We start from the raw sequence: 57,671 nt of genomic DNA on the forward strand, positions 1-57,671 counted from the left end.
GTCGAGGTGGTGCAGCTTCTCCCGGCCGCGCCGGGTGGTGGTGATCAGCCCGGCCGCCTCGAGCACGGCCAGGTGCTTGCTGACCGACTGGCGGGCCATGTCCAGCCCCGCGCACAGCTCGCGCAGGGTCTGGCCGTTTCGCTCGTTGAGGACGTCCAGCAGCTGCCGACGGCTGGGGTCGGCCAGCGCCTTGAAGACCTCGTCCATGACGCGACGATAGGCAGCCAGATGGCTGCATGTCAACCGGGGATCACCGGAAGCGGATCACCGTGACGCTCGCGAGGACGAAGAACACGAGGATGACCAGCGTGCTGGTCTGCCCGCCGGACGAGCGGGTCACGACCTGGTCGACGGCGCCGGTCAGCCGCACCCCGCACTCGGCGACCACGGTGTGCTGACCGGCCTCGATGCGGGTGAACTCGACCGGCGCGGTGAAGGAACCCGTGCTGTCGGTGTAGGCGGTGCCGACCTCGTTGCCGCCGGACATCAGCGTCACCATCCGGCTCGGCCGGCAGCCCTTGCCGGACGCCGAGAGCGTCTCGCCCGGCTTGATGCTCGGCCGGTCGAGCACCAGTTCGCCGGGCTTCGGCGCCGTGCTGGACGTGGTGGGGACACCGGGAGTGACCGGCGGAGTCGTGGTGGGTGGCGTGCTCGTGGCCGGCGGCGGGGTGGTGGTCGGGGTGGCCGGGGTCGTCGTGGTGCCGGGCCGGGCGGGCCGGGTGGTCACCGGCGGGGGCGGCGTGGTCGTCACCGGCGGCGGGGGTGTGGTGGTGGGGGTGCCGGTGACGACGAAGGTGCCGCCGGCGGTCTGCTTCTGGCTCGTGCACGTCGCGGTCACCGTGTAGGAGCCCGGCTTCGCGTCGGCGGGCGCGGCGGTGGGGAACTGCCCGCTGACCGCGGGGGCGACCTTCGTGCCGAGGAGCGTGCCCGCCCAGAAGAAATTGATGGCCCGGCAGGCGGGGAAACCGTTCCAGGAAATGGTGAATGAACTGCCCGCAGGTCCGGTCGACGGTTTCAAACCAACCGACGGTGGAACTTGTGCGTTACCCGTGTTCGCCGTCGCCAGCAAAAGCAACGTTCCGGCCACGGCGCCGAAAAACAGCCGAACCACGAATCGCATTGGGACGTCCCTCCCCGGTGTGTGCTCGCTGTAGCATTCCAGGCCAGTCGATAACGCAAGTAGGGGATGCCCAATGGGACGTGTCATCGCGGCGGGGGTTGCGTTGGGTTTGTGCGCGGTGCTGCTGGGCGCTCCACCGGCGTCGGCGGAGTCCGCGCCGCTGCGGCTGCAGGTGTCGATCGACCAGCGGCCGATCGAGGACGCCACGATCCCGATCGACCCGGCGAACCAGGTCGAGCTGCAGGTGGTGGCGACCAACTCCGGCACCGCGCCGGTGAAGGTCCGCAGTGTCCGGCTCTCGGGCGTCGCGCTCGCGCTGACGTTCTTCGCCTACGACACGACCGCGCCCTTCGAGGTGCCGGCCCGCGGGTCGGTGTCCCGGACGTTCGTCCTCGACCTCGGTGACCTGGCGGGGCAGGCGACCGGGCTGCTGCCGTCGTCGGTCGAGCTGCTGGACGCCGGGCGCGTCACACTGGGCGAAGCGACGACGGTCGCCGACGTCCGCGGCTCCTTCTGGTCGGTTTACGGCGTCTTCGGCCTGGCGATGCTCGTGCTGACGATCCTGGCGTGGGTGACGGCGCTGCTCGCGCTGGCCCGGCACCGGCTGGCGCCCAACCGCTGGCGCCGCGGCGTGCGGTTCCTGCCCGCCGGGTTCGGCACCGGCCTGGTCGCGGTGATCAGCCTGTCGGTGCTGCGCCTGGTCCCGCCCGAGCCGGCGATCGAGATCCCGGTGGTGCTCGGCACGGCGGCGATCGCGTTCCTGCTCGGCTACCTGACCCCGCACCCGGCGCCGCCGTCGGTGACCGAGAGTGACAAGACGGTGCAGCTGCCGGTCCCGTCCACGCAAGAATTCACCCGATGAGCGCACCGGCCGAGCTGGTCGCCGCCCTGCCGCAGTACGACATCGGGGAGTCGATCGGCGAAGGCGGCATGGGCGTCGTGTTCGCCGGCGTGCACCGGACGCTGGGCCGCAGCGTCGCGATCAAGCAGCTGCCGTGGGACGTGCTCAACCACGCGGCGAGCAGCGAGCTGTTCGACCGCGAGGCCCGGGTGCTGGCGAGCCTGGACCACCCGCACATCGTGCCGGTGTACGACTACGTCCGCACCGGCCGCGAGCACCTGCTGGTGATGGAGCGGCTCGACGGCGGGACGGTGCACAGCCGGTTCCACGGCGGTGGTGTCAGCGGCGAGCAGGCGTGCGCGATCGGGCTGGCGATGCTGGCCGGGCTCCACGCGGCGCACCGGGCGGGCGTGCTGCACCTGGACGTGAAGCCGCGGAACCTGCTGTTCAGCACGCAGGGCGTGGTGAAGGTGGCTGACTTCGGCATCGCGCGGGTGATCAGCGAGGGCGCCACGTTGGTGACGCATGGTGGCGAGATCCTCGGAACACCGGCGTACATCGCCCCGGAGCAGGCCATGGGCAACGCGCTGAGCCCGGCGGCGGACGTGTACGCGGCGGGGACGGTGCTGTACGAGCTGCTGTCGGGCCGCCTGCCGTTCGACAACACCCGCGGCGCGATCAGCATGATGCGCCAGCACATGTTCACCGACCCCCAGCCGATTTCCGGGGTGCCGGCGCCGATCGCCGGGGTGGTGATGCGCAGCCTGGCCCGCGAGCTGGAGGCGAGGTACCGGGAGGCGGAGTCGTTCGCGGCGGACCTCGCCGCGGCGGCGACGGTGGTGTACGGCCCGGGGTGGCTGGAGCGGTCCGGGGTACCGGTGCTGCACTTGACGCCCCGGGTGATCGGTGGCCTGAACTCGGCGACGGCACCGTCGCCACCGGTGGAAGCCCGGACGCGCCCGGTGGCACGGCCGCAGACGCCGGATCCGACGCTCGTGGGCGCACCGAGCAACCCGCCGCCCAATCCGCCGCCGAAGCCGGACTCGTCGGCTGCTGTCCTCTGGCTGCGGTTGGCGGCCGCCGCGGCCGCCGTCGTGCTCGTTGTGCTCGCCCTGCTCAACCCCGCGCAGCTGCCGCACCCGGCGGCGGGCGCCTTGGACCTCGGGGGTTCCTCCCTCGCCGCTCCCGTCGAAGTGGATCTCAGCAAGCCGCTCGTCCTGACCGGGCCCGGGAACCCTGGCCGTGTTGTGCTGGACCTCTCCGCCGCCGGGATTCCGCTCGGGTCCGCTGCCACCGAGGCCAAGCCCGATGGCAATGGCTTCACCGCCGAGCTCACCCTTCCGGGGGTCGCGCGGTGGATTGTCGGGGGTGCCGTCACCGCCGACGTGCGGACCGGCACGGCCACGCAGACCTTCACCCTGCGCACCAGCCAGCACCCGCTGGCCAGCGCCATGGGTGCGGGCAGTCTCATCCTGGCCTTGTTCGCCCTCGCCTACCTCGAATCGGGGCTGCGGACGATCCGCAGCGGCCACCGCTGGCGGGGTGCCGCTGCCGGCGGGCCCGTGCTGGGTCTGCTGTTCGGTGCCGCGGTGTGGCTGTGCGTGTCCGTGCTCCGGGTGCACGAGCCGGCGGCGGGGTTCGGAGCCGGGTGTGCCGTGGCCGGGGCCCTTGCGGCCGGGCTGGTCGTCGCGGCGGCGCGGCGCCGGGCGTCCACTGTGGTCAGTCGACCATCCGGACGGTGACGTGCGGGCTGTAGCTCTTGCGCCGGCTCCAGCCGTGTTCGGCGCACAGGCTCAGCTGGATCGCGCGGTCGGCCGGCGCCCAGTACCCGGTGCGGACGAAGTAGCCCTCCATCGTGTTGAGCGCGCCGAGGCTCTTGCGGGCCGAGCACATTTCCCAGCCCCACTGGCGCCCGGTCTTCTCGACGCCGTTGCGGCGCACGGAGATCCGCGGGTTGCCGACGGCGCGGATGTCGGTGTCGCCCTCGGTGACGTAGACGACGCCGTCGATCTTGTAGAACCGGTTGTTGTCCAGGAGGGACACCTGCCCGGACAGAGTGACCCCGACCCGGGCGCCTTCCTCGCCCGTGAGCGTCCAATCGAGACAGTATTCCTGGACCGGGAGTTCCAGCGACTGGGTCATGACGAGTTTCCCCTGTTCTCACTGAGCGTCCCTTTCAGAAGATAGGGATTTTCCGGACGTCCGGAAGGCCCCGGCGGGATCTTCACCCGAAGCGGTTCGACGTCGGATGCCTTGCCGCGCATGGGTTTTCAGGCGATGGGGTGACGGGAAACACGGCAGGCCGCCGGCTGGGTGGTCTTCACCGCCGATCGTCACTGTGCGTGATCGCAAGGTAAAGGAACGATTACCTTCGCCGGGACGTTGGCCGGGCATGAACGAGCCCACTGTCATCGAGCTCGGCCCGCGCGACCTGCTTGTCGTCGCGGGGCTGCCTGGAGCGGGCAAGACGACCATGCTGCGGCACGCCGCCGTCGGGTTGCCCGTGCTGGACTCCGACCAGGTGCGGGAGAGACTCGGGGCGGTGGTTCCGGCTGTGCCGTACCGGTGGTACCGGCCGGTCGTGCACGCGTGGCACCGGCTGCGGATCGTCCGGCACGCGCTCGGTGAGAACGGGCCGGTCGTGGTTCACGAGCCTTCGACGCGGGCTTCGACCAGGGCTTTGCTCGCGTTGGTCGGGGTGTTGAGCGGGCGGTCGGTGCGGTTGCTCTTCCTGGACGTGCCGGCGGAGGTCGCGCTGGCCGGGCAGGTGAGCCGGGGGCGGGTGGTGCGGGCTCGGTCCTTTGCCCGGCATGTTCGGCGGGTGGGGAAGTGGCGGGAGGAGCTGCTGGCCGATCAGGTTCCGCTGGGGTGGCGGAGTGTTCAGGTTGTTGATCGGCCGCGGGCTGCTCGGACTCGGCTGGTGGCCAAGTTGCTGGTGGGGGTTTCGTGATTTTCGGTGACCCGGGCTTTTCGTTGGTGGTGTTGACCTGGGATTTTGTTCTCTCCACCGACCCGGCGCCCGATTGTTCAACGGCCGTCACGCCGCGTCAAGGCGGGAAAGCGTGCCTTGACCCGGCGTGACGGCCGCTGATGCGGCTGCGTATCGGGTCGGCAGGGGGGTGTGGCCGGGGGCTTTGCCTTGCGCTCGCCCTTGGTCGCAACCCCTTCTTTTTGGTCTGGACAACTTGCGTATTGGTCCAGACAATGGGGCTCTCCCTGACTGGAGGACCCGATGAGGCGTTCCCGGCTGTTCCTTACCCTTGCCGCCCTCGTGCTTGGCCTTTCCGGGGTGCTTGCCGCCCCTGCGCAGGCTGCCAACCTTCTCGCCAATCCCGGCTTCGAAGCCGGCTCGCTCTCCGGCTGGACCTGCGGCAACGCCGCCGCCGTGACCACTCCCGTCCACTCCGGCGGCTATGCCCTCGCCGCTACGCCCGTTGGCTCTGATTACGCTCAGTGCTCGCAGGTCGTCTCCGTTCAGCCCAACTCCAGCTACTCCGTCTCCGCCTGGGTGCGGGGGAACCCCGTCTACCTCGGGATCGCCGGTGGTCCCTCGACGTGGTCCGGCAATGCGAACTACAACCAGCTCCAGCTCACCTTCACCACCGGTAACCAGACCTCCGTCCAGGTCTACCTCCATGGCTGGTACGGCGCCGGTACCTACTACGCCGACGACGTCGTCCTCGGCGGTCCTGGTGGCACCACCCCCGGCGCTCCGACCTCCCCCGGTGCGCCGCGGATCACCGCCGTCACGAACAACTCCCTCACCCTCGGCTGGGGTGCCGGCTCCGGCTCCGTCACCGGGTACCGCGTCTACGAAGGTGCCGCCGTCGTCGCCACTGTGAGCGGGACGACCGCGACCATTGGTGGCCTTGCCGCCTGCACTACTCACAGCTACTCCGTTGTCGCCTACAACGGTGCCGGTGAGTCGCCCAAGAGTGCCGTTGTCACCGGGAGTACCAGTGGCTGTGTCGATACCGGGCTGCCCAAGCACGCTCTCGTCGGCTACCTGCACTCCAGCTTTGCCAACGGCTCCGGCTATGTCCGGCTGGCCGACGTCCCCGCCGCCTGGGATGTCATCGATCTCGCCTTCGGGGAACCCACCTCCGTCACCTCCGGGGACATCCGCTTCACCCGGTGTCCCGTCGCCGAATGCCCGAACGTCGAAAGCGATGCCGACTTCGTCGCCGCCATCAAGGCCAAGCAAGCTCAGGGCAAGAAGGTGCTCATCTCCATCGGTGGGCAAAACGGCCAGGTCCAGCTCACCACCGCCGCCGCGCGGGACAAGTTCGTCAGCTCCGTCTCCGCCATCATCGACAAGTACGGCCTCAACGGCCTCGACGTCGACTTCGAAGGCCACTCGCTTTCGCTCGACGCCGGGGACACCGACTTCCGGAACCCGACCACGTCCGTCGTCGTCAACCTCATCTCCGCGCTCAAGGCGCTCAAGGCGAAGTACGGCTCGTCCTTCGTGCTCACCATGGCTCCGGAGACCTTCTTCGTGCAGGTGGGGCACCAGTTCTACGGTGGCTCCGGCGCCGGGGACGCGCGGACCGGCGCCTACCTCCCTGTCATCCACGCGCTGCGGGACTCGCTCACCCTGCTGCACGTCCAGGACTACAACTCCGGGCCCGTCATGGGACTCGACAACCAGTACCACACCATGGGCGGCCCGGACTTCCACATCGCGATGACCGACATGCTCAAAGCCGGCTTCAGCGTCGCCAACACCGGGCTGTTCTTCCCCGGCCTGCGTCCCGACCAGATCGCCGTCGGGCTGCCCGCCGCCGTCAGCGCCGGCAACGGTTACACGTCTCCCGCTGACGTCCAAACCGCGGTGAACTGCCTGGTCAAGGGCAGTGGGTGTGGCTCCTACACGCTGCGCGGGGGCACGTCGCCCGCGCTCCGCGGGCTGATGACGTGGTCGATCAACTGGGACAAGTACTACAACTGGGAGTTCCAGAACAGCCACGAACCGTTCCTGAACGCCCTTCCCTGACGTTGGACAGTGTGCTCCGCCGCCCGGGTGGGGCACACTGTCCGACGTGGTCAAACCGGCGCAAGGCGAGTCCGTCCTGAGCCGTGTCGTCCGCATCTTCGAAACCTTCGGGCCGGACACGCCCGCCTTGCGCGTCACCGACATCGCGCGAAAAGCCGGCCTGCCCGTCGCCACCGCGTCTCGGCTGGTCGAAGAACTCGTCGGGCACGGCTGGCTGCGGCGCGATCCCGACCGGCGGATCCGCGTCGGCGTCCGGCTCTGGGAACTCGCCTCCCGCGCGTCGCCGACGCTCGGGCTGCGGGAAGCCGCGCTGCCCTTCATGGAAGACCTCCACGCCGTTGTCGGGCACCACACCCAGCTCGCCGTGCTGGAAGACCGCGAGGTCCTGTTCGTCGAACGGCTCTCGGCACCCGGCGCCGTCGTCAACGTGACGCGGGTGGCCGGGCGGCTGCCGCTGCACGCGTCGTCCTCCGGGCTGGTGCTGCTCGCCCACGCCCCCGCCGACCTGCAGGAACGGGTGCTCGCCGGCCCGCTCGAGGCCTTCCGGCGCACCACGCTGACCGAGCCGGCGCGGCTGCGCCGGTTCCTCGCCGACGTCCGGCGCAACGGCTACGCCTTCTGCGCCGGCTTCATCGACGAAGAGACCACGGGCATCGCCGTTCCGCTGCGGGGGCCCGCCGGCGACGTCGTCGCCGCGCTGTCGGTGATCGTGCCCAACGACCGGGGCGCGCGGATGCAGATCCCGGCGCTGCGGGCCGCCGCGCGCGGGATTTCGCGGGCGATGGGGAATCTCTCTCACTGAATGAGAATGTCCTGGTGGTCAGCATGGCCGCCGATCCATGCTCGGGGCCCTGCCGCGGGAAAGGACATCCTCCAGTGCGTACCCAGGTCGTCATCGTCGGCGCCGGCCCGGCCGGGCTGCTGCTGTCCCACCTGCTCGGCCTCGAAGGCATCGACTCCGTGCTGCTCGAACGGCAGACCGCGGAGTACGTCCAGGCGCGCATCCGCGCCGGCATCCTCGAGGCCGGCACCGTCCAGCTGCTCCGGGACGTCGGCCTCGGCGCCCGGCTCGACGTCGAGGGCATGGAGCACCGCGGCATCTACCTCCAGTGGCCGGAAAACCGGCACCACGTCGACTTCACCGGCCTCATCGGACGGTCGGTGACCGTCTACGGCCAGACCGAGGTCACCAAGGACCTGATGGCGGCGCGGGAAAAGGCGGGCCACCCGGCGTACTACTCGGCTTCCGACGTCACCCTGCACGACGTCACCGGGCAGCCGTCGGTGACCTTTGTGGACGCCGACGGCGTCGCGCGGCGGATCGACGCGGACGTCGTCGTCGGCTGCGACGGCTTCCACGGGCCGAGCCGGGCCTCGATCCCCGAGCCGCAGGTCTGGGAACGGGCCTACCCGTTCGCGTGGCTGGGCGTGCTGGCCGACGTCGCGCCGTCGACCGACGAGCTGATCTACGCCTGGCACCCGGACGGCTTCGCGATGCACAGCATGCGCTCGCCGCGGGTCAGCCGGTTCTACCTGCAGGTCGCGCCGGACGAGGACCTCGCTCAGTGGAGCGACGACCGGATCTGGACGGCGCTGTCCGAGCGGCTCGGCGTCCCGGGGTGGACGCTGCGGACCGGGACCATCACGGAGAAGAGCGTGCTCCCGATGCGCAGCTTCGTGACGACCCCGATGCGGCACGGAAACCTCTACCTGGCCGGCGACGCGGCGCACATCGTGCCGCCGACCGGGGCGAAGGGACTGAACCTGGCCGTCGCCGACGTCTCGCTGCTGGCGAAGGCGCTGACGGCGTCGTTCCGCGGCGACGACCGGCTCGTGGACGCCTACTCGGAGACGGCGTTGCGGCGGGTCTGGCGCTGCACGCACTTCTCGTGGTGGATGACGTCCATGCTGCACCGCCACGGCGACGGCTTCGACGCCCAGCTCCAGCTCTCCCAGCTCCACCGCACGGTGACGTCGGCGGCCGCGAAGACCGAGCTGGCCGAGAACTACGCCGGCCTGCCCCTGTAGACCACCGGCAGCCGGGCGGTGAACGTCGACCCGGCGTCCACTTCGGACTCGGCGACCACCGTGCCGCCGTGGGCCTGCACGAGGTGGCGCACGATGGCGAGGCCGAGCCCGCTGCCACCGGTCTGGCGGCTGCGGGACTTCTCGGCCCGCCAGAACCGGTCGAACACGTGCGGCAGGTCCTCGGCGGCGATGCCGGTGCCGGTGTCGGCCACAGCGAGCGTCACCTCGTCCGCGGTGGCCGACACGCGGATCGTCACGCGGCCGCCGGGCGGCGTGTGCCGGATCGCGTTCGTCACCAGGTTGCCGACGACCTGGCGCAGCCGCACCGGATCGGCCTCCAGCGCGCAGTCGCCGGTGGCGGCGGTGGTGTCTACGGTGAGCGTGACCCCGGCCGCGGCGGCCCGGTCGGCGTGCGCCGCGGCGACGTGGCCGGCCAGCTCCGCCGCGTCGAGGGGCTCCGGGTGCAGGCGCAGCTGCCCGGCGTCGGCCGCGGCGAGGTCCTGCAGGTCGTCGACGATGTGCTGGAGCAGCACGGTCTCTTCGAGCAGCGACGCGGTCAGCGCCCGGTCGAACGGGAGGTGCCCGTCCTCGGCGGCCTCCAGCCGGCCGCGGATGACGTTGAGCGGGTTGCGCAGCTCGTGGGCGATGTCGCTGACCATCGCCTTCCGCTGCTCCTCGATGCGTTCGCGCCGCGCGGTGAGGTCGTTGAACGCGGCGGCGAGGTAACCGACCTCGTCGCGGGACTTCACCGGCGCCGGCCGGTCTTGCTGCGCCGCCTCGGTCAGCGCCCGCAGCGGGCGGGACAGCCGCCGCGCGACGAGCGTCGTGAGCGCGACGGCCAGGAGCAGCACGCCGCCGGTCACCGCGAGGATCCGGGTGAGGTTCTCCCGCGACAGCGTGAACGTCGGCAGCGGTGATCCGCCGGGGCCGAGCGTGAACAGCAACGCGGGCGGCGCCACGTACGGCGTGAGCTGTTCGCGGCGGGCCGCGTCGAGGCAGCCCTCGATCGGCCGCTGCTCGGCGACGCCGAGGACTTCCAGGTCGAGGCCCAGTTTCACCGGCTCGGCACCCTGGTTCTGCAGGCAGCGGTTGACGGCCTCGTTCAGGCCGGTGAGCGCGGTCTGCTCGGTCGGTGTCGGTTCGGCCAGCTCGAAGAGCAGGCACTTGCCCGCGTAGTAGCGGGCCGTGAGCGGGTCGAGGCCGGTGAGCAGCGGCCGCCCGCTCGGCGAGTCGCGCACCTGGCTGGGCAGGCCGATCGAGGCGAGACAGGCGGACGCCTTCGTGGCCAGGTTGGACAGGTGCGCGCGTTCGGACGGCGGCAGCCTGAACGGGCCGGCCGCGCGCGGGTCGATGCCGCTCGTCCCGGCCTCGGGCAGCAGCACCGGGTCGACGTGCAGCGGGTCGACCGACGCGGTCGCCTTGACCGGCAGGGTGACCGGCGCGCCGCCGGAGTCGCCGAGGACGCGGCGGTCGAGCGTGGTCAGCACGACCCGGCGGCCGGTCTGCTCCGACAGCGCCCGCAGCCGGGGGCCGACCTGGTCCCACGTGTGGTTCGCCGCGGCGAAGCCGAGCAGCTCGGTGTAGATCGTCGCGTCGCCGGAGAGGGCCTGGCCCTGCTCCTGCTGGATCGCGCGGGTGGTGGTCTGTACCGCAAGCCAGGTGGTCGCCGCGATGGAGGCGAGGGCGATCAGCAGCGAGACGGCGGTGAGCCGGACGACGAGACTGCGTCGCCGCGGAAAGCTACGGGGCATCTTCGGGGGTGAGCTTGTAGCCGACGCCGAAGACGGTCCGCAGGTAGACGGGGTTCTGCGGGTCGGGCTCGAGCTTCTTGCGCAGGTTGAGCACGTGGACGTCGATGATCCGGGTGCTGACGAACCGGTCGTCGCCGCGGGTGAGCTCGAGCAGCTGACGGCGGGTGAACACCCGGCCCGGCTGCCGGATCAGCGTCTCCAGCAGCTGGAACTCGCCCGGCGTCGTGTCGACCGGCCGGCCGCCGACCGACACCTCGTGCCGTACCGGGTCGAGCCGCAGCTCACCCGCGCGCAACGCGGTGTCGGGCGGTTCGCGGCGCGACACGGTGCGCCGCAGCAGCGTCCGGACCCGCGCCATCAGCTCGCGCGGGCTGTAGGGCTTGGTGAGGTAGTCGTCGGCGCCGAGATCGAGGCCGAGGAGCAGGTCGTCCTCGGTGGCGCGGGCGGTGAGCATCAGCACCGCGACGTCGGACTCCTGCCGCAGGATCCGGCAGACGTCGAGGCCGTCGACCTTCGGCATCATCACGTCGAGGACCAGCAGGTCGGGCCGGTCGCGCCGGGCCTCGTCGAGCGCCGCCCGGCCGTCGGCGGCCAGCACCACGGTGTGGCCTTCGCTTTCGAGGTAGAGCCGGAGCACCTCGGCCTGCTTCTCGTCGTCCTCGGCGACCAGTACACGTGCGCACACGGCGTCGAGGGTAGGCGTCCTGACACCGTTCCCACCGCATCCTGACCGGATCTTCACACCTTGGCGCCGGCCCAGGCCCGGACGACGTCGTCCAGCACCTTCAGCGGCAGCTTCCCGCTGCCCAGCACGACGCCGTGGAACTCCTTGAGGTCGAAGGCGTCGCCGAGCCGCTCTTCCGCGAACCGGCGCAGGCGCTGGATCTCCCGACGGCCGGTCAGGTAGGCCAGGGCCTGGCCGGGCTCTTCGATGTACCGGTCCACCTCGGACTGCACCTCGACCTCGGAAAGCACGGTGTGCGCACGCAGGAACCCGACGCACCGCTGCCGCGTCCAGCCCAGCGCGTTCAGGCCGGTGTCGGCCACCAGCCGGGCGGCGCGGACCGAGTCCTCGGCGACCATGCCGAGCCGCATCAGATCGCTGGAGAACAGGCCCATTTCGTCCGCGAGCCGCTCGGTGTAGAGCGCCCAGCCTTCGTCGTAGGCGGTGATCAGCGCGATCCGCCGCAGCTGCGGCAGCCCGGGCAGCTCCAGGGCCAGCGACTCCGCGAAGTGGTGGCCGGGCACGGCTTCGTGGAACGCGACGGTTTCGGCGATGAACCGGTCGCGGGTGTGCACTTCGTGCGTGTTGGTGAAGTAGACACCCGGCCGCGAGCCGTCGAGCGCGGGCGGCAGGTAGTACGCCGCCGCGGCGACCGGCGCTTCGGCCTCCGGCACGGCTTTCACCACGCACTCGGCCTTCGGCACCCGCGGAAACCAGTCCGGCGCGGCGGCGGTCGCGCGGGCGACGGCGCTCCGGGCGGTTTCGAGCATCTCCGCGGCGTCCCGCCAACGGAGGCTTTCGTCGCTGCGCAGCCGCTGGCGCACCTCGGCCGGGTCGGTCAGCCCGAACACGCGGCCGCCGAGTTCGGCGTACTCGGCTTCGAGCTCCGCGAGCACGTCCCGGCCCAGCTGGTGGAGTTCCGCCGGGGTGTGGTCCGTGGTGGTGTGCATGCGCGCCAGGGCGGCGTAGTGCGCTTCGCCGTCTTCGAGCCAGCAGAGGCCGGATTGGTCGTCGGACCGGCCGTGCCCGGCGACTTCGGTGGCGAGGAACTCGCGGTAGCGGGCCAGCGCCGGCCGCACTGTGCCGGCGACCAGTTCGTCGCGGCGCGCACCGAGCTGCTGGGGGAAGGGGGTGTCCTGCCCGAGGAACCGGTCGAGGAAGCCGATCGCGTTCTGTGCCATGCGGTCGACGGGCGTCCGTCCGGCGCGCTGGCGTTCGGCGAGAGCGCCGTAGAAGGCGGGGAAGGCGGCGAGCCGGGTCAGGAAATCTTCCTCGGCGCGCGGGCCGGCGGGCTCGAGCTGGGGCAGGAAGGCCAGGTGGGACATGCCGACGGCGTACAGCGGATCGGCGAGCGTGAACTCGACGACGCGGGTGTCGATCCGGGTGATCAGGGCTTCCGCTTGCTGGACGACGACACCCAGCGTGATCTTGTCGGGATCGGCCGAGGCTCGGGCTCGTTCGAGGATGCCGGCGGCTTCCGCGCGCAGCCGTGCGTGGCCGGCTTCGCTCGGGTCGGGGAGTATGTGGTCGTACCCGGGAACGCCGACGTAGGTCGCTTCGAGCGGGGACCAGGTGGCCAGGACGTGGAGGAGTTCGTCGGCGAGGGGCATCTCTTCATGGTGCCGGAAACGAACCGGGCCGGGAGCGGAATCCGCTCCCGGCCCGGTCGCCGTCAGGTCAGGCTCGAACAGGTTCTCGCGTCCGGATCCAGAGCACCCTTCGGCACCCACCGCACGTTCGCGAACGAAGCCTGGAAGGCACCGTCGGTGTACACCAGGAACGGCGTGTTGATGTGCTCGAAGTCGAGCCCGTTGTCGAAGCAGGACACCGGGATCTTCACCGTCGTCTTCGGGCCGCCCGCCAGGTCGGTGAACAGCTTCGTCGCGTTCACCTCGCTGAAGCACGGGTAGACGCAGTGCATGCTGATCACCGTCCGGTTGGCCGGTGCCTGCTGCACGGTCGTGTCGAACACCAGCGCCGCGTCGGCGTTGAGGTAGCCGCGCAGATCGTTGGTGCCCGCCGTGTTCTGCATGTACAGCTGGGCCGCGCCGGCGCCCGTCCAGGTCGCCTTCAGGCCGTCGCCCTGCACGTTGACGTCCGTCGGGACGACGTTGATCTCGGTGTGCGCCGCCGTGCCGTCCGGGCCGATCACCGTGCCGCCCCAGTTCTCCGCCGAGCCGATCTGGCTCGTGTACGGCGGCACGTCGGTGCGGTCGTAGATCGCCAGGTCCTCGGTCGCGGTCCCGCCGCCGCCGGTCGCGGTGCAGGACGCCGGGCCGGGGGTCTCGTCCAGCTGACCCACGGTGGCGCGCTGGCCGGTCTTGAGGCCGTAGCCGAGCTTGAACAGCGGGTCGTAGTTCGGCGACCACGGGTTGAGCGGCGACTGGCACGCGCTCTTCGGCCACGAGTAGCTCAGCGTGCCCTGGTAGCCGTTCCCGTCCTTGCCCTTGACCAGCATGTCGGCAACGCCGCCGCCCTCGGTGCCGGGCAGCCACGCGGCCACGAACGCGTCGGAGCGGTTGATCTCCTTGTTCATGTACAGCGGGCGGCCGCCGACGTAGACGGTGACGACCGGGGTGCCCTTGCCGCTGACCTTGTCCAGCACGGCCAGGTCTTCGGGGTAGAGCCGCGCCGCTTCGAGCGACTTTCGGGTCAGGTCGCCGACGCCCTCGGCGTACGGCGTCTCGCCGATGACCGCGATGACCGCGTCGAAGCCCTTGGGGTCGACGTTGCCGGTCGCGTCGAAGGTGACGTTGGCGTCGCCGAGGTTCTGCCTGATGCCCGTCAGGATCGACGTGGCGTTGGGGAAGTCGGCGTTGGTGTTGCCGGTGCCCTGCCAGCTGAGCGTCCAGCCGCCGGTCTGGTTCGCGATGTTGTCGGCGCTCTTGCCGACGACCAGGACCTTCGACGCCGGCTTGAGCGGCAGCACGTTGCCGTTGTTCTTCAGCAGCGTCTGCGAGCCCCGGACGGCGTCGCGCGCCAGCCAGTTGTCCTTCAGCGCCTCGTCGGAGTTCGCGTAGGAGCGGTCGGAGGGCTTCTGCGACTCGAACAGGCCGTCACGCAGCTTGACGCGCAGGATGCGGGTGACGGCGTCGTCGATGCGCGCCATCGGGATCTGGCCGCTCTGCACCTGGGCGACGGTGTTGGTGATGAACGCCTTCCAGTCGTTCGGCACCATCACGATGTCGATGCCGGCGTTGATCGCCTGCGGGCACGAGGAGTTCGTGCAGCCGGTGACCTGGCCGATGCCGTTCCAGTCGGACACGACGAGGCCGTCGAAGCCCATCTTGCCCTTGAGGATCTGGTTCAGCGCCTTGTCGCTGCCGTGCAGCTTGCCCTCGTTGATGCCGAGGTCGGCGTTGGTCCAGCTGTTGAACGACACCATCACGGTCTGGCTGCCGGCGGCGAGCGCGCCGTAGTAGCCCTGGCCGTGGACGTTGATCATGTCCGCTTCGGACGCGGGGGTGACGCCCTGGTCCTGGCCGTTGATGGTGCCGCCGTCGCCGATGAAGTGCTTGGCGGTGGCGATGACGCCGTTGTAGCCGATGCGCTTGGTGGCGCCGTCCTGGAGGCCGTTGATGGCTTCGTAGCCGTAGGAGCGCGTGATGCGCGGGTCCTCGGAGAAGCCTTCGTAGGTGCGGCCCCAGCGGTCGTCCTGGACGACGGCGAGGGTGGGCGAGAAGGCCCAGTCCTGGCCGGTGGCGCGGATCTGCCGGGCGGTGGCGGCGGCGACGTCGCGGACCAGGCAGGGGTCGTGCGCGGCGCCGAGGCCGATGTTGTGCGGGTAGACGGTGGCGCCGTAGACGTTGTTGTTGCCGTGCACGGCGTCGATGCCCCAGATGACGGGGATCTTCGTGCGGCTCGTCTTGGAGGCGTTCCAGTAGGCGTCGGCGAGGTTCAGCCAGTCCTGCTGGGTGGCGTACTTCTTCCCACCGGGCCACGAGCCGCCGCCGTTGAGGACCGAGCCGATGGCGTACTGGCGGACCTCGTCGGGGGTGATGGCGGCGATCTCGGGCTGCGTCATCTGCCCGACTTTTTCCTCCAGGGTCATGCCCTTGAGGATTTCGGCGATCCGCTGCTCGTCGCCGGCCTTCCCCTTGAACCGGCTGTCGACCTTCGGCCAGTCGGCGAGGGCAGGCAGGCTCTTCTCGATCCGGGCGCAGCCGTCCCTGTCCTTGGCGGGCTGGCCGATGACGGGTTGCGGGGCTTCGGCTTGGGCCGGCGTCGCCTGGGCGATCCCGCCCAGCAGGCTCAGGCTCATCAGCGTGACGAGCGAACTTCGGCGCGCACGGGACCACGCGCGGGATCTACGGGCCATGGGTCTGGTCCATTCTGCGATGAACGGCGGACCGGCCGATCCTCACCGGGCGACGGGGAAGCAGTCAAGGGTTTCGATTGTTTGCACGGCCTGTTAATTCTCGACATAAACTAAGAGTCGCTCGGTGGCGGGGCCACCCATATCCGGCGGGGTGCCGAAGGTCAAGAGCACTGCCGGGCAGGGGTTTTGCCCCGGTGTCGGCTCAGCTCGGCACCGAGCCCGGCAGTTCCTCGAAGATCAGCCAGGTCCGCGTCGACCGCACCCCCTCCAGTGCCTGCAGCCGCTCCAGCACCACGTCCCGCAGTGTCGAGTTGTCCGGTGTCCGGACCAGCAGCAGGATGTCGAAATCCCCGCCCACCAGCGCCACGTGGTCCACGTACGGGATCTCGTGCAGGTCCGTCGCCATCGTGCGCCACGACGTCTGCTCCACCGTCACCATGATGTATGCCGACGTGCCCAAACCCGCCCGGCGCGGGTCGATCCGGGCGCCGAAGCCCGTGATCACCCCTTCCGCCAGCAAGCGCTCCAAGCGCGCGTACGCGTTCGTCCGCGAGATGTGCAGGCGCTCCGCCAGCGCGCGCACCGCCAGGCGGCCGTCCGCCGACAGCTCCGCCAGCATGGCCCGGTCGATGTCGTCCAGGGCCGGGACCGTTCGTCCCGGCAGAGCCCCGTGAGCCAGGGCACCCGTGGACGTTTGGTCCGCCGGGACTCCCGCCGGAGGCCGTTTGTCGCTCATTTCCGCCAACCCTTGAACAGAACACCGCCGGGAACCACCATTTCAGCATCATATGTCTGGGAGAGGTGGTGCGCTGTGGAAACCCTGCTGCCGTCGGCTGCCCCCGTGCGGTTCGTCGCCGAAGACGGGAGCCGTGCCGACCGGCACGGGCCGTACGGGGAGCCCGCGGAAGACCGGCTGAAAGAGGCCTACCGGCTGATGGTCCTCGGCCGCCGGTTCGACGTGCAGGCCACCGCGCTCACCAAGCAGGGCCGGCTCGCCGTCTACCCCTCCAGCGCCGGCCAGGAAGCGTGCCAGGTCGGCGCGGCGCTCGTCCTGCGAACCGCGGACTGGCTCTTCCCCACCTACCGTGACTCCGTCGCCCTCGTCGCCCGCGGCCTGAAGCCCGGCGAAGTCCTGACGCTGCTTCGCGGCGACGCGCACTGCGGCTACAACCCGGTCGAGACGCGCGTTGCCCCGCAGTGCACTCCGCTCGCGACGCAGACTCTGCACGCCGCCGGCCTGGCGCACGCGATGCAGCGACGCGGCGAAGACGCCGTCGCGCTCGCGCTCATCGGGGACGGCGCCACCAGCGAAGGTGACTTCCACGAGGCGCTCAACTTCGCCGCCGTCTTCAAGGCGCCCGTCGTCTTCTTCGTGCAGAACAACCGCTTCGCCATCTCGGTGCCCTTCGAGAAGCAGAGCGCCGCCGCTGCGCTGGCGTACAAGGGCGTCGGCTACGGCATGCGCTCGGAGCAGGTCGACGGCAACGACGCCGTCGCCGTCCTGGCCGTCCTCGACGACGCCGTGCGGCACGCGCGCGAGGGCAAGGGGCCCGTCCTCGTCGAGGCCCACACCTACCGCATCGACGCCCACACCAACGCCGACGACGCCACCCGCTACCGCGACGCCGACGAAGTCGCGAAGTGGCGCGAAGCCGACCCGGTCAAGCGGCTGGAAACCTTCCTGAAGAGCCGCGAAAGCTTGAGCGACAACGAGATCGAGCAGTTCGCCGCCGACGCCGAGGGCTACGCCCAGTCCGTCCGCGACACCCTCAACGCCGAGCCCGAGCTCGACCCGCTGTCGCTGTTCGACCACGTCTACGCCGAACCGACCCGCCAGCTGAAGGCCCAGCGGGCCGCCCTCGTCGCCGAACTGGAGGCCTGATGACGACCACCACCATGGCGCAGGCGCTCAACGCGGCCCTGCGGGACGCCCTCAAGGACGACGACCGCGTCCTCGTGTTCGGCGAGGACGTCGGCACGCTCGGCGGCGTCTTCCGCGTCACCGACGGCATCACCGCCGACTTCGGCGAAGACCGCTGCTTCGACACCCCGCTCGCCGAATCCGGCATCGTCGGGTTCGCCGTCGGGATGGCGATGGGCGGGTTCCGGCCGGTCGTCGAGATGCAGTTCGACGCCTTCGCCTACCCGGCGTTCGAGCAGATCACCTCGCACGTCGCGAAGCTGCGCAACCGCACCCGGGGCGCGCTGGAGGTGCCCATGGTCATCCGCGTGCCCTACGCCGGCGGCATCGGCGGTGTCGAGCACCACTGCGACTCCAGCGAGGCCTACTACACGCACACGCCGGGCCTGCGCGTCGTCACGCCGGGCACCGCGCAGGACGCCTACGACCTGCTTCGCGACGCCATCGAGTCGCCCGACCCGGTGATCTTCCTCGAGCCGAAGTGCCGCTACTGGTCGAGCGAAGAGGTCAGCTTCACCCGCACCGGGCCCGGCCTGGACCAGGCCGTCGTCCGCCGGCACGGCAAGGACGTCACGCTCGTCGCCTACGGCCCGATGGTCGCCACCGCGCTGGAAACCGCCGATGCGGCGAAGGTCGAGGGCTGGGACGTCGAGGTCGTCGACCTGCGTTCGCTGTCGCCGTTCGACGACGAGACCGTGACGGCGTCCGTGCGCCGCACCGGCCGGGCCGTCGTCGTGCACGAGGCCGCCGGCTTCGGCGGCTACGGCGCCGAGGTCGTCGCGCGCGTCACCGAACAGTGCTTCCACCAGCTGCACGCGCCCGTGCTGCGGGTGACCGGGCTCGACATCCCGTACCCGGCGCCGAAGCTCGAGCGGCACATGCTGCCCGACGTCGACCGGATCCTCGACACGATCGCGCGCCTGCAGTGGGACGACACGCCGGTGGTGGCCGGTGCCTGACTTCCTGCTGCCCGACCTCGGCGAAGGCCTGACCGAGGCGGCGATCGTGGACTGGCGGGTCGAGGTCGGCGACACCGTCGACGTCGACCAGGTCGTCGTCGAGGTCGAGACGGCGAAGGCTGCGGTCGAGGTGCCGGTGCCGTTCGCCGGCGTGGTGTCCGCGCTGCACGGCGAGCCGGGGCAGCTGCTGCCGGTCGGCGCGCCGCTGCTGAGCGTCGGCGGGTTCGCCGAGCCCGGCGTGACGACGTCGTCGGGCAGCGGCAACGTCCTCATCGGCTACGGCACCGCGCCGGCGACCCGGCGCAAGCGCGCCCGGCGGCCGGTGCGCACCACCGCGCCCACGCGGCCGAAGCAGCCTGGGGTGATCTCGCCGTTCGTCCGGAAACTGGCGTCGGACAACGGGATCGACCTCGCTCGGCTCACCCCGGGCGGCGCGGACGGCATCATCCGCCGCGCCGACGTCGAGGCGGCGCTGAAGAAGCCCGTCGCGAAGGGCAAGCGCGTCCCGCTGACCGGTGTGCGCAAGGCCGTCGCCGACAAGCTGGCGACGTCCCGGCGGGAGATCCCCGAGGCCACGGTGTGGGTGGACGTCGACGCGACCGAGCTGGTCGCCGCGCGGGCCGCGCTGAACGCCAAGTCCGACCGGCCGGTCAGCCTGCTCGGGCTGATCGCGCGGTTCGCCGTCGCGGGGCTGCGCAGGTTCCCGGAGCTGAACTCGCGCGTCGAAGGCGACGAGATCGTGCTGCTGGACGAGATCCACCTCGGGTTCGCCGCGCAGACCGACCGCGGGCTCGTCGTGCCGGTCGTGCGGGACGCCGGGACGCTGTCCACCCGGGACCTCTCCGCGGCGATCGGCGACCGGGCCCGCACCGCGCGGGCGGGCAAGCTCGCGCCCGCGGACCTCACCGGCGGCACCTTCACGGTCAACAACTACGGCGTCTTCGGCGTCGACGGCTCGGCCGCGATCATCAACCACCCCGAGGCGGCCATCCTCGGCATCGGCCGGATCATCGACCGGCCGTGGGTCGTCGACGGCGCCCTGGCGGCCCGGAAGATCTGCGAGCTCACGCTGGCCTTCGACCACCGCGTGTGCGACGGCGGCACGGCGGGCGGGTTCCTGCGGTTCGTCGCCGACTGCGTGGAGTCGCCGGTCACCGCCCTCGGGGACCTCTGACGACTCACCGGCCGAGTTGGCCGGTGGTGACGGCGGCGGCACTACTGTGTCGATCTTTACTAATCCGACCACAGTCACGGCCTGATGACTTTCGTAGTAACACTTACGTGCCGCGCGATGGTCGGCCTACTTTTGGCCGGATTAGTAAAGTGGTTGCGTGACGACACCGGCCCAGCACGACCGCGACCTGGCGGAGGGGCGCGTCGCCCGGTTCAAGCAGGACCTGCGCGACGGGCTCGCGACCGCGCCCGAAAGCGTCGAGGCGATGGACGAGCTCGTGGCCACGGCCCACCGGCTGCTCGACGCCGAGGTGGCGTTCGACGAGGCCAAGCGGCGGCTGGCCGACGCCGAGCTCGAGTCCCGGCACGCGGCCACGCAGCGCGCGGTCGTCTGGTTCGCGGCCGCGCCCGTGCTGGTGCCGCTGGTCGCCGCGGCGCTGGTGCTGTTCGAAGTGCTGTCGCCGGTCTGGCTGTTCGTGCTGGTGCCGCTGTTCGGCGCGGGCTTGTGGGTCGGCTTCGCGCCGGTCCGCCGGGCCGGAGCGGTGATCCGCGAGCGGACGCGGGCGGCGTGGGCGGGCAGCGTGACGGCGGTGGCGCTGGTTCTCGCGCTGGTCCCGTGGGCCGGGGCGGTGGTCTGCACGGTCCTGACGGCGCTGGGCGTCGCGGGCACGATCGCGCTGCTGTGGCGGGAAAGCCGGACCCCATGAGCCACGGCTACGCGACCTACGGCGACGACCCGGAGTTCACCCAGGAGTACGACTACCCGGACGCCGTCGACCCGACGCGGCGCGATCTCGACGAGCTGTTCGCGGCGGTCGACGGGCTGCGCGCGGCCGACGACCGCCTGGGTCAGGACGTCGCCGACCTGGCCGAGCGGCTCGAAAGCGGTGACCCGCACCATCAGCAGGACCGGCTCGACCTGCTCGGCCGGCAGCTGGAGCGGCTGCGGCAGCAGGTCCGGGTGCTGGAGCGCGCGGTCCGCGTGTCCGACGGAGTCCCGCAGGCCGACCTCGACGACGTCGGCGCGGAGACGCGGGCGCTCGCGGCGGAGGCGGCGCGCTGGGACGACCTGCACAAGGAGCTCGTCACCAAGGAGCAGCGGGCCCGGTACGCGGAGGAGATCGCGCACCTGGACTCGGTGCGGGCGGCACTGGCCCGGTGCGACGCGGACCTGCGGGATGTCATCGGCGTCCTGGCGTCAACGGACCGTTCGTCGCGCGCCCGGGGTGACGCGGAGTCGTCGTTGCGGGCGTTGTCGACGCGGCGCCGGACGATGCTGGACGAGGAGATCCCGGCGGCCGCCGCGGCGGCGGACCAGGCGCGGCTGGCCCTGCGCGAGGCGGACGCGGTCGAGGCGCGGGTGGTGCCGCAGCTGGAGCGGGCCGAGCGGGCGTGGCACGACCTGCAGGTGCGGCTGCGGACCCGGATCACCGACGCGCTGGGGTCGAACGCGCTGCTGCCGGTGTGGTTCGGGCACGCGCTGGGCGTGGCGCCGCCGTCGGGTACGTCGGGTGACGCGTGGATCCGGACGGCCGCGTCGGTGCTGGCGTACCGGGTGACGTTCGGGGTGACGGACCAGGCCCTGCCGCTCGGCCCGCCGGCGGGTGAGGACGCGGACACGACGGAACGCCGCTGGACCTGGCGGGCGAGGCTGGAGTCGGAGCTCGACGACCTCGCCCTCTAGCCCGTGATCCGCCGGGCATCACCCGTGATCAGGCGGGCATCACCCGTGATTGGAGGGGCATGACCCGTGATTGGAGGGGCATCACGAGTCATGCCCCTCCAGACACGCGAGATGCCCCTCCAGACACGGGTGATGCCCCTCCAGACACGGGTGATGCCCCTCCAGACACGGGTGATGCCCCTTCACGCACTGGTGCGGAGCGCTGACTCCAGCTTGCGGTGCAACTCGCCGAGGCGGGTTTTGCCCGGTTTGCCCGGCGGGAACTTGCGCAGGGTGTCGCGCACGGCCGCCGGGGCGTGGGTGAGCGCCCACTCGATCTCCGTCTCCGCGGAACCGCCGGCCAGCTCGCTCGCCAACGCGGCCTGCTGCGCCGGGCCGACGATGTGCTTCACCTGGTGCGGTGACCCCAGCGGGTGCAGGTAGGCCGCGCCCGCCGCGCCGACCGCCGCGCGCGCGGCGGCCGCGGCTGCCGGGTGCTGCGCCGAGGTGGCCGCCGCCAGGGCGTTCCACGCCGCGGTACGCAGGGCCTTGGTGCGCGGACCTCCCGCGGCGAACTCCCGCGCCGCCGAGATCGCCGCGGCCGGGCGGGGGTCGTCCGGGATCAACGGCAACACCCGGGCGGCGCAGTCCGCGGCCCAGCCCGTCAACGTCCGCAGCTCGTCAAGATCCAGCTCCATGCCCCTGAAGCTTATCCTTGAACCGCCGGTTGAAACTGTGGGCGGCGCAGGGCCTGCCGGCGCAGGCGGTTGAACAGCTTCGCGTTGTTCAACGCGAACACGCCCACCGTCTCGCCGTCGCGCTGCCAGGTGGCCACGAACGAAGCCGCCGACGGGTCGCCGTCGACGAACACCAGCTGGTCGTCCGGGCGGGGGTGGCCGGCCAGCTGCAGCGTGCCCGCGTACTGGTCGGACCACACGTAACCACTGGGTGTGTACGTGCGCGCGGTGTGCCCGGCCAGCAGGTTGGCCACCGCGATCGGCGCCTGCTCCGAGGCGTTCGTCCAGTGCTCGTGCCGCCGTCCGCCGTAGCGGGCCACATCGCCGACCGCGACCACCTGCGGCAGGTCCGTGACCAGCCCGGCGTCCGTGTGGACGCCGTTGCCGACCTTCAACCCCGAACCGGCCAGCCACTCGGTCGCCGGTGTCATCCCGACGCCGGTCACGACCACGTCGGCCGGGACGAGCTCACCCGAAGCCAGCTCGACGCCGGCCGGCGAGCAGCCGGAAACCTGAACGCCGCAGCGCAGCTCCGTGCCGTGGTCGGCGTGCAGCCGGGCGCACACCGCGGCCAGCGACGGGCCCAGCACCGGGGCCAGCGGCGCGGCCAGTGCTTCCAGGACGACGACGTCGAGACCCAGAGACCGGCAGGTCGAGGCCACCTCGGCCCCGATGAACCCGGCGCCGACGATGGCCACGCGCACCCCGGGCACCAAGGCTGCCCGCAGCGCCAGTGCGTCGTCGACCGTCCGCAGCGTGTGGGCGCCCTCGAAGCCCGGCAGGGTGCGCGCCCGGCCGCCGGTGGCGATCACGACGCCGTCCGCGTGCACCGACGTGCCGTCGGACAGCAGCACGCGCCGGGCGGCCGGCTCCAGCGCGGTCGCCCGGACGCCGAGCCGGAAGTCCAGGGCCAGCGACGCCAGGTCACCGGCGTCCAGCAGGTCGAGCGACTCCCGCGACGCCGTCCCGGCCAGGAAGGCCTTCGACAGCGGCGGCCGGTCGTAGGGCAGGTGCGGCTCGTCGCCGATCAGCACGACGCCGCCGTCGTACCCCTGCGCGCGCAGTTCCTGCGCCGCGCGGACCCCGGCGAGCGACGCGCCGACGACCGCGACGCGCTTCACGCGGCGTCCTCGCCGGCCACGCCCTGGACGTAGATGACGCCTTCGTCGACGACCACGGTGTACGTGCGCACCGGGTCCTTCGCCGGCAGGCAGGTCGGCATGCCCGTGCGCAGGTCGAACAGCGCCGCGTGCAGCGGGCACTCGACGAAGCAGCCTTCGAGCCAGCCGTCGGCCAGGGAGGCGTCCTGGTGCGTGCACGTGTCGTCGATGGCGTACAGCTCGCCCTCCTCGGTGTGGAACACCGCGATGGCGGGCTGCCCGGGGATCCGGACGGACTCGCCGGGGGGAAGCTCGTCCACCGTGCACGCGCGCATCATGACCGCCTCCTGCTTTGAATTCAACACTGTGTTGCGCATGGGGGAACATCAACTGTGATACGCAACAAGTCTGAGTCCGGCGCCGACCGCCGTCAAGGGGGTACGCCCCGGTAGTTTTCGTTACCTGATAACGGGTATTCCAGGCACGCCGAGGGCCCGTACCGAGGATGGCGGTACGGGCCCTGCGACGTCGGAGGCTAGTTCTCCCCGTGCCGGTAGAACGGCAGCTTGATCGGGTCGAGCGGGGTGTTGCCGAGGATCAGGTCGGCGGCCTTCTCGGCGGTCATCATCACCGGGGCGTAGATGTTGCCGTTGGTGATGTAGGGCATCACCGACGCGTCGACCACGCGCAGGCCCTCGGTGCCGTGCACCCGCATGCTCTGCGGGTCGACGACGGACATGTCGTCCACGCCCATCTTGGTCGTGCACGACGGGTGCAGCGCGGTCTCGGCGTCCTTGGCGACCCAGTCCAGGATCTCTTCGTCGGTCTCCACGGACGGCCCCGGCGAGATCTCGCCGCCGTTGTACGGGTCGAGCGCGGACTGGTTGAGGATCTTCCGCGCCACCCGCACCGCTTCGACCCATTCCTTGCGGTCGGTCTCGGTCGACAGGTAGTTGAACTTGATCGCCGGGTGCTCGCGCGGATCGGTGGACCTGATCTTCACCGAGCCGCGGGTGTCGGCGTACATCGGGCCGACGTGCACCTGGTAGCCGTGGCCTTCCGTGGGCGCCGAGCCGTCGTAGCGGATCGCCACCGGCAGGAAGTGGAACATCAGGTTCGGGTACTTGACGTCGTCGTTGGACCGGACGAACCCGCCGCCCTCGAAGTGGTTGGTGGCGGCCGGCCCGGAGCGCAGGAACAGCCACTGCGCGCCGATGTAGGGCCGCTTCCACTTCGCCAGCGACGGCTGCATCGACACCGGCTGCTTGCATGCGTACTGGATGTACACCTCCAGGTGATCCTGGAGGTTCTCGCCGACGCCCGGCAGGTCCTTCACGACGTCGATGCCGAGCTTCTCCAGCTCGGCGGCGTTCCCGACGCCGGACAGCTGCAGCAGCTGCGGGGTGTTGATCGCGCCGCCGCAGAGGATGATCTCCTTGCCGTACACCTCGCCGGGCACGCCCCGGCCCTGCGCGTACTCGACGCCGACCGCGCGGGTGCCGTCGAAGAGGACCTGCGAAACGAACGCGTTCGTCTTCACCGTGAGGTTGGGCCGGTGCATCACCGGGTGCAGGTACGCGCCGGCCGCCGACAGCCGACGTCCTTTTCGGACGTTCCGGTCGAACGCCGCGAAGCCTTCCTGCTTGTAGCCGTTGACGTCGTCGGTGCGCGGGTAGCCCGCCTGCTCGGCGGCGTCGAAGAACGCCTGGAACAACGGGTTCGACGCCGGTCCGCGCTCCAGTTCGAGGGGGCCGTCGTGGCCGCGCCACTGGCCGTCGGGAGCGTCGGCGAGGCAGTTTTCCATCCGGTTGAAGTACGGCAGGCAGTGCGCGTAGTCCCAAGTGGACATCCCGGGATCGCTCGCCCAGCGCTCGTAGTCCATCGGGTTGCCGCGCTGGAAGATCATCCCGTTGATGCTGGACGACCCGCCGAGCACCTTGCCGCGCGCGTGGTAGATGCGACGGCGGTTCATGTACGGCTCGGGCTCGCTGCGGTAGCCCCAGTCGTAGAACTTCGACCCGATCGGGAAGGTCAGCGCGGCCGGCATGTGGATGAAGACGTCCCACTTCCAGTCCGACCGGCCCGCCTCCAGGACGAGGACCTTGTTCGACGGGTCGGCCGAGAGCCGGTTCGCCAGCGCGCAGCCCGCCGAGCCACCGCCGACGATGACGAAGTCGTAGGTATCGGAACTCATGCGTCCTCCTCAGCCGGGCAGGGTGTCCGGGGTGCTGTCCGGCATGTGTTCGGGGCTGGTGTGGGCCGAGCCCCAGGTGCGCCGCCGGACGTAGAGCATTATCGCGCCGATGATCACGATCAGCGCGGTGACGATCACCGCGCCCCACTGGAAGTACCAGTGGTCGTCGCCGTAGACCTCGGCGCGCGGCCAGATCAGGTTGACCGTCATCGCGGCGCCGTAGACCACCGCGACCAGGTTCACCAGCGTGCCCCAGCGGCCCAGCTTGAAGTACGGGCCGTGTCCGGGGCGCGGCCACTGCCCGCGCAGGCGGCGCAGCAGCATCGGGCCGGTGACCATCAGGTAGGGGATGTAGAACAGGATGATCGCCGTCGAGGTCAGGATGAAGAACGCCCGCTGGTTTCCGAGGTTGATCAGCAGCACCACGACGGTCAGGCCGCCGGTGAGCAGCGCCGGCAGGATCGGCGTCTTCGAGCGCGGCGACACCTTCGCCATCGCCTTGCTGAACGGCAGCCGCCCGTCGCGGGCCATCGCCCACGCCATCCGGATCGCCGCGGTCTGCACGGCCAGGCAGCACACGGTGATCGCGATCGCCGAGCAGATCAGGAACGCGTTGCCCAGCCACGGGCCGAGCGTGCTCTTCAGCAGGTACGGCATGCCGGACGTGCTCAGCTCTTCGGCGTTGATGTCGCCCACGGCCATCATGCCGACCAGCATCACCAGGCCGCCGACGATGAACGACGCCGTGATCGCCCGCAGGATCGCGCGGGGCGCGTGCTTGCGCGGCTGGGTCGTCTCCTCCGCGAGCGAGCCCGCGGTGTCGAAACCGTAGAAGACGTACGCGCTCATCAGCGACGCCACGAGGAACGCCCCGAGGTACCCGAGTGAGTGACCCTCACCCGCGCCGTGCGTCTCCAGGACGACCTGCGGGCCGCGTTTGATGTGCACCGCCAGCGCGATGATCAGCAGGATGACCGCGGACAGCTCGACCGCGACGCCGAAGTTGTTGATCTTCGCCATCAGCTTGACGCCGATGACGTTCACGATCGTGGCGAACACGACCAGCACCAGGGCCAGGATGATGGCGTTCTGCGCGCCGCCCGGGGTGGACGTCAGGCCGGCGTCGGAGTCGCTGCCGACGATCTGGAACGCGGTCGAGACCTGCGGCAGGATGATCTGGTAGGCGACCGCGACCGCGCCGGCGGTGACGATGGCGCCGATGATCATGATCCAGCCGGCCAGCCACGACGTCGCGGGCTTCGCGATCTGCTTGGCCCACTGGTAGACCGAACCGGCGAGCGGGAACTGCCCCGCCAGCTCGGCGAAGCACAGCGCGACGCAGAGCTGGCCGAGGAAGACCAGCGGCCAGGTCCAGATGAACGCCGGCCCGCCCGCGCCGAAGCCGAAGAAGAACAGCTGGAACACGCCGGTCATGATCGAGATGTAGGAGAACCCGGCGGCGAAGCTGGAGAAGGAACCCAGTGAGCGTTCGAGCTCCTGGCGGTAGCCGAACTTTTCGAGGTCGGAGCTGTCGTCCGGGGCAGGCCCCCCGCCCGCCGGTATTTCCCGAGTCGTCATCGTATGCGTCCTCACGTGGTGGGGAGGGGGAATTCGGTGAAGCTTATTCAGCCGTCGCCCGCCGCATGACTTTCGCGGTGGCCGGCGGCAGTGCGCGCGGGGCGCGGCGGGCTGACCAGAATAAGCTTCAGCCCTTGAACCAGTGCTGCGGAACGGGATCGATGTTCTGGTAGATGTGCTTGCTCTCCTGGTACTCGGCCAGCCCGGACGGCCCGAGTTCGCGGCCGATGCCGGACTTGCCGTAACCGCCCCATTCCGCCTGCGGCAGGTAGGGGTGGTAGTCGTTGATCCACACGGTGCCGTGGCGCAGGGCCCCGGCGACGCGCTGGGCGCGGGACGCGTCCGACGTCCACACGGCTCCGGCGAGCCCGTACTCGGTGTCGTTGGCCAGCGCGATCGCGTCGGCCTCGGTCGTGAAGCGTTCCACGGTGACGACCGGGCCGAAGACCTCTTCCCGGACGATCGCCATGTCCCGCGTGCAGCCGGAAAACACGGTGGGACGCAGGAAGAAACCGCTTTCGTACTCGGGTCCTTCCGGCCGCTTTCCGCCTGCTTCAAGTTTCGCGCCCGCGGCGAGAGCGCTTTCGATGTAGCCTTCGACCTTCGCGCGGTGCTGCGCCGAGACGAGCGGGCCCGTCTCGGTCGCGGGATCCAGGCCGTTCCCGACCCGGATCCGGTCGGCGCGCGCGGCGAGGTCCGCGACGAACCGGTCATGGATTCCATCTTGGACGATCAACCGCGCGCCCGCTGAACAGACCTGTCCGGAATGGACGAACGCCGCCATCAGGGCGTAGTCGAGCGCGGTGTCGTACTCGGCGTCGTCGAACACCACGTTCGGGTTCTTGCCGCCGAGCTCCAGGGCGACCCGCCGGACGCCCTTCGCGGCTGCCGTCATGATCTTCTCGCCGGTCGCGTAACCGCCGGTGAAGGAGACGAGGTCGACGGCCGGGTGCTCGACCATCGCCGCGCCGGCCCGGCCGTCGCCGAGCAGGAGGTTGACGACGCCGGCCGGCGCGCCGGCCTCTTCCAGCAGTGCGACCAGCTTGATCGTGGTGAGCGGGGTGACCTCGCTGGGCTTGAGCACCACGGTGTTGCCCGCGGCCAGCGCGGGCGCGACCTTCCAGGACATCTGGAGCAGGGGGTAGTTCCACGGCGCGATGAGCGCGCAGACCCCGACCGGCTCGTGCACGATCCGGCTGACGACGGTCGCGCTGCCGGCGTCGACCACGCGGCCGGCGTCCTTGTCGGCGAGGTCGGCGTAGTAGCGGAAGACGTTCGTCACATCGTCGATGTCGATGCGGCCTTCGCCCAGCGTCTTGCCGGTGTCGAGGCTCTCGGTGCGGGCGAGTTCCTCGCGGTCGCGGACCAGCAGGTCGGCGGTCCTGCGGAGGAGCTGGGCGCGTTCACCCGCGGTCGTGCGGCGCCACGGGCCCTCGTCGAAGGCCCGCCTCGCCGCTCTGACAGCGGCGTCGACCTCGGCTTTCCCCGCTTCGGCGACGGTCACGATGACCTCGCCGGTGGCCGGGTTCAGCACGTCGGAACGCGTCCCGGTGGCCGCGTCCAACCAGATTCCGTCGATGTAGAGGTCCTTCACGGGCGCCCTTCCCGGATCGGTAGTGGCTGCTTCGTGTCGAGAGTGCGTACATTTGTACGCGAAGTGTGTACAGATGTCCACAAGGGGGCCCGATGGCCAAGAGCGAACCCGGCGCAACGCGGCGCCGCGGTCCGAACGACCCCGAGCGGCGCGCCCGGATCGCCAAGGCGGCGATCGAGGTGGTCGCGCAGCGGGGGATCGACGGCGTCACGCACCGGTCGGTGGCGGCCGCGGCCGGCGTCCCGCTCGGCTCGACGACCTACCACTTCGCGACCCTGGACGACCTCCTGGAGGTCGCCCTGCACCAGGCGGCGGAGAAGAACGTCCACGCGCTGAAGGAGTGGGAGGCCGCGCTCCCGCCGGACGCCGACTTCGCCGCGGCCCTCGCCGACCTGGTCATGGGCTACATCAACGAGCAGTACCGGGACACGGTCGTCGAGTACGACCTGTACGTGGCCGCCCTGCACCGGCCGGCCCTGCGCAAGGCGAGCGCGGCCTGGGACGACGCCCTGATCGCGTTCTTCGGCTCCCGCACCGACCCGCTCACCGGCCGCCTCCTGGCGGGCCTCTTCTGCGGCCTCCTGATGCAGGCGGCCCTGGCCGATCCCCGCCCCACCCGCGACGAGATCGAAACCCTCTTCCGCCGAGCCATCGACGGCCCCGCCGTGTGACGAAAGGGGCATCACGCGTGCTTGGAGAGGCATCTCGCGTGATTGACGGGGCATCGGGCTGATGCCCGCCGAATCACGTGTGATGCCCCTCCGGTCACGCGTGATGCCCGCTCGATCACGTGTGATGCCCCGAACGGCACGGAATCGTGGGCGGAACGTGGGTTGACAGGCGGTCGTGGCGGCAGTCACTCTGGTGCGGAGTGAGCAACAAGACGCGTTCTGCGCAACTACTCCCGTCCGGATTCGCGGAGAGGACCACGCCGGTGACCGCAATCGATCTCCCGCCGAGCCTGCTCGCCACGTTGCCGGGCAGCTCCTACACCGATCCGGCGATCTTCGCGCTGGAGCAGGCGAAGATCTTCGAAGCGGACTGGTTCTGCGCCGTGCGCAGCGCCGACCTCGCCGGGCCCGGGGCGTTCGAGACCGTCCAGATCGGCAAGGAGAGCGTGCTCGTCTCGCGGGGCCGGGACGGGAAGCTGAACGCGTTCCTCAACGTCTGCCGCCACCGCGGTGCCCGGCTGTGCACGTCCGAAACCGGTACCGTCAAGCGGGCCTTCCAGTGCCCGTACCACGCCTGGACGTACGGCCTCGACGGCAAGCTGATCGCCGCCCCGAACCTCACCGGGATGCCGGACGTCGACCGCACCGAGTTCGGCCTCACCCGGCTCCACCTGCGCGAGTGGCTCGGGTACGCCTGGGTCTGCCTGGCCGACGAACCGCCGTCGTTCGAAGAGACCGTGATCGGAGCCGTCACCGAACGTCTCGGCGGCGCCAAGGAGATCGACGCCTACGGCATCGACGGCCTCGCTCTCGGCAAGCGCATCGAGTACGACGTGAAGGCGAACTGGAAGCAGATCATCGAGAACTTCATGGAGTGCTACCACTGCGCGACGATCCACCCGGAGCTCACCGAGGTCCTCCCGGAGTTCGCCGACGGCTACGCCGCGCAGTACTACGTCGGCCACGGCGCCGAATTCGGCGGTGACATCAAGGGCTTCACCGTCGACGGCAGCGAAGGCGTCGACCGCCTGCCCGGTGTCACCGAAGCCCAGGACCGCAAGTACTACGCGATCACCATCAAGCCGGGCGTCTTCGTCAACCTCGTCCCGGACCACGTGATCCTGCACCGGATGTTCCCGCTGGCCCCGGACCGGACGCTGGTCCGCTGCGACTGGCTCTACCTGCCCGAAGTCGTCGAATCCGGGCGCGACCTGAGCCGCTCGGTCGAGCTGTTCCACCGCGTCAACCTGCAGGACTTCGAAGCCTGCGAACGCTGCCAGCTCGCGATGGACTCGCGCTCCTACGTCAACGGCGGCGTGCTCGTGCCCAGCGAGCACCACATCGGTGCCTTCCACGACTGGGTGCGGGCGAGGCTGGCTTAGATCAGCGCCCGGATGGCGGCCTCGAACCCGGTGACATGCTCCAGCGTCAACGCGGCCGCCTTCTCGGCGTCACCCTCGATGATCGCGGTGAGGAGCGGGACGTGCTCGTCGACGTGGCCGGCCATCCCGGACAGCCGGGGCACGAACACGCACCAGATGCGGGTCGCCAGGTTGTCGTACCGGATCAGCGTGTCCTCGAGGAACGGGTTGTGCACGCACCGGTAGATCGCCCGGTGCAGGGCGAGGTCGGTGCGCAGCAGCTCGGCGTTGTCCCCGGCCGGGACGCCCGCGTCGAGCTGTGTGCGCAGCTCGGTCAGCGTGGCCCGGTCGGTGTCCGTGGCCCGTGCGGCCGCGGCGGCCGTCGCCATCGGTTCCAGGGTGCGCCGGACCTCGGAGATGTGCGCGAGGTCGGAGATGTTGACGTCGGTGGCGAACGTCCCCCGCCGCGGGTAGGCGACGACCAGGCGTTCGGACTCCAGCCGTTTCAGCGCCTCGCGGATCGGCGTCCGGCCCATGCCGAGCGTGCTGCCGAGCTCCTCTTCGTTGAGCGGCGAGCCCGGCGGGATGTCCAGCATGACCAGGCGATCACGGACGAAGAGGTACGCCTGCTCCGCCAGCGACGGGGGATTGACCTGCGGGTGCATGGCGCTTAGCCTACATCGACGATTGATATATCAGAAGTCGACCACGGAAGGTTTCGCGATGACCGCGACGATCGCCCCAGTGCTCAACCGCTCCCTGGCCGACTACGACCCGGCAGTGGCCGAGGCGATCGGCGCCGAGTTGCACCGGCAGCAGTCGACGCTGGAGATGATCGCCTCCGAGAACTTCGCGCCGCTGTCCGTCCTGCAGGCCCAGGGCTCGGTGCTGACCAACAAGTACGCCGAGGGCTACCCCGGCCGCCGCTACTACGGCGGCTGCGAGCACGTCGACGTCCTCGAACAGCTCGCCATCGACCGGGTCAAGGCGCTCTTCGGGGCCGGGTTCGCCAACGTCCAGCCGCATTCGGGCGCGCAGGCCAACGCGGCGGCGATGGCGGCGCTGCTGAAGCCCGGCGACAAGATCCTCGGCCTCTCGCTGGCCCACGGCGGCCACCTGACGCACGGCATGCGGATCAACTTCTCCGGCCTGCTCTACGACGTCGCCGCGTACGAAGTGTCCGAAAAGGACTATCGGGTCGACATGGCGGAAGTGGCCAGGCTCGCGAAGGAGCACCGGCCGAAGCTGATCATCGCCGGCTGGTCCGCGTACCCGCGGCAACTCGACTTCGCCCGGTTCCGTGAGATCGCCGACGAGATCGGCGCGTACCTCATGGTCGACATGGCGCACTTCGCCGGCCTGGTCGCCGCGGGCCTGCACCCGTCGCCGGTGCCGCACGCGCACGTCACGACGACCACCACCCACAAGACCCTCGGCGGCCCGCGCGGCGGCGTGGTGCTCACCGACGACGCGGGCCTGGCCAAGAAGGTCAACTCCGCCGTTTTCCCCGGTCAGCAGGGTGGTCCGCTCGAACACGTCATCGCGGCCAAGGCCGTCGCGTTCAAGATGGCTTCCGAGCCCGGGTTCCTGGAACGCCAGCAGCGCACGCTCCGCGGCGCGAAGATCCTGGCCGAGCGGCTCCTGGCCGGCGGGATCGACGTGCTGACCGGCGGCACCGACGTCCACCTGGTCCTCGTCGACCTGCGCGACTCGGAGCTCGACGGCAAGCAGGCCGAAGACCGGTTGCACGAGGTCGGCATCACGGTGAACCGGAACGCCGTCCCGTTCGACCCGCGGCCGCCGATGGTGACGTCCGGCCTCCGCATCGGCACGCCGGCCCTGGCCACCCGCGGCTTCGGCGACACCGAGTTCCGCGAGGCCGCCGACGTCATCGCCGAGGCGTTGAAACCCGGCTTCGACGTCGAGAAGCTGCGGGCCCGTGTCACCGCGCTGGCCGAAGCGTTCCCGCTGTACCCCTCGGAGGGATCCCGATGACCGACCTGCCGGAGCACCCGGACTTCCTCTGGGACAACCCCGACCCGAAGAAGGCCTACGACGTCGTCGTCGTGGGCGGCGGCGGGCACGGCCTCGCCACCGCCTACTACCTGGCCAAGCAAGGCATCACGAACGTGGCCGTGCTGGAGAAGGGCTGGCTCGCCGGCGGCAACATGGCCCGCAACACCACGATCATCCGCTCGAACTACCTCTGGGACGAGAGCTCCGGCATCTACGAGCACTCCCTCAAGCTGTGGGAAGGCCTCGAAGCGGACCTCGGCTACCCGATCCTGTTCAGCCAGCGCGGGGTGCTCAACCTCGCGCACAGCCTGCAGGACGTCCGCGACAGCGTCCGCCGCGTCGAGGCCAACAAGCTCAACGGCATCGACGCCGAATGGGTGGACGCCGACGGGGTCAAGGAGATCTGCCCGATCGTCAACACCTCGCCGGACGTCCGCTACCCGGTCCTCGGCGCGACCTTCCAGCCGCGTGCCGGCATCGCGAAGCACGACTACGTGGCCTGGGGCTTCGCGCGGGCCGCGCACGCACTGGGCGTCGACCTGATCCAGAACTGCGAGGTCACCGGGATCACGACGAACAGCGGCCGGGTCACCGGTGTCGAGACGTCGAGGGGCCGGATCGCCGCGGGCAAGGTGGCGCTGTGCGCGGCCGGGCACACGTCCGTGCTGGCGAAGATGGTCGGGCTCGACCTGCCGCTGACGTCGCATCCGTTGCAGGCGCTCGTTTCGGAGCTGCTCGAACCGATCCACCCGACGGTCGTCATGTCGAACGCCGTGCACGTCTACGTTTCCCAGGCGCACAAGGGTGAGCTGGTCATGGGTGCCGGCATCGACAGCTACAACGGCTACGGCCAGCGCGGCTCGTTCCACATCATCGAACAGCAGATGGCGGCCGCGCTGGAGCTGTTCCCGGTGTTCGCGCGGGCGCACCTGCTGCGGACCTGGGCCGGGATCGTCGACACCAGCCCGGACGCCTCGCCGATCATCGGGCTCACGCCGGTGGAGAACCTGTTCCTCAACTGCGGCTGGGGCACCGGCGGCTTCAAGGCCACCCCCGGAGTCGGGGACGTCTTCGCGCAGACCATCGCGCGCGGCAAGCCGCACGAGTACGCCGAGCCCTTCACCCTCGACCGGTTCACCACCGGTGCCCTCGTCGACGAGCACGGCGCCGCCGCCGTCGCGCACTGAGTCGTCCAAAAGCAGGAGTTTCCGATGCAGCTGATCCCCTGCCCCTGGTGCGGGCCGCGCGAGGAAGCCGAGTTCCACTACGGCGGCCAAGCGCACGTCGCCTACCCGGCGGACCCGGCCGCACTGTCCGATGAGGACTGGGCGAAATTCGTCTTCTTCCGCGAGAACCCGAGCGGGCCGTTCGCCGAGCGGTGGAGCCACTCCGCGGGCTGCCGCCGCTGGTTCAACGCCGTCCGCGACACCCGCACCCACGAACTGAAGGCGGTCTACCGCCTCGACGAGCCGAGGCCGGTGATCCCGTGACCCGACTGTCCGGCGTCCCGCTCAAGTTCACCTTCGACGGCCGCGAGCTGACCGGTTTCCTCGGCGACACCCTGGCGTCCGCGTTGCTGGCCAACGGCATCCACCAGGTCGCGACCAGCATCAAGTACGGCCGGCCGCGCGGCATCGTCGGCGCCGGCGTCGAGGACTCGAACGCACTGGTCCAGATCGAAGCGCCGTTCCCGGAGCCGATGCTGTCCGCGACCACCGTCGAGCTGTACGACGGCCTGGTCGCCCGCGGCCTGCGCGGTCAGGGCCGGCTGGCCGCCGAGCCGGACCCGGCGCGCTACGACGCCAAGCACGCCCACTGCGACGTCCTGGTCATCGGTGCCGGACCCGCGGGCCGCGCGGCCGCTGCCGCCGCGTCCGGCCGGGTCCTGCTCGTGGACGACCAGCCCGGCGGCGAGGCTCCCGAGGGCGTCCGGTTCCTCTCGCGCACCACGGCGTTCGGCATCTACGACGACGGGTTCGTGCTCGCCCTCGAACGCCGGGGCGAACCCGCGGCTCCGGAGCGCGTCTCGCGGCAGCGGGTCTGGCGGATCCGGGCGAAGCGGATCGTCATCGCCACCGGCGCCCACGAGCGGCCGATCGTCTTCCCGGACAACGACCGCCCCGGCATCATGCTCGCGTCGGCCGCGCGGACGTACCTGACCCGGTATGGCGTCCTGGCCGGGCAGCGCGTGGTCGTGTTCACCACCAACGACTCCGCGCTCGACGCCGCGTCCGAACTGGCCGGGGCCGGGGCCGAGATCGTGCGGATCGTCGACGCCCGCGAGGGCTACGGCGTCATCGGCACCGACGGCGACTGCCACATCACAGCCGCCCACGTGGCTCCGCTGGGCTCGCTGGAAGGGGAGCGGGTGCCGTGTGACCTGCTGCTCGTGTCCGGTGGCTGGAACCCGGCGGTGCACCTCTACAGCCAGGCCCGCGGCACCCTCCGGTACTCCTCGGAACTCGGCGCGTACGTCCCGGCCGGTGACCTGCCGAACGTGACCGTCGTGGGCGCGGCGGCGGGCGAAGGCCTGCCGGAGACGAAGGTGCTTTGGCAGGTGCCCGCGCCCGAGTCCGAAGTGGACACCCGGTTCGTGGACCAGCAGCGCGACGCCACCGTGTCCGACGTCCTGCGGGCCACCGGCGCCGGGCTGCGCTCGCTGGAGCACGTCAAGCGCTACACGACCATCGGCACCGCGCACGACCAGGGCAAGACGTCCGGCATGCTCGCCGCGGGCATCACCGCCGAGGCACTCGGCGTCGACCTCGCCGACCGCCGGCCGACGACGTTCCGGCCGCCGTACACGCCGGTGTCGTTCGCCGCGCTCGCCGGGCGGAACCGCGGCGAGCTGCACGACCCCGTGCGCGTCACGACGATCCACCCGTGCCACGTCGAGCACGGTGCCGAGTTCGAGAACGTCGGCCAGTGGAAGCGGCCGTGGTACTACCCGCGGCCCGGCGAGTCGATGGCCGACGCCGTCCTGCGCGAATGCCGCGCCGCCCGAAACGACGTCGCGTGCATGGACGGCTCCACGCTGGGCAAGATCGACGTCCAGGGCCCGGACGCCGGCTGGTTCCTCGACATGCTCTACACGAACATGATGAGCACCCTCAAGGTCGGCCGGATCCGCTACGGCGTGATGTGCGGCGTCGACGGCATGGTGATCGACGACGGCACGGTCATCCGCGTCGGCGAGGAGCGGTTCCTGGTCACCACGACCACCGGCAACGCGGCGAAGATCCTCGAGTGGATGGAGGAGTGGCTCCAGACGGAGTGGCCGCACCGGCGCGTCTTCGCGACGTCGGTCACCGAGCACTGGACGACGATCCCGCTGGTCGGCCCGCGTTCGCGGGAGGTCCTCGGCCGCCTGGCGCCGGACCTGGACGTCTCCAACGAGGCCTTCGGGTTCATGACCTGGCAGGACGCCGAGGTCGCCGGACTCAAGGCCCGGGTCTGCCGGATCAGCTTCTCCGGCGAGCTGGCGTACGAGATCAACGTCCCGTCGTGGCACGGGCCCGCGCTCTGGCAGTCCATAGTGGACCAGGGAGCCACGCCGTACGGCACCGAGACCATGCACGTCCTGCGTGCCGAAAAGGGTTACCCGATCATCGGCCAGGACACCGACGGCACGGTCACCCCGCAGGACCTCGGCATGTCGTGGGCGGTGTCGAAGAAGAAGGCCGACTTCATCGGCAAGCGGTCGTTCGCCCGCGCGGAGAACACCCGGCCGGACCGCAAGCACTTCGTCGGGCTGCTGCCGGTCGATCCGTCGGTGCTGCTGCCGGAAGGCGCGCAGATCATCGAATCGGAACTCGTACCCGAGCCACCGGTGCGGATGCTCGGCCACGTCACCTCCAGCTACGACAGCGCCGCCCTCGGGCGCACCTTCGCGCTGGCGTTGGTGCGCTCGGGCCGCGAGCGGATCGGCGAGACGCTGTACGTGCCGGTCGGCGACCAGGTGGTGCCGGTCACCGTCACCGAATCCGTCCTCTTCGACAAGGAAGGAGCCCGCCGTGACGGTTGACGCGGTCCACGAACCGTTCCGCACCCAGCTCACCGTCCGCCTCCGCGAAGGCGACACGCTTCTCGGCGTCCCCTTGCCAGGCCCGTGCACCTTCACCAGCGGCAACGGCGTCGACATCCTCTGGATGGGCCCCGACGAGTACCTCGTGCTCGCCGGACCCGGCCGCCAGGCCGAACTGGAAGCGGCCCTTTCCCCGGAATGCGACGCCGTGGTGGACGTCTCGGCGCAGCGCAACGTCTATCGGCTCAGCGGGTCTCCGGCGCCTAGGGATAAATGTCCCAATGATGTGACACTTAAGCATAGGGTGGTCGAGGTGCTCGCCCACGGATGCTCGATCGATCTGGAGATGGCGCCGCCGGGTACGTGCGTGCAGACCTTGCTGGCGCGCACCGGAATCGTGCTGATGGTCCGGGAAGACGACTTCACGATTCTCGTGCGGCAGTCCTTTTCGGGCTACTTCGAAGCCTGGCTGGCCGACGCGAGCTTGGAGTACGTCTCGTGACCTTCACCCTGACCCTCAAGTGCCCCGAACGCTCGGGAATCGTGCACGCCGTCACGACGTTCCTCGTCGGGCAGGGCTGCGACATCGTCGAGCACCAGCAGTTCGACGACGACGTCCGCGGCTCGCTGTTCCTGCGCACGTCCTTCACCTGCACCGAGCAGGCCACAGTGGACGACCTGACCCGCGCGTTCACGTCGGTGGCCGGCGACTTCGGCATGGAGTTCGAGTTCTCCGACGGCACCCCGCCGCGGATCCTCGTCATGGTCTCGAAGTTCGGCCACTGCCTCAACGACCTGCTGTTCCGCTGGCGCGCGGGCGGCCTCGGTGCGGAGATCGCCGTCGTCGTCTCGAACCACGAGGACCTGCGGCCGATGGCCGAGGCCGCCGGGGTGCCGTTCGTGCACGTCCCGGTGACGCCGGACACCAAGCCGGAGGCCGAGCAGCGGCTCCTGGACCTGGTCGGGGAGTACGAGGCCGATCTCGTCGTGCTGGCCCGGTACATGCAGGTGCTGTCCAACGAGCTGTGCCAGAAGCTCGAAGGTCGCGCGATCAACATCCACCACTCGTTCCTGCCCGGCTTCAAGGGCGCCAAGCCCTACCACCAGGCCTACGACCGCGGCGTCAAGTACGTCGGCGCGACCGCGCACTACGTCACGCCCGACCTCGACGAGGGCCCGATCATCGAGCAGGAGGTCCAGCGCGTCGACCACACGTACTCGCCGCGCGAGCTGGTGACCGTCGGCCGCGACGCCGAAGCCCTGGCCCTGTCCCGCGCGGTGCGCTGGCACTGCGAACGCCGCGTTCTGCTCAACGGCAACAGCACCGTCGTCTTCCGTTAGGAGTTCCCGCCATGACCGCACCGAAGGTCGTGATCATCGGCGCCGGCATCGTCGGCGCGAACCTGGCCGACGAGCTGACTGCCCGCGGCTGGACCGACGTCACCGTCCTCGACCGGGGCCCGCTGCCGCGCACCGGCGGGTCGACGTCCCACGCGCCCGGGCTCGTCTTCCAGACCAACGCGTCCAAGGCGATGACGGACTTCGCGCGGTACACCGTTTCGAAGTTCCTCGAGCTGGACTGCTTCCTCCAGGTCGGCGGCATGGAGGTGGCGACCACCCCGGCCCGCTGGGAGGACCTCAAGCGCAAGCACGGCTGGGCGACGTCGTGGGGCGTGTCCGGCGAGCTGATCGACGCCGACGAGTGCGTTCGCCGCTGGCCGCTGCTTGACGGCTCGCGGATCTTCGGCGCGCTGCACGTCCCGACCGACGGGCTGGCGCGGGCCGCCAAGGCCGTCGAGGTGCTGATTTCGCGCGCCACCGAGCGGGGCGCGCGGTTCGTCGGCGCCACCCGGGTGACCGACGTCCTGCAGGAGGGTGGCCGGGTCACCGGTGTGCGTACCGACCAGGGCGACTTCCCGGCCGACGTCGTCGTGTCGTGCGCCGGGTTCTGGGGCCGCGAGATCGGCGCGATGGCCGGCATGGACGTGCCGCTGCTGCCGCTGGCCCACCAGTACGTCAAGACGGGGCAGGTCGCGGAGCTCGCCGGGCGCAACAGCGAGGCGGTCGAGGCGAGCCTGCCGATCCTGCGCCACCAGGACCAGGACCTGTACTTCCGCGAGCACGTCGACCGGCTCGGCATCGGCTCCTACGCCCACCGGCCCATGCCGGTCGACGAGTCCACTTTGGATCCGGCGGTGACCGAGACGGCCATGCCGTCCATGCTGCCCTTCACCGAGGACGACTTCGCGCCGTCGTGGGAGGAGAGCAAGCTGCTGCTGCCCGCGCTGCGCCAGACCAAGGTGGAAGAGGGCTTCAACGGCATCTTCTCCTTCACTCCGGACGGCCAGTCGCTGGTCGGCGAGTCGGCCGACGTCCGCGGGTTCTGGCTGGCCGAGGCGATCTGGGTGACGCATTCCGCGGGCATCGCGAAGGCCGTCGCCCAGCTGCTCGTCGACGGACATTCCGAAGTGGACACCCACGACATCGACGTGCACCGCTTCGAGGAGGTCCAGCTCGCGCCGTCGTACGTGCGCGAGACCGCCCAGCAGAACTTCGTCGAGGTCTACGACATCCTGCACCCGTTGCAGCCCAAGCTGTCCCCGCGCGACCTGCGCGTGACGCCGTTCCACGCGCGGCAGCGCGAGCTGGGCGCGGTGTTCCTGGAGGCGGGCGGCTGGGAGCGGCCGCACTGGTTCGAGGCCAACGCGCCGCTGCTGAAGAAGCTCCCGCACGACGCGCTGCCGCCGGCGCGGGACGCGTGGTCGGCGCAGTTCCACTCGCCGATCGCGGCGGCCGAGGCGTGGCAGACGCGCAACGGCGTCGCGCTCTACGACATGACGCCGTTGAAGCGCGTCGAGATCAGCGGGCCCGGGTCCCTCGAATTCCTGCAGTCGCTGACGACCAACCAGCTGGACAAGTCGGTCGGGTCGGTGACGTACACGCTGATGCTCGACAACGCCGGAGGTATTCGCAGCGACGTCACGGTCGCGCGGCTCGAGCCCGAGGTGTTCCAGGTCGGCATCAACGGCAACATCGACGTCGACCACTTCGTGAAGCACGCGCCTCCCGGCGTCCAGGTCCGCGACACCACCGGCGGGACGTGCTGCGTCGGCGTCTGGGGACCGCTGGCGCGGGACCTCGTGCAGCCGCTGTCGCGCGAGGACTTCTCGCACGCCGGCCTGAAGTACTTCCGGGCGCGTCGAGCGCGGATCGCCGGGGTGCCGGTGGTCGCGATGCGACTGTCCTATGTGGGCGAGCTCGGCTGGGAGATCTACACGAGCGCGGACAACGGCCTCCGGCTGTGGGACGCGCTGTGGGTGGCGGGGCAGCCCCTGGGTGTCATCGCGGCCGGGCGGGCGGCGTTCAACAGCCTGCGGCTGGAGAAGGGCTACCGGCTGTGGGGCACCGACATGACCACCGAGCACGACCCGTACGAAGCCGGCGTCGACTTCGCGGTGCGCCCGGCGAAGGGCGAGTTCCTGGGCCGGGACGCCCTGGCAGGCCGGACGCCGTCGCGGCGCCTGCGATGCCTGACGATCGACGACGGCCGCACGGTGGTGCTGGGCAAGGAACCGGTGTTCGTCGACGGCGTGGCTTCGGGTTACGTCACGAGCGCCGCGTACGGGTACACGGTGGGCCGTCCGATAGCCTACGCGTGGCTCCCGGCGTCGGCGGACATCGGCAGCAGTGTGGAAATCGAGTACTTCGGCCGCCGGGTCGCGGCCACCGTGGCCGCCGAGCCGCTGGTCGACCCCGGCATGGAACGGATCCGGCGGTGAGCGTGACCGGATCATGAGCGACTTCCTCAAGGCACTGGCGTCCGAGGCTTCCCCGGGCGGCGGCCCTGCACGTCGCCCAGGCCGCGGCCCTGGTCGGCTGGGTTTCCGACGTCGGCGAAACCGGGCACTGAGCATTTACGCGCTGCGCTTGGCGGAGAAGGAGCCCAAGCGGCTGTCATCCTCGCCCGGGCCCACCGTTCGCCGGCGGCGGGCGAACTGGCGGAGGCGCGACGGCACGCGTGCGGCCGGTGTCGAGAGCCACTCCGGCGCGGGAGTCCCGCCCGAGGTGGCCGCGGTGCGCGAACGGGCGGACCGCCTGACGGTGACAGCTCTCCCGGCGTAACGCCGGTCACGTGCGGTAGCTCCAGGCTCTCGATCGGGTAATCCACAGCAAGTCCATGGAACCGGACAAGGAAATTCTCAGGAATGGGGCGTTTCCTGGTACGAGCCGGAGGCTTGTCGAGAGCTGGAGCTGTGCATGAGCGAGTACGACCGAGGACGCCCGGGCGGCGAGTACCCGTACGGCCACGGCCAAGGCGGGTACCCGCCGGAGTACTACGGCCAGAACGGCTACCCGCGGGACCAGGGCTTTTACGAGCAGCCCCAGTACCGGCAGGGCGAGGAGCGGGGCTACTACGGGCAGTCGCGTGACCAGTGGGGACAGCCGTACACGCAGCCGACCTACGCCTATCCGCAGCCCGCCTACCAGCCGCCGCCGCGCCGGCGTCACCCGCTGCGGGCGCTGACCGTCGCCGTCGTGGCGATCGCGCTGGCCGTGGTCGCCGGGCTCGGGATCGGGCACCTCATCTCCGGGGCGAACGCGCCGACCGCGGGCGGCAACCAGAACTTCGGCTTCACCGGGCAGCCCAGCGAGACCACGGCCGTGCTCGACGTCGACGCCGTGTCGGCCAAGGTCAACCCGGCGATCGTGAACATCAACAGCCAGCTCGGGCTGCAGGGCGCGGCCTCGGCGGGCACCGGAATCGTGCTCACCGCCGACGGCGAGGTGCTGACCAACAACCACGTCGTCGCGGGCGCGACCAGCATCAAGGTCACCAGCATCGGCACCGGCGACACCTACGACGCGGAGGTCGTCGGCTACAACCGCACGGAGGACATCGCGGTCCTGCAGTTGCAGGACGCGTCCGGGCTGCCGACGGCGTCGATCGGCGACTCGTCCACGACGCAGGTGGGCGACCAGATCCTCGGCCTGGGCAACGCGGGCGGCCGCGGCGGCGACCCGGTGCCCGCGCCGGGCACGGTGACGGCGCTGAACCAGTCGATCACGGCGTCGGACGAGTCCAGCGGGTCGTCCGAGCAGCTCGAGGGGCTGATCCAGGTCAGGGCGAACATCGAGTCGGGTGACTCGGGCGGCCCGCTCGTCAACGCGAACGCCCAGGTCATCGGCGTCAACACGGCGGCGTCGACGGGGTACCAGCTGAACGGCCGCCGCACCGGCGGCGCCGGCCAGGGCTTCGCGATCCCGATCAACCAGGCCATCGACATCGCGCACAAGATCGTGGCGGGCCAGGCCTCCGACAAGATCCACATCGGCAAGACGGCGTTCATCGGCGTCTCGGTCACGGACGGCCAGGGCGGGGCGAGGATCCGCGAGGTGGTCCAGCGCGGCCCGGCCCAGCAGGCAGGCCTGGCGGCCGGCGACGTGATCACGGCGATCGACGGCAAGCCGGTCGACTCGGCGACGACGTTGACGAGGGTGATGGACACACACCACCCGGGGGACCGGCTGACGGTGACGGTTTCGGACGCCGCGGGTGGTCAGAAGCAGGTTCAGGTGCGGGCGATCGAGGGGCCGGTCGGCTGACCCGCACTGACGCGGGGGAACCACCACGATGGTGGTTCCCCCGCGCCAGGGTGTTGGGTCAGTCCGCGAGCGCGAGCAGGTCTTCCTGCTCCGCGACCGGCTCCTTCCGGGCCAGCAGGCCGCTCGCCGCCACCAGCAGGCCGAGCGCCGCGATCCCGGTGACCACGCTCAACGCCGGCGTCAGGCCGGTCAGCAGCGCCGCCGGTGAGGCTTCGCGGCCGCCGTTGGCGGTCAGGACCGCCGTCACCACTGCCAGGCCGATGGCGCCGCCCACCTGCAGCGACGTGTTCAGCAGGCCGCCGGCCAGGCCCTGCTCGTCGTCCGGAATCCCGGCCGTGGCCTGGATGTTCAGCGACGAGAACGCCAGCGTGAAGCCGATGCCCAGCAGGATCATGCTCGGCAGAACCGACCCCGCGTAGCCGGAGTGCTCGTCGACGCGCAGGAACAGCACGTAGGCGACGACGTGCGCGACCACGCCCGCGAAGATCGTGCGGGACGTGCCGACCCGGTCGATCAGCGGCTCGATGCGCGGGGAGCCGAAGGCGACGATCAGCGCCGCCGGCAGGAAGCCGAGCGCCGTCTGCAGCGCCGACCAGCCCAGCACGCGCTGCAGGTAGAGCATCACGACGAACTGGAAGCCGATGTAGGCACCGAAGAACAGCGCGGCACCGAGGTTGGCGCGGGCCAGCGGGCCCGAGCGCAGGATGCCCAGCCGCAGCAACGGGTGGCGGCTGCGCTTCTCGATGACCACGAACGTCACCAGCAGTGCCAGCGCGACGGCGAACGTGATCAGCGTGCGCGGTGCGGCCCAGCCGATCTCCGGCGCCTCGACCACGCCGAACACCAGCAGCAGCGAACCGGCGGCGCCGGTGATGGCGCCCGGGAAGTCGTAGCCGCCGCCGGTTTCGGCGCGGTACGACGGGATCAGCTTCCACGCCGCCACCAGGGCGATCAGCGCGATCGGGGCGGGCAGCAGGAACGTCCAGCGCCAGCCGACCTCGGTCAGCAGGCCGGAGAACACGAGCCCGGCGGAGTAGCCGCTGGCACCGAACACGGCGAAGATGCTGATCGCCTTGTTGCGGGCCGGGCCCTCCTGGAACGTCGTGGTGATGATGGACAGTGCGGCCGGCGCCGTGAACGCGGCGGCCAGACCCTTGATGAACCGGCTCGCGATGAGCAGCGCGCCGTCGTCGACGAGGCCGCCGAGCAGCGAGGCCAGCGCGAACACGGCGACGGCGACGAGGAACACGCGGCGGCGGCCGAGCAGGTCGGCGGTGCGGCCGCCGAGCAGCAGCAGGCCGCCGTAGCCGAGCACGTAGCCGCTGACGACCCATTGCAGCGCGTTGGTGGACAGGCCGAGATCGGCCTGGATGGCCGGGAGCGCGACCCCGACCATCGACACGTCGAGCGCGTCGAGGCCGATGACGATCGAGACGGTGAGCAGGACACCCCAGAGACGTGCGTCCCACCGGGTCGAGGTGGTGGACAAAGACACGGAAGAGCTCATGGCGGCGACATTACATGCACGCGCATCTAATGTTCAAGCATTTAATGTGTTTGCATCTGATGTGCGTGCATGCTATGTTGGTCGCCGTGAGCGACGTCGCTGTTGAGCAGGGTCTGGTCCAGGAGTGGCACGAGCTGCTGGCCCGCTACTCGGCCGTGTTCAGCGCGCTCGAGTGCCGGCTGCAGGAGCGCCACGGTATCGGCGCGAACGAGTTCGAAGCCCTCGAGAGGCTCGCGACCTGCGACTTCAAGTGCCGCTCGGCCGACCTGATCAGCACGATCCACCTCAGCCAGAGCGCCACGTCCCGCCTGGTGGCCCGCCTGGAGAAGGAGGGCCTGGTCTCGCGCGCCCTGTGCGAGGTCGACCGGCGCGGCGTCTTCGTGACGATCACCGACGCCGGCCGGGAGAAGTACCTCGCGGCGAAGCAGACGCACCGCGAGGTACTGCGGGAAACCCTGCGCTAGCCGCCAGGGCGCTTACCGGGCCACCCGCTCGTCCGTGCCCGGCACCTTCGCCGTCGTGATGGCGATGCGGTTCCACGTGTTGATCGTGAAGATCAGCGCCAGCAGCTGTCCCAGCTCCTCCTCGCCGAACTCCGCCGCGGCCCGGGCGTAGACGTCGTCCGGGACGCCGCCCGCGATCTGCGTGACCGCTTCGGTCAGGGCCAGCGCCGCCTGCTCCTTCTCGCTGAAGAAGCTGCTCGCCTCGCGCCACACCGCCACCATGTGCAGCCGCTCCTCGCTCTCGCCTGCCTTGCGGGCGTCCGAGGTGTGCATGTGCAGGCAGTACGCGCAGTGGTTGAGCTGCGACGCGCGGATCTGGACCAGCTCGACCAGCGCGGGGTCGAGCCCGGCGCGGGCGGCCGCGTCGAAGCCGATCAGGGCCTTGAAGGCCTTCGGGGTGGTCTTGGCGAAGTTGATGCGGGAGTTCGTCATGACCAGAAATCTAGCCGCGCTTTGACCTCTGTGTAGGGTGCATTTCCGTGGCAAAAGACTGGGTCAATCCGGGGGACCGCGACCTCCACCTGGAGCTGGCACCCGGCCCCAAGCGGGCCGCGCTCATCGCCGCCCTGCGGGACGCCGTCCGCGCGGGACGGCTCGCTCCGGGCACCCGGCTGCCGCCCTACCGGTCGCTGGCCGCCGATCTCGGGCTGGCCCGCAACACCGTCGCCGAGGCCTATGCCGAGTTGGTCGCCGAGGGCTGGCTCACCGCCGTCCAGGGCTCCGGCACCCGGGTCGCCGAGCGTGCGGAGCCGCTGAAACCCGTTCGGACACCGAAGAAAGCCCCGGGAGCGCCGAAGCCGGTCCACAACCTCCGGCAGGGCCGGCCGGACGCGACGTCCTTCCCGCGCACCGAATGGCTTGCCGCCGCGCGACGCGCGCTGAACGTGGCGCCGCACGACGCCTTCGGCCCCGGGGACCCACGCGGCCGTCCGGAACTGCGGGACGCCCTCGCCCAGTACCTCGCGCGTGCCCGGGGTGTGCGGACGTCGCCGGAGCGGATCGTCGTGTGCTCGGGGTTCGCGCACGCCCTGCGGCTGCTGTTCCCGGCCGTGCTGCCGGGGCCGCTCGCCGTCGAGTCCTACGGCCTCGCCTTCCACCGCTCGATCTTCGCCGCTGCCGGCGTGCGGACGATCCCGCTGGCCCTGGACGAACACGGCGCGCGCGTCGAGGATCTCGACGTCCCGTCCGTGCTGCTGACGCCCGCGCACCAGTTCCCGACCGGCGGCCCGCTGCACCACGACCGCCGCACCGCGGTCGTCGGGCACGTCCGCGCGAGCGGCGGCGTGCTCCTCGAAGACGACTACGACGGCGAATTCCGCTACGACCGCAAGCCGGTGGGTGCGGTGCAGGGCCTCGACCCCGAGCACGTCGTCTACCTCGGCTCGGTCAGCAAGAGCCTGTCTCCCGCGCTGCGCCTCGGCTGGCTGGTGCTGCCCGGCCACCTCGTCGACCGGGTGCTGGCGGTGAAGGGCGAGCGCGAGGCGTGGGCGGGCGTGCTCGACCAGCTGACCCTGGCGCAGTTCCTGAACGACGGCGCGTACGACCGGCACATCCGCCGCATGCGCCGGCGCTACCGCCGCCGTCGCGACCAGCTCGTGACGACGCTCGCCGAGCGGACCCCGCACGTGACGGCGACCGGGATCGCCGCCGGCCTGCACGCCGTGCTCCGGCTCCCGCCGGGCACCGAGAAAGCCGCGCTGAAGGCGGCGGCCTGGCAGGGGCTGGCGCTGGACGGCCTGGCCGCGTTCCGGCACCCGGGCAGCTCCATGTCCACAATGGACGGGTTGGTCGTCGGTTACGCGACACCGCCCGAGCACGCCTACCCCGCGGCCCTCGACGCGTTGTGCCGCTCCCTGCCACCCGCCTGAGACCCACCCGCCTGAGACCCACCCGGCGACGTCGATCTCGGTTCGTCACGGCAGTCACCGCGTCGTACCTGGCCGGTCAATCACCAAAACGGCCGCAGCCCGCCATTCCTTCACCGGCCGCTCACGGGTACTGGCTTCCCGCTCACCCGGCTGGCAAGCTGCCAGCACCTCACGAGGAAAGGACGTGCATGGCGGCACACCCGGCGCGGGCCCGGCGGATCGACGCACGGGTCGTCGTCCTGAGCGCGCTGCTCGTGGTCGCCCTGCTCGCCTGGGCCGGCTTCGACTACCTGAAGGACCGGCTGGCCGGCAGTGGCTGCGACACGACCACGCCGGTGCGGGTCACGGCCGCGCCGGACATCGCGCCGGTGCTGACCGAGCTGGCCCGGACCGTCCCCGAACGGGACTGCTACTCCGTCGACGTCACCGCGAGCCCCTCGACGGCCACCGCCACCGCCCTCGAGGCGAACGGCGCGAACGGCCCCGATGTCTGGGTGCCGGAGTCGAGCACCTGGCTGCTGCAGGCCCGCGACGGCGGCGCGTGGAACCTCCCCGAGACCGGCCAGTCGGTCGCGAGCTCTCCGGTGGTGCTGGCGCTGACCGACGACGTCGCGAAGCAGGCGGGCTGGCCGGGGAAGTCGCCGTCCTGGTCGGACGTCCTCGCCGGGAGCCCGGTCGGGCTGCCGGACCCGGGCCGGGACCCGGCCGCCATCGGCGCGCTGCTCGGCTTGCAGCAGCTGACCAAGGACGCGCCCGACCCGGCCGCGGCGTTCACCGAGGAGATCCGCAGGCTTTCCGCCGTGAAGCAGCCGTACACCGCGTGGCCGGCGTCGGAGCAGTCGGTCCTGGCCCGCAAGCTCGTCGCCGCCTACCCCGCCGCCGGTGTCCCGAGCTTCGACTACCCGTACGTCGTGCTGCCGCGGGCCTCGGAGGCCTCGCGCGCGGCGGCCGAGCGGTTCCTGCGGCTGCTGCTCGACCAGACCGCCACCGGGGCGTTCGCCGGCGGCGGGTTCCGGACGCCGTCCGGGCAGCTGCTCGGCGAGCTCGGGTCCGGCAACACCCGCACCGACGCGGCGGCGCGCCCGGCCGGACCGCCCACGCCCGAAGGCATGTACGGCGTGCTCCAGGCGTGGGCCGGGGCGAACCTCAGCGCCCGCGTCCAGGTGCTGCTCGACGTGTCCGGCTCGATGGCCGCCACCGTGCCCGGCACCGGCCGCAGCCGGATGGCGCTGACGCTCGAAGCCGCGACGCAGGGGCTCGGCCTGTTCAAGCCGACGACCGAGATCGGCCTCTGGCTGTTCTCGACCAAGCTGGACGGCACCAAGGACTACCAGGAACTGCTGCCGATGCGGTCGATCTCCCAGCAGCTGGCGGCGGGCGCGGTGGCGACGCTGCAGGCGGTCAAGCCGAAGCCCGGCGGCGCGACCGGGCTGTACGACTCGATCCTCGCCGCGTACCAGAACGCCCGGCAGAGCTGGCAGCTCGGCCGGATCAACGTCGTCGTCGTGCTCACCGACGGCCGCAACGAGGACGACGACTCGATCGGGCTGCCCGGCCTGCTCGCCGAGCTGAACCGGCTGCAGGACCCGCGGAAACCGCTGCCGGTGATCGGGATCGGCATCGGCCCGGACATCGATTCGAGCGAGCTGAAGCAGATCTCGGCCGCGACCGGCGGCGAGTCCTTCACCACGCCGGACCCGCGCAAGATCTCCGACGTCTTCTACCAGGCACTGAGCAAGCTCATGTGCCAGCCGCCCGCCTGCAAGAAGTGAGGACGCCCGTGTTGGTGCAGATCGAAAAGCCCGCGCCACGGGTGACCCGAAGACCGTCCGCGCTGGTCTTCGCCGCGTTCGTCGCCGGCGTGGTGCCGTTCGCGCTGCACACGTGGGCGGCGCTGCACGGGAACTTCGTCCAGGACGACTTCGTCATGACCTCCCGGGCCGCCGCGGCCGGGCCGTTCGACCTCGGCTACCTCTTCCAGGACTACCACGGGCACCTGCAGCCCGGCGGGCTCTTCCTCGCGGCGGTGCTGACGTGGTGGGCGCCGCTGAACTTCCCGCTCATGGTGGCGCCGCTGCTGCTGATGCGGGCCGCGGCGACGGTGCTGTTCTGGTGCCTGCTGGTGCGCTGTTTCGGCCGCCGCTGGGCGATCCTGGTGCCGTTCACCGTGTTCACCGCCTCGACGTTGCTGCTGGTCCCGACGCTGTGGTGGGCGTTCGGTGCCCAGGTCGTCCCGGTGGTGCTGGCGAGCACCGGAGCCTTGTACTGGCACGTCCGCTACCTGCGTGACGGCGGCCGCTGGTGGATCGGCGCGTTCGCGTGGACGCTGTTCGGGCTCGCGTTCTACGAGAAGGCCGCGGTGGTCCCGGTGCTGCTGGCCGGGGTGACCGTCCTGCTCGGACAGTCCTTCCGGGACCGGTGGCGCTACTGGGCGGGACACGCGGTACTGCTCGCCGCGTTCGTCGCGGGCTACCTCGCGCTGACGTCGAGCCAGGTCGCCCCCGGTGGCCCGCCGATGACCGCCGGCACCGTCGCCGACCTGACCGGCCGGATGCTCGGCGACATCTTCCTGCCCGGGCTGGCCGGCGGGCCGTGGTCGGGACCCGGTCCGGGCGCGACCTGGGCGCCGTCGCCGTTCGCGGTCGTCGTCCTGCTGTTCGCCGCGGCCCTGGCGCTGCTGGTGGCCGGCGCGCGCGTGGGCGGCCGCCGGGCCTGGCGGGCGTGGGCGCTGCTCGGGCTGCTGTTCGCCGTGGACGTCGGGCTGCTGGCGTTGACGCGGCTGCGCGAAGTCGGGCCGGCCGCCGGTGACGACCCGCGGTACCTCGCCGAGCTGGCGTTGACGGCCGCCCTGTGCGGAGCGTTCGCTTTCCTGGCACCGGGCGAGGGTGCGCCATCCGGTGGCACGCGCGAGCGGCCGATCGCTCTAATCGTGTGCGTGCTTCTGCTTGTCAGTTCCACGATCGGGTTCTCCCGGCTCGCCCCGGCGCTGCGGTTCGAGCACTCCGGGCAGTACCTCGGGAACGTCCGTGCGGCCGTGGCGGCGGATCCACGCCTGGTGTTCTACGACACGTTCGTGCCGTCCGATGTGGTGCACGAATGGTTCGGGGTGGACTCGCGGGCGTCGCGCGTGGCCGGTCTGCTGCCCGGCACGCACTTCGACCAGCCGACGAACCGGATGCACCAGCTCGACGCGACAGGTACGCCCCACCTGATCACCGGGGTGAGCGCGCAGGCCCGCGGCCTGCCGGGGCCGGTGCCGAACTGCGGGTACACGGTCGGCGAAACGCCGGTGCGCGTCCCGCTCGACAAACCGCTGCTCGGCAGGCACCTGCTGAAGATCGACTACTTCACCGCCGCCGGCGGCGAAGGACTGGTCGAGCGGACGCCGGTGTGGTTCCAGGCCGGGCTGCACTCGCTGTACCTGCCGGTGGACGGCCTCTTCGACCACATCGGCGTGCGGCTGTCGAGCCCGGGTGCACCCGTGTGCGTCGCGAAGGTCGAGGTCGGGCAGCCGGTGACTCAGTAGGGGTCGTACGGGCTGTCGTGGCCGAACAGCCGCGCCACCGGCCGCAACCGCAGGCGTAGCAGCACTTTGATCCCGACGTTGCGCAGGAACCACGGCAGCTGCGCCAGCACGCGCAGCCGGTCGCGGGCCGACGGCGGGGCCAGCCGGAAGCGCGCCAGCGACGTCGCGCGGTCCACATAGGTGTACCGCTGTCCGAAGAGGACCTTCACGATCGTGCCGAGCGTCACGCCGATCGAGGAGAAACAGTCGTGGACCAGGATTTCCGCGCCCGGCGGCAGGTGCGCCGACCAGCGCAGGTCGTCGGTGTAGGTCCAGTAGTCGTGCTTGCCGTCGATGTAAAGCAGCTGTAGGGGCCGGTCCCAGTCAGGACGCAGTTCCGTGCTGTAACCGGCGACGAGCTCGACGATGTCGTCCAGCCCGGCCCGGCGGATGTTGCGCTCGAACAGCTGCCGCGTCGGGGATCCGCCGAACAACCGGCCGTCCACGAACGGGTCGACGGCGATCACCGTGGCCCCGACCGTGCGGGCCGCCGCGCCCAGGACGATCGTGGACCGGCCCTGGTGGCTGCCGATTTCCAGGACGACGTCGCCCTTCTCCAAGCGGCACACGGCGTTCCACAGCGCTTCGCCCTGCGCACGCGTCATCCAGCCCTTGACCGGCTCGGCCAAGGCCCAGGCATCTTCGAACGAGATGGCGCACCTGCCAGGAGTTCAGGGAGACTGGGGACTCTGTTCTCACAAAACTGTCGGCACATCGTAGCCAGGTTTCGGCCTAGTATCTACCGGATGGTAACCGCCACCCGCGATCGAACCCGGGACGACGCCCCGCCCGCGGAGCGCGACCGGAAGTTCTCGGTGGCCGCGTTCTTCCGCCGGCCCAGCACCTGGATCGTGCTGGCGCTGACCACGTTGTCGTTCCTGCAGATGCCGGGGAAGACGACGTTCGACACCAAACTGGATCTCGCCGTCGACCCGATCGCCTTCCTCGGGCGCGCCCTGCACCTGTGGAACCCGGAGGCGACCGCGGGGGAGCTGCAGAACCAGGCGTACGGCTATCTCTTCCCGATGGGCCCGTTCTTCGCGCTGTGCCAGGCGACCGGCGTGCCCGCGTGGATCGCGCAACGGCTGTGGGGCGCGATCCTCCTGTCGGCGGCGTTCGGCGGCGCCCTGGTGCTGGCGCGGGCGATGAAGATCGGCACCGAGCGCACCCGGCTGATCGGCGCGCTCGGCTACGCGGTCGCCCCGCGCATGCTGACCGAAATCGGCGGCCTGTCCGCGGAAATGCTGCCCGCCGTGCTGCTGCCGTGGGTGCTGGTGCCGCTCGTGCGGGCCGGGGCGATCGGCTCGCCGCGGCGGGCCGCCGGGCTGTCGGCGCTGGCCGTGCTGTGCATGGGCGGCGTCAACGGCGCCATGGTGGTGATGGCGCTCGTCCTGCCGGGACTGTGGCTGCTGACCCGCCGCTGGACACGCGCGCACGTCGAGCTCGTGCTGTGGTGGTTCGTCTTCGTCATCGGCGCGACGCTCTGGTGGATCCTGCCGCTGCTGCTGCTCGGCGAGTACAGCCTGCCGTTCCTGGACTACATCGAGTCCGCGACGAACACGACCGCGCCGATGTCGCTGTTCGAGGTGCTGCGCGGCACCAACCAGTGGGTGGCCTACGTCGTCCAGGGCACGCCGTGGTGGCCCGGCGGCTGGTCGCTGATCGACAACCCGGTGCTGATGCTCGCGACCGGGCTGGTCGCCGGCGTCGGGCTGTTCGGGCTGACCCGGCGCGGCCTGCCGGACCGGCGGTTCCTCGTGCTCGGCGTCGTCACCGGCCTGACCCTGCTGACCATCGGCTACGTCGGCACGCTCGACAGCCCGCTGGCCGAGCAGGTCCGCCACCTGCTCGACGGGCCGCTCGCGCCACTGCGCAACGTGCACAAGTTCGAGCCGGTGCTGCGGCTGCCGCTGATGCTGGCGTTCGTGCACGGCATCTCCAGCCCGGTGCCTTCCGCGCGGCGCTTCCTGCGGCCCGCGCTGGGCCTGCTGCTGGTGCTGGTGATGGCCGCGCCGGCGTGGCTGCTCAACCTGCGGTCCGGTCCGGGCTGGGACGCCGTGCCCGGCTACTGGTACGACGCGATGGGTTACGTCGCCAAGGCCGATCCGAACGCGCGGACGCTGCTGCTGCCGGCGACCGGGTTCGGCGAGTACGAGTGGGGCCGCACGGTCGACGAGCCCGCGCAGGCGATCGCGCGGAGCCCGTGGGCGGTCCGCAACCAGGTGCCGCTGGGGTCCGAAGGGAACACGCGGCTGATGGACTCGGTGGACGCGGCGCTCGCCGACGGCCGCGGCGATCCCGGGCTGGCCGCGCTGCTCGCGCGGTCCGGCTACCGGTTCCTGCTGCTGCGCAACGACATCGACCGCGAACGGACCGCGGCCCCGCCCGTCGCGACGCTGCGCGCGGGCCTGGCCGGCTCGCCGGGCATCGCCAAGGCGGCCGAATTCGGCCCGCTCGAAGTCTGGGAAGTGCGGAAACCGGTGCCGCTGGCCACGGCGACGTCCGCGACGGACGTCCCGACGGTGAGCGGCGGGCCGGAGAACCTGCTGCCGCTGATCGATTCCGGGCTGCTCGACCCGGCGACGCCGACCGTGCTCACCGGCGACGGCGGGTCGCCCGGCGGCCCGAGGCTGGTGACCGACGGCCTGCGCCGGGCCGAGCGGAACGTCGGCGGCGTCCGCGACAACCTGAGCCAGACGTTGACCGCGGGCGAGGCCTACCGCCAGCAGCGCGCGGCGGGCGACCTGCTGCCGTTCCCGGGCCAGGAACACCAGACCGTGGCCGCCTACCGGGGGATCCGCTCGGTGACGGCGTCGACGGCGGCGTCGTTCGCCGACGCCTTCGGCGGGTCCGATCCCTCGCACCAGCCGTTCGCCGCGATCGACGGGGACCCGCGCACGGCGTGGCACTCGTCGTCGTTCACCGGCGCGATCGGCCAGTGGCTCGAGGTGGAGCTGGACACCCCGCGGCTGGTGACGTCGGTGCAGCTGCAGCTCGTGGACGACCTCCGGGTGGGCTGGCCCGCCACCCGGATCCGGATCACGACGGACAACGGCTCGGTCGACCAGCCGGTGGTCCGCGGCGCCGGGCCGCACGAGTACTCCGTCGCCGGCGGCGTCACGCGGAAGGTGCGGATCACGCTGCTGTCGCTGGTGGTCGGGCGGCAGGACGGGAACTTCGGCATCGCGGAGCTGCAGATCCCGGGCACCCAGCCGCAGCGGGCCCTGGAGGTGCCGGCGGACCTGCCGACCGGCCCGGCGCCCGGGTTCGCGTTCACGCGCGGCGCGCAGCCGCGGTACGCCTGCCTGCCTGCCGGCGACGCCGTCCGCTGCGACGCCGCGGCCGCCCGCGACGGCGAGGAACCCGACGGGATCCGGCGGTTGTTCAGCACCCCGGCCGAGCAGACGTACCTGGTCGGCGGCACCGTGCTGCCGGCGGGCGGCGGCCGCAACCCGGTGTCGCTGCCGGGGGTCACGGTCGCGTCGACGTCCCAGCTGGGCGGCGACCCGGCGGCGGCGGGGTTCGCGGCCGTGGACGGCGACGCGGGCACGACGTGGCGCCCCGACGTCACCGACCTGCGGCCGGCGCTGACCCTCGGCTGGCCGGCACCGAAGCGGATTTCGGGGCTGCACATCGGGGTGGCGCCGGCCAGCGGGGCCCGGGCGCCCCGGCAGGTGCAGCTGGTGGGCCGGTCGGCGACGCGGACGGTGCAGCTCGACGCGGGCGGATCGGCGTCCTTCGAGCCACTGGAAACCGACCAGCTGCAGGTGCTGCTGCCGGGCGACGACGACGACCCGGCGGCGCGCGCGGTGGTCGGCATCGGCAGCCTTTCGCTGTCCGGCAGCGACGACCTGCTCCCGGGCCCGGACCCGGCGTTTTCGGTGCCGTGCGGCTCGGGACCGAACGTGCACCTGGACGGGCTCGACTACCGGACGTCGGTGCAGGGCAAGCTGTCCGACATCACCGCGCACCGGCCGCTGACGCTGGGGATGTGCCGCGATTCCGAGGGCGGCATCGTGCTGCCGGCCGGCGGCCACGAGCTGCGGACGGACCGGTCGGAGTCGTTCGTGGTCCAGGACCTGTGGCTGCGCCCGGCGGTGGCGTCGTCGCCCCCGGTGCGCCGGGCGGTGCAGGTGGGCGACTGGGACGCGGCGTCGCGGTCGGTGACGGTGGGGCCGGGCGCGGAGGCGGTGCTGGCGGTCCCGGAGAACGCGAACGCGGGCTGGACGGCCACTTTGGACGGACAGCAGCTGACGCGCACCCGCGTGGACGGCTGGCAGCAGGCGTGGATAGTCCCGGCGGGTGCGGGCGGCGTCGTGTCGCTGTCGTTCACCCCGGACGCGCATTACCGCTCGAGTCTCTTGATCGGCGCGGCGGCGGTGCTGCTGTTGCTGGTGGGGGTGGCGTGGCCGGCACACCGGCGGCGCTTCACGATCGCGCCGGATGGCGGCGCGGTGGTGCCGGTGGTGCTGATCGGGTTGCTGGTGGCGCTGGGCGGGATGCTGCCGGTGGTGCTGCTGATCGCGTGCCTGCTGGCTCGCCAGTTCTCCGAGCGCGCACCCAGGTTCCTGGCGTTCGGCGGCATGGCCGTGGCGGCGGCGGTCTCGGTGACGGGCCGCGTCCTGGGTCACGGCCAGGAGTGGGCGTACGGCCCGGTGACGCAGGCAGCGTTGCTGCTGGCCGCGGCCGCGACGGTGGCGACGTGCGTGGACTGGTTCGTCAGGAAGGAAAACCCGACGGAGCCGTCCCCCTAGCGCCCCAATGTGGCCTTCGGTGCGTTGAACGCACCGAAGGCCACCTTGGGTGCGTTCAACGCAACCAAGGCCACATTGGGGCGCATGGAAGCCCGGTACTCGGCGCGTTCGGACTGTCGGTGCCTGCCGGTAGCGTGGAAAACGGGGGCTGCTCAGGCCGGTTTGCGTGGCCGGAGCTCCAGGGCCGCGCCTGCCGCGGCCAGGGCTCCGGCCGTGCAAACCGCCGCCGTCACCACCTGGGTGGGTGACCCGTGCAGCCACGTCGTGATCAGCACCGCCTCCACCGCGACCGCCGACCACATCAGCAGCGTCACGCGGCGGTCGCCGTCGGCCAGGCGGGCGTACAGCAGGATCTGGACCAGGGCCAGCATCGAACCCGCCAGCGCGAACGGCCACACCGGCATCGTGCTCCCCGCGTACCGAGCGCCGCCGATCAAGGCCAGCAGATCAGGGCCCAGGACCAGCGACACCAGCAGCACCAAGGCGTCCAGGCCGCCGCACACCAGCAGCGCCACCGGCAGGACCCGGCGACGGCGGCCGGACACCGCGAACCGCGGCAGCACCAGCACGCCCACCGCCTGCGGCAGCCAGTACGCGATCTTCGTGACGATCGCCCCCAGCGCGTACTCGCCCGCCTCGCCCGCCAACAGCGTGTGCCGGGCCAGGACCAGGTCCAGGTTGACCAGCAGCACCAGCGCCAGCATCGCCTGGGCCGTGTGGAACACCTCGCCGCCGTGGCGGTCGGCCCAGCGGGGGCGCGGGCGGCCGCACAGCTGCCAGCCCGCCACGGCCACCGCCACCGAACCGGCCGCCGCCCCGGCCAGCGCGCCCGTCGGGGTGCCCGAAACCAGCAGTCCCACGAGCGAACCGCCGACCTTGCCCACGCCCTCCAGCGCGATCAGCCCGGACAGCACCGCGAACCGGTGGCTGCCCTGCAGGAGCCCGTGGAACAACCCCAGCAGCGTCAACGGCCCGAGCGCGGCCGTCACCAGCAGCGCCGGGGCCAGCGAACCCAGGTGCAGCAGGAGCACCAGCAACGGGCTCAGCGTCAACGCCGCCGTCGCGACAACCGCGCTCGTCATCAGGCCCAGCGCGAACAGCGAACCCTGCGGCAGCGACGGCGAACGCGCCACCCGCAGCGCCACCACCGTCTGCAGGCCCATCGCCGGCACGACGCCGATGACCAGCACCGCCAGCAGCGAGCTGAGCTCTCCGAACGCGCCGGGCGCGAGGATGCGCGCGGCCGCCAGGCTCAGGACGTAACTCGCCGCGTTGTTGCCCGCGAGCGCGAGTGAGACGAGGATCGCCGCGACCCGGTTGCCGGTCCGCGCCGGGACTTCGGTGTCTACGCTCAACGGCGGGCTCCCATTACCGGCGGGTAATGACCAGGGACCATAACCGCGCACGCACCGGAAAGGAAGGGCCGTGGACGCACCGGGCAGGCGGCTCGCCCTCCCCGTGCTGGCCGCAGCGCTGGCGTTCGCCGTCTGCGGGCCGCTGCTGGGCCGCGGGTTCGTCCTGAGCTACGACATGGTGTTCGCGCCCCGGCAGTACTTCGTGCCGGACGCCTTCGGGATCGGCGGCACGCTGCCGCGGTCCGTCCCCGCCGACGCCGCCGTCGCGCTCGCCACCACCGTGCTGCCGGGCGACATCGTCCAGAAGCTCGTCCTGCTCCTGGCCGTCTTCTTCGCCGCGCTCGGCGCGGGACGGCTCGTCCCCACCGAACACCTCGGCACCCGGCTCGTCGCCGCGACGGCCTACGCCTGGACGCCGTACGTCGCGGAACGGCTGTTCATCGGGCACTGGCCGCTGCTGCTGACGTACGCGAGCCTGCCGTGGATCGCCGCCGCCGGGCTCGCCGCGCGCAAGCACGAACCCCGTGCCCTGCCGAAGCTGGTGATCGCCTGCGCCCCGGCCGTCCTGACGCCGCCGGGCGGCGTGCTCGCGGCCGCCGTCATGGTCGTGGCCGCCGGCTCGCGGCGGCTCTGGCAGACGGTCCCGCTCGCCATCGCGCTCAACCTGCCCTGGCTCGTCCCGACGTTCCTCAACGCCGGCGGCACGTTCTCCGACCCGGCCGGCGTCACGGCGTTCAGCGCCCGCGCCGAAAGCTGGGGTCCCGCGCTGCTCAGCGTGCTGGGACTCGGCGGCATCTGGAACGCCGAAACCGTGCCCGGCAGCCGGGCCGTGCCGCTGGTGCCGGTGCTGACGCTCGTCGTCGTCGCCATCGCGGTCGCCGGGCTGTGGCCGCTCGCGAGCCGGTGGGGGAAGGCGCCGGTCCGGTCCTTGACGGCGCTCGGCGTCCTGGGTGTCTTCCTGGCTTCGCTGGCGACCTTGCCGGGCGGGGAGGCACTGCTGACCGCCGCGACGCGGTCCGTGCCCGGCGCCGGACTGCTGCGTGACGCCCAGAAATGGGTGGCGTGGTGGGCCCTGCCGCTCGCACTGGGCTTCGCGCTGGCCGTCGAAGCCGCCGCGGCGAAGCTGAAAAGCGGACGTGTGGCCCTGGTGGCGGCGGCCGTCGTCTTCCCGCTGCTCACCATGCCGGACCTGGCGTGGGGCGGCTGGGGACGGCTCGGCACCGCGCAGTACCCGGCCGACTGGCAGGCAGTGTCCGAAAAGCTCGGTGACCGGCCGGGTGACGTGCTCGCGTTGCCGCTCTCGGCGTTCCGCGGGTTCGCCTGGAACGACGGCCGCACCCAGCTCGACCCGGCGCCGCGCGTGCTGCCGAAACCCGTGCTGATGGACGACGCCCTGCAGGTCGGGAGCGAGCGCGTCGCCGGCGAGGACCCCAGGATCGGCGACGTCCGCGCCGCGACGTCCGCGCGGGAGCTCACCGACGCGGGCATCGGCTGGATCCTCGTCGAGCACGGGACACCCGGTTACGTGGACCCGCAGTTGCTCGCCGGCGCGACGCGGGTGTGGTCGGGTGACTGGCTGACGCTGTACCGGACCCCGGGTGAGCCGCCGGTGAAAGAGATTTCGTGGGCGTCCGCCTTGCTGGCGAACGGAGTAGCGCTCGCGTTGCTGTGCGTCGCGGTGTTGTGCCGCATGTTACCGATGCGTACATTGGGCCGCGGCAGGATTCTCCCGCCGCGGAAGGAGTG

The 57,671-nt window shown here is 71.2% G+C and carries 46 protein-coding genes (2 of these 46 only partly in view); 27 read left to right on the forward strand and 19 right to left on the reverse strand.

Features of this window, described 5'->3' with window-relative positions:
* Together I4Q55_RS28035 and I4Q55_RS49415 are read right to left on the reverse strand one after the other, a co-directional pair.
* Window positions 1-207 carry the 5' portion of a metalloregulator ArsR/SmtB family transcription factor gene (locus I4Q55_RS28035; protein ID WP_206791757.1) on the reverse strand. It extends 570 nt beyond the left edge of the window, so the window shows 207 of its 777 coding nt (coding positions 1-207); the start codon lies at window positions 205-207; its stop codon lies beyond the left edge, outside the window.
* Window positions 208-250: 43 nt separating this feature from the next.
* A complete protein-coding gene (locus I4Q55_RS49415; RefSeq protein WP_242546871.1) occupies window positions 251-1,018 on the reverse strand; it encodes a hypothetical protein in 768 nt (255 codons plus the stop codon).
* A 175-nt stretch (window positions 1,019-1,193) separates the two neighbouring features.
* Between I4Q55_RS49415 and I4Q55_RS28045 the strand changes: the two genes are divergently transcribed.
* Window positions 1,194-1,982 carry a hypothetical protein gene (locus I4Q55_RS28045; protein ID WP_206791758.1) on the forward strand — a complete coding sequence of 263 codons (789 nt, stop codon included), beginning with the start codon at window positions 1,194-1,196 and terminating at the stop codon, window positions 1,980-1,982.
* Window positions 1,979-3,703, forward strand: a complete 1,725-nt coding sequence (locus I4Q55_RS28050) for a serine/threonine-protein kinase (protein WP_206791760.1) — start codon at window positions 1,979-1,981, stop codon at window positions 3,701-3,703. Before I4Q55_RS28045 ends, I4Q55_RS28050 begins: the two co-directional genes overlap by 4 nt.
* Here the strand turns inward: I4Q55_RS28050 and I4Q55_RS28055 are convergent.
* Window positions 3,681-4,103: a hypothetical protein gene (locus I4Q55_RS28055; RefSeq protein ID WP_206791761.1), complete on the reverse strand. Its 423-nt coding sequence runs from the start codon at window positions 4,101-4,103 to the stop codon at window positions 3,681-3,683. The genes I4Q55_RS28050 and I4Q55_RS28055 overlap by 23 nt on opposite strands.
* A 250-nt stretch (window positions 4,104-4,353) precedes the next feature.
* Between I4Q55_RS28055 and I4Q55_RS28060 the strand changes: the two genes are divergently transcribed.
* The 4 genes from I4Q55_RS28060 to I4Q55_RS28075 all read left to right on the forward strand — a co-directional run bounded on the left by I4Q55_RS28060 (window position 4,354) and on the right by I4Q55_RS28075 (window position 8,985).
* Window positions 4,354-4,911, forward strand: a complete 558-nt coding sequence (locus tag I4Q55_RS28060) for an AAA family ATPase (protein WP_206791767.1) — start codon at window positions 4,354-4,356, stop codon at window positions 4,909-4,911.
* A gap of 282 nt (window positions 4,912-5,193) precedes the next feature.
* Window positions 5,194-6,957, forward strand: a complete 1,764-nt coding sequence (locus I4Q55_RS28065) for a chitinase (protein WP_206791768.1) — start codon at window positions 5,194-5,196, stop codon at window positions 6,955-6,957.
* Window positions 6,958-7,003: 46 nt separating this feature from the next.
* A complete protein-coding gene (locus I4Q55_RS28070; RefSeq protein ID WP_206791769.1) occupies window positions 7,004-7,759 on the forward strand; it encodes an IclR family transcriptional regulator in 756 nt (251 codons plus the stop codon).
* Window positions 7,760-7,833: 74 nt separating this feature from the next.
* Window positions 7,834-8,985 (forward strand): 4-hydroxybenzoate 3-monooxygenase, encoded by a 1,152-nt coding sequence (locus tag I4Q55_RS28075; RefSeq protein WP_206791770.1) that lies wholly within the window; start codon window positions 7,834-7,836, stop codon window positions 8,983-8,985.
* On the opposite strand, the gene I4Q55_RS28080 is transcribed toward I4Q55_RS28075, so the two are convergent.
* The 5 genes from I4Q55_RS28080 to I4Q55_RS28100 form a co-directional block, all read right to left on the reverse strand.
* A complete protein-coding gene (locus tag I4Q55_RS28080; protein ID WP_206791771.1) occupies window positions 8,964-10,736 on the reverse strand; it encodes a cell wall metabolism sensor histidine kinase WalK in 1,773 nt (590 codons plus the stop codon). The genes I4Q55_RS28075 and I4Q55_RS28080 overlap by 22 nt on opposite strands.
* Window positions 10,726-11,421, reverse strand: a complete 696-nt coding sequence (locus I4Q55_RS28085; RefSeq protein WP_206791772.1) for a response regulator transcription factor — start codon at window positions 11,419-11,421, stop codon at window positions 10,726-10,728. Before I4Q55_RS28085 ends, I4Q55_RS28080 begins: the two co-directional genes overlap by 11 nt.
* A gap of 53 nt (window positions 11,422-11,474) precedes the next feature.
* Window positions 11,475-13,070: a DUF885 family protein gene (locus I4Q55_RS28090; protein ID WP_206791773.1), complete on the reverse strand. Its 1,596-nt coding sequence runs from the start codon at window positions 13,068-13,070 to the stop codon at window positions 11,475-11,477.
* Window positions 13,071-13,132: 62 nt separating this feature from the next.
* Entirely contained in the window at window positions 13,133-15,721 is a 2,589-nt protein-coding gene (locus tag I4Q55_RS28095; RefSeq protein WP_206791885.1) for an exo 1,3/1,4-beta-D-glucan glucohydrolase, read from the reverse strand.
* Window positions 15,722-15,980: 259 nt separating this feature from the next.
* Complete coding sequence (locus I4Q55_RS28100; RefSeq protein ID WP_206791886.1) at window positions 15,981-16,457, reverse strand: Lrp/AsnC family transcriptional regulator; 477 nt, start codon at window positions 16,455-16,457, stop codon at window positions 15,981-15,983.
* A gap of 132 nt (window positions 16,458-16,589) precedes the next feature.
* On the opposite strand from I4Q55_RS28100, the gene pdhA reads away from it, so the two are divergent.
* From pdhA to I4Q55_RS28125, 5 genes are all read left to right on the forward strand, one after another.
* Window positions 16,590-17,660 (forward strand): pyruvate dehydrogenase (acetyl-transferring) E1 component subunit alpha, encoded by a 1,071-nt coding sequence (pdhA, locus tag I4Q55_RS28105; RefSeq protein ID WP_206791774.1) that lies wholly within the window; start codon window positions 16,590-16,592, stop codon window positions 17,658-17,660.
* Window positions 17,660-18,658, forward strand: coding sequence for an alpha-ketoacid dehydrogenase subunit beta (locus I4Q55_RS28110; RefSeq protein ID WP_206791776.1), 999 nt, complete (start codon window positions 17,660-17,662; stop codon window positions 18,656-18,658). Before pdhA ends, I4Q55_RS28110 begins: the two co-directional genes overlap by 1 nt.
* Window positions 18,651-19,832 carry a dihydrolipoamide acetyltransferase family protein gene (locus tag I4Q55_RS28115; protein ID WP_206791777.1) on the forward strand — a complete coding sequence of 394 codons (1,182 nt, stop codon included), beginning with the start codon at window positions 18,651-18,653 and terminating at the stop codon, window positions 19,830-19,832. Before I4Q55_RS28110 ends, I4Q55_RS28115 begins: the two co-directional genes overlap by 8 nt.
* Window positions 19,833-19,989: 157 nt before the next feature.
* Window positions 19,990-20,538: a hypothetical protein gene (locus tag I4Q55_RS28120; protein ID WP_206791778.1), complete on the forward strand. Its 549-nt coding sequence runs from the start codon at window positions 19,990-19,992 to the stop codon at window positions 20,536-20,538.
* Entirely contained in the window at window positions 20,535-21,515 is a 981-nt protein-coding gene (locus I4Q55_RS28125) for a hypothetical protein (RefSeq protein WP_206791779.1), read from the forward strand. Before I4Q55_RS28120 ends, I4Q55_RS28125 begins: the two co-directional genes overlap by 4 nt.
* Window positions 21,516-21,697: 182 nt before the next feature.
* Here I4Q55_RS28125 and I4Q55_RS28130 read toward each other — a convergent pair whose 3' ends face one another.
* From I4Q55_RS28130 to I4Q55_RS28155, 6 genes are all read right to left on the reverse strand, one after another.
* Window positions 21,698-22,192, reverse strand: coding sequence for a putative immunity protein (locus tag I4Q55_RS28130; RefSeq protein ID WP_206791780.1), 495 nt, complete (start codon window positions 22,190-22,192; stop codon window positions 21,698-21,700).
* Window positions 22,193-22,203: 11 nt separating this feature from the next.
* Window positions 22,204-23,352 carry an NAD(P)/FAD-dependent oxidoreductase gene (locus I4Q55_RS28135; RefSeq protein ID WP_206791781.1) on the reverse strand — a complete coding sequence of 383 codons (1,149 nt, stop codon included), beginning with the start codon at window positions 23,350-23,352 and terminating at the stop codon, window positions 22,204-22,206.
* A complete protein-coding gene (locus I4Q55_RS28140) occupies window positions 23,349-23,669 on the reverse strand; it encodes a bifunctional 3-phenylpropionate/cinnamic acid dioxygenase ferredoxin subunit (protein ID WP_206791782.1) in 321 nt (106 codons plus the stop codon). Before I4Q55_RS28140 ends, I4Q55_RS28135 begins: the two co-directional genes overlap by 4 nt.
* A 197-nt stretch (window positions 23,670-23,866) precedes the next feature.
* Complete coding sequence (gene betA, locus I4Q55_RS28145) at window positions 23,867-25,525, reverse strand: choline dehydrogenase (protein WP_206791784.1); 1,659 nt, start codon at window positions 25,523-25,525, stop codon at window positions 23,867-23,869.
* Between the two features lie 9 nt (window positions 25,526-25,534).
* Window positions 25,535-27,103: an amino acid permease gene (locus I4Q55_RS28150; protein ID WP_206791785.1), complete on the reverse strand. Its 1,569-nt coding sequence runs from the start codon at window positions 27,101-27,103 to the stop codon at window positions 25,535-25,537.
* A gap of 127 nt (window positions 27,104-27,230) precedes the next feature.
* Entirely contained in the window at window positions 27,231-28,697 is a 1,467-nt protein-coding gene (locus I4Q55_RS28155) for an aldehyde dehydrogenase family protein (protein WP_206791786.1), read from the reverse strand.
* Window positions 28,698-28,789: 92 nt separating this feature from the next.
* Here I4Q55_RS28155 and I4Q55_RS28160 point away from each other — a divergent pair, with 92 nt between their 5' ends.
* Window positions 28,790-29,368 carry a TetR/AcrR family transcriptional regulator gene (locus I4Q55_RS28160; RefSeq protein WP_206791788.1) on the forward strand — a complete coding sequence of 193 codons (579 nt, stop codon included), beginning with the start codon at window positions 28,790-28,792 and terminating at the stop codon, window positions 29,366-29,368.
* A 263-nt stretch (window positions 29,369-29,631) separates the two neighbouring features.
* Complete coding sequence (locus tag I4Q55_RS28165) at window positions 29,632-30,750, forward strand: aromatic ring-hydroxylating dioxygenase subunit alpha (protein WP_206791790.1); 1,119 nt, start codon at window positions 29,632-29,634, stop codon at window positions 30,748-30,750.
* Here the strand turns inward: I4Q55_RS28165 and I4Q55_RS28170 are convergent.
* Window positions 30,747-31,394 carry a GntR family transcriptional regulator gene (locus I4Q55_RS28170; RefSeq protein WP_206791792.1) on the reverse strand — a complete coding sequence of 216 codons (648 nt, stop codon included), beginning with the start codon at window positions 31,392-31,394 and terminating at the stop codon, window positions 30,747-30,749. The two genes, I4Q55_RS28165 and I4Q55_RS28170, sit on opposite strands and share 4 nt — an antisense overlap.
* A 58-nt stretch (window positions 31,395-31,452) precedes the next feature.
* Here I4Q55_RS28170 and glyA point away from each other — a divergent pair, with 58 nt between their 5' ends.
* The 8 genes from glyA (at window position 31,453) to I4Q55_RS28210 (ending at window position 42,373) form a co-directional block, all read left to right on the forward strand.
* Window positions 31,453-32,724 (forward strand): serine hydroxymethyltransferase, encoded by a 1,272-nt coding sequence (gene glyA, locus I4Q55_RS28175; RefSeq protein ID WP_206791793.1) that lies wholly within the window; start codon window positions 31,453-31,455, stop codon window positions 32,722-32,724.
* On the forward strand, window positions 32,721-33,932 hold the full coding sequence (locus tag I4Q55_RS28180; protein ID WP_206791795.1) for a sarcosine oxidase subunit beta family protein: 1,212 nt from the start codon (window positions 32,721-32,723) through the stop codon (window positions 33,930-33,932). Before glyA ends, I4Q55_RS28180 begins: the two co-directional genes overlap by 4 nt.
* A 24-nt stretch (window positions 33,933-33,956) precedes the next feature.
* A complete protein-coding gene (locus tag I4Q55_RS28185) occupies window positions 33,957-34,235 on the forward strand; it encodes a sarcosine oxidase subunit delta (RefSeq protein ID WP_206791797.1) in 279 nt (92 codons plus the stop codon).
* The gene (locus tag I4Q55_RS28190; protein ID WP_206791799.1) at window positions 34,232-36,769 is read left to right on the forward strand and encodes a 2Fe-2S iron-sulfur cluster-binding protein; all 2,538 of its coding nucleotides are present in this window, start codon (window positions 34,232-34,234) and stop codon (window positions 36,767-36,769) included. The genes I4Q55_RS28185 and I4Q55_RS28190 overlap by 4 nt, the downstream gene beginning before the upstream one ends.
* On the forward strand, window positions 36,759-37,271 hold the full coding sequence (locus tag I4Q55_RS28195) for a sarcosine oxidase subunit gamma (RefSeq protein ID WP_206791801.1): 513 nt from the start codon (window positions 36,759-36,761) through the stop codon (window positions 37,269-37,271). Before I4Q55_RS28190 ends, I4Q55_RS28195 begins: the two co-directional genes overlap by 11 nt.
* Entirely contained in the window at window positions 37,268-38,110 is an 843-nt protein-coding gene (purU, locus tag I4Q55_RS28200) for a formyltetrahydrofolate deformylase (protein WP_206791802.1), read from the forward strand. The genes I4Q55_RS28195 and purU overlap by 4 nt, the downstream gene beginning before the upstream one ends.
* Window positions 38,111-38,121: 11 nt before the next feature.
* Window positions 38,122-40,548 carry an FAD-dependent oxidoreductase gene (locus I4Q55_RS28205; protein WP_206791804.1) on the forward strand — a complete coding sequence of 809 codons (2,427 nt, stop codon included), beginning with the start codon at window positions 38,122-38,124 and terminating at the stop codon, window positions 40,546-40,548.
* A 478-nt stretch (window positions 40,549-41,026) separates the two neighbouring features.
* Window positions 41,027-42,373, forward strand: coding sequence for a S1C family serine protease (locus I4Q55_RS28210; RefSeq protein WP_206791806.1), 1,347 nt, complete (start codon window positions 41,027-41,029; stop codon window positions 42,371-42,373).
* A gap of 58 nt (window positions 42,374-42,431) precedes the next feature.
* Here the strand turns inward: I4Q55_RS28210 and I4Q55_RS28215 are convergent, their stop codons facing one another.
* Entirely contained in the window at window positions 42,432-43,880 is a 1,449-nt protein-coding gene (locus tag I4Q55_RS28215) for an MFS transporter (RefSeq protein WP_206791808.1), read from the reverse strand.
* A gap of 86 nt (window positions 43,881-43,966) precedes the next feature.
* Between I4Q55_RS28215 and I4Q55_RS28220 the strand changes: the two genes are divergently transcribed.
* Complete coding sequence (locus tag I4Q55_RS28220) at window positions 43,967-44,344, forward strand: MarR family winged helix-turn-helix transcriptional regulator (RefSeq protein ID WP_206791809.1); 378 nt, start codon at window positions 43,967-43,969, stop codon at window positions 44,342-44,344.
* 12 nt (window positions 44,345-44,356) lie between these two features.
* On the opposite strand, the gene I4Q55_RS28225 is transcribed toward I4Q55_RS28220, so the two are convergent.
* Window positions 44,357-44,815, reverse strand: a complete 459-nt coding sequence (locus I4Q55_RS28225) for a carboxymuconolactone decarboxylase family protein (RefSeq protein ID WP_206791812.1) — start codon at window positions 44,813-44,815, stop codon at window positions 44,357-44,359.
* 47 nt (window positions 44,816-44,862) lie between these two features.
* Between I4Q55_RS28225 and I4Q55_RS28230 the strand changes: the two genes are divergently transcribed.
* From I4Q55_RS28230 to I4Q55_RS28240, 3 genes are all read left to right on the forward strand, one after another.
* A complete protein-coding gene (locus tag I4Q55_RS28230; protein ID WP_206791813.1) occupies window positions 44,863-46,251 on the forward strand; it encodes a PLP-dependent aminotransferase family protein in 1,389 nt (462 codons plus the stop codon).
* Window positions 46,252-46,439: 188 nt separating this feature from the next.
* On the forward strand, window positions 46,440-48,023 hold the full coding sequence (locus I4Q55_RS28235; protein ID WP_206791816.1) for a substrate-binding domain-containing protein: 1,584 nt from the start codon (window positions 46,440-46,442) through the stop codon (window positions 48,021-48,023).
* 11 nt (window positions 48,024-48,034) lie between these two features.
* Entirely contained in the window at window positions 48,035-49,777 is a 1,743-nt protein-coding gene (locus I4Q55_RS28240; protein WP_206791887.1) for a hypothetical protein, read from the forward strand.
* On the opposite strand, the gene I4Q55_RS28245 is transcribed toward I4Q55_RS28240, so the two are convergent.
* The gene (locus I4Q55_RS28245; protein ID WP_206791817.1) at window positions 49,771-50,445 is read right to left on the reverse strand and encodes a class I SAM-dependent methyltransferase; all 675 of its coding nucleotides are present in this window, start codon (window positions 50,443-50,445) and stop codon (window positions 49,771-49,773) included. The two genes, I4Q55_RS28240 and I4Q55_RS28245, sit on opposite strands and share 7 nt — an antisense overlap.
* 117 nt (window positions 50,446-50,562) lie before the next feature.
* Here I4Q55_RS28245 and I4Q55_RS28250 point away from each other — a divergent pair, with 117 nt between their 5' ends.
* Window positions 50,563-54,570 carry an alpha-(1->3)-arabinofuranosyltransferase gene (locus I4Q55_RS28250; protein WP_206791818.1) on the forward strand — a complete coding sequence of 1,336 codons (4,008 nt, stop codon included), beginning with the start codon at window positions 50,563-50,565 and terminating at the stop codon, window positions 54,568-54,570.
* Between the two features lie 152 nt (window positions 54,571-54,722).
* Here I4Q55_RS28250 and I4Q55_RS28255 read toward each other — a convergent pair whose 3' ends face one another.
* Window positions 54,723-55,925 carry a polysaccharide biosynthesis protein gene (locus I4Q55_RS28255; protein ID WP_206791819.1) on the reverse strand — a complete coding sequence of 401 codons (1,203 nt, stop codon included), beginning with the start codon at window positions 55,923-55,925 and terminating at the stop codon, window positions 54,723-54,725.
* A 70-nt stretch (window positions 55,926-55,995) separates the two neighbouring features.
* Between I4Q55_RS28255 and I4Q55_RS28260 the strand changes: the two genes are divergently transcribed.
* Window positions 55,996-57,671 carry the 5' portion of a hypothetical protein gene (locus tag I4Q55_RS28260; RefSeq protein ID WP_206791820.1) on the forward strand. The gene runs 1 nt beyond the window's last position, so 1,676 of the gene's 1,677 nt are visible here — the first part of the coding sequence; its start codon is at window positions 55,996-55,998; its stop codon straddles the right edge of the window (only 2 of its three bases are visible, at window positions 57,670-57,671).

The sequence above is a fragment of the Amycolatopsis sp. MtRt-6 genome, assembly GCF_017308975.1.
In the GTDB taxonomy this organism is placed as follows: Bacteria; Actinomycetota; Actinomycetes; order Mycobacteriales; family Pseudonocardiaceae; genus Amycolatopsis.

Coding starts and splice junctions, on each gene's coding strand:
- glyA (WP_206791793.1), top strand. CDS start 31,453: ATGACCGCGACGATCGCCCCAGTGCTCAACCGCTCCCTGGCCGACTAC.
- I4Q55_RS28205 (WP_206791804.1), top strand. CDS start 38,122: ATGACCGCACCGAAGGTCGTGATCATCGGCGCCGGCATCGTCGGCGCG.
- I4Q55_RS28055 (WP_206791761.1), bottom strand. CDS start 4,103: ATGACCCAGTCGCTGGAACTCCCGGTCCAGGAATACTGTCTCGATTGG.
- I4Q55_RS28215 (WP_206791808.1), bottom strand. CDS start 43,880: ATGAGCTCTTCCGTGTCTTTGTCCACCACCTCGACCCGGTGGGACGCA.
- I4Q55_RS28125 (WP_206791779.1), top strand. CDS start 20,535: ATGAGCCACGGCTACGCGACCTACGGCGACGACCCGGAGTTCACCCAG.
- I4Q55_RS28140 (WP_206791782.1), bottom strand. CDS start 23,669: ATGATGCGCGCGTGCACGGTGGACGAGCTTCCCCCCGGCGAGTCCGTC.
- I4Q55_RS28060 (WP_206791767.1), top strand. CDS start 4,354: ATGAACGAGCCCACTGTCATCGAGCTCGGCCCGCGCGACCTGCTTGTC.
- I4Q55_RS28090 (WP_206791773.1), bottom strand. CDS start 13,070: ATGCCCCTCGCCGACGAACTCCTCCACGTCCTGGCCACCTGGTCCCCG.
- I4Q55_RS28130 (WP_206791780.1), bottom strand. CDS start 22,192: ATGGAGCTGGATCTTGACGAGCTGCGGACGTTGACGGGCTGGGCCGCG.
- I4Q55_RS28160 (WP_206791788.1), top strand. CDS start 28,790: ATGGCCAAGAGCGAACCCGGCGCAACGCGGCGCCGCGGTCCGAACGAC.
- I4Q55_RS28110 (WP_206791776.1), top strand. CDS start 17,660: ATGACGACCACCACCATGGCGCAGGCGCTCAACGCGGCCCTGCGGGAC.
- I4Q55_RS28210 (WP_206791806.1), top strand. CDS start 41,027: ATGAGCGAGTACGACCGAGGACGCCCGGGCGGCGAGTACCCGTACGGC.
- I4Q55_RS28080 (WP_206791771.1), bottom strand. CDS start 10,736: ATGCCCCGTAGCTTTCCGCGGCGACGCAGTCTCGTCGTCCGGCTCACC.
- I4Q55_RS28045 (WP_206791758.1), top strand. CDS start 1,194: ATGGGACGTGTCATCGCGGCGGGGGTTGCGTTGGGTTTGTGCGCGGTG.
- I4Q55_RS28225 (WP_206791812.1), bottom strand. CDS start 44,815: ATGACGAACTCCCGCATCAACTTCGCCAAGACCACCCCGAAGGCCTTC.
- I4Q55_RS28095 (WP_206791885.1), bottom strand. CDS start 15,721: ATGAGCCTGAGCCTGCTGGGCGGGATCGCCCAGGCGACGCCGGCCCAA.
- betA (WP_206791784.1), bottom strand. CDS start 25,525: ATGAGTTCCGATACCTACGACTTCGTCATCGTCGGCGGTGGCTCGGCG.
- I4Q55_RS28185 (WP_206791797.1), top strand. CDS start 33,957: ATGCAGCTGATCCCCTGCCCCTGGTGCGGGCCGCGCGAGGAAGCCGAG.
- I4Q55_RS28170 (WP_206791792.1), bottom strand. CDS start 31,394: ATGCACCCGCAGGTCAATCCCCCGTCGCTGGCGGAGCAGGCGTACCTC.
- I4Q55_RS28150 (WP_206791785.1), bottom strand. CDS start 27,103: ATGACGACTCGGGAAATACCGGCGGGCGGGGGGCCTGCCCCGGACGAC.
- I4Q55_RS28065 (WP_206791768.1), top strand. CDS start 5,194: ATGAGGCGTTCCCGGCTGTTCCTTACCCTTGCCGCCCTCGTGCTTGGC.
- I4Q55_RS28250 (WP_206791818.1), top strand. CDS start 50,563: ATGGTAACCGCCACCCGCGATCGAACCCGGGACGACGCCCCGCCCGCG.
- I4Q55_RS28235 (WP_206791816.1), top strand. CDS start 46,440: ATGGCGGCACACCCGGCGCGGGCCCGGCGGATCGACGCACGGGTCGTC.
- I4Q55_RS28180 (WP_206791795.1), top strand. CDS start 32,721: ATGACCGACCTGCCGGAGCACCCGGACTTCCTCTGGGACAACCCCGAC.
- I4Q55_RS28050 (WP_206791760.1), top strand. CDS start 1,979: ATGAGCGCACCGGCCGAGCTGGTCGCCGCCCTGCCGCAGTACGACATC.